We start from the raw sequence: 56,852 nt of genomic DNA, 5'->3' as shown, positions 1-56,852 counted from the left end.
GATCAGTTTTCAGACTACATGGACAGTATCATTGCAGACCACGGAACACAGTGGCGGGCCGCGGTACGGGAGAGGGCCACTGAAGTCATCGCGTCTCTGGGAGAAGAAAGCCAGTTTTTCTGGCAAGTAGGTAACGAAGTAAATGCTTCCAGCTACACCCGTAATGCCGTTTATTACTTTGATGGCGATACCAATGGGCTGAGTGATTCAGAATTTGCTATGCAGACGTACGTTGAGTACTTTCTCGCGCCAACAGTTCAGGCATTCCAGGAAGCAGAAAATGCCACCGGCGATAAGGTAAACGTCGCACTGGGATCTGTATCCGCTTTTTCCGCTCCCTCTTCACAGACGTTTCTTGATGACCTGCTTGCGTACGAAATTGAGGGAACGTATGCACCGGACCTCGCCGGGAAGCAGGTGCACGAAATCATCGACCTGATCACCATTCATTACCTCGCACACGCTTACGATGCCAACACGCCTGATCACTGGAAATCAACGCTCGAAGGGCTTTATGATCGTTGGGTACACTCAGACATCCTCGGAGTCTGGATCACAGAAGAAGTGGGGATCAACCTTGCCTCCGGGGGACTGGGGGCAGGCGCTGCTCTCGCAATCGCAGGTCGCTACCTGGAATGGATAGCCGACCGGCAGCTCTCTCCACAGCAGTCACGCTGGTTTTACTACGGCACTCAGGCAGGCAATGAAGGTCACAGAATCAGTGACGCAATGGCGAGCCTCTATAGCCTCACCGGAGGCCGGGACATCATATATCAAGGAACTCTGACACCGGACGACACGACGGAAGTACGCAGCTTTGCCATCACCACAGACAGTGGCGCAGAGGTGTTTGTACTGGCGTCCGTATTTTCCGAAAACAGCCAGACCCTGACACACCTCGAATTGCCACAGGATATACAGAACCAGCTCGCCCACCGGGAAATCGTCAGCGCCACTCTGTATGCCAGAGATTTAACGACGCCTATCGACGTCACTGTGAGCGATAACAGCGATGAACTGCTCCTCAACCTCGGTGACATTCAGATGGCGCGCCTCGAAACACTTCTGATTCATTTGCGCTGAGGGACATACGAGCTCATCCGCCAGATAAGGTATATACCGGTTATCGCAAAGTTGGCGATTACTCCAGCCCAGTCACTACAGGCACCAGGGTTACCAACAAGCGCGACCAGGTGATTCATACCAAAAAGGAATGACATGAAAGCAAGGCCGGGGAGTACGGGCGACAGAGTCACACCTACTCGTATTAATGCTACCAGAACGGAAATTATCCCTATGTTCCAAATGGCGAGCTCAGACTGCCATCCGGAATTGTAGTCCCAGGTAGAATAGCTTGCGAACGGTTCCGGAAATATGAGCTGAATGCACGCTGAGCCTATAAATCCACACATCCATAAATAAACAATAATATTTTCAGTTTTCACACTCGCTACTGATAAATTTAAGTATGGTTGTTTTCATAACTGAGAGGCCTTCTTCTTCTATTGGATAATGACCACATTCGGGCAGAATGACCCGAAACTTCCGTCCCGGAATCCCAGCAAAGAAATGATCACTTAATGCAACGGGCGTCCACACGTCTTCTGCAGGGTGAATCAGAAGAACAGGGGCATCGCCTGATAACGACGAAGGCGGCTGTAAGCGAAAAATAGAGTCAAGGAATGACAATGGGAGGCAGCGGCCACCACCGAGTTTATCCTTGCTCACCATCAGAGAAAGATCCGGATTATTGGCGATAGCTTTCATTTTACCGAACCACTTTATCGGCAGTTTTATCCGCTGCGCTACACAGCCTGGAATCAGGCGAGAGAGGGGCCATAGATATCGGGCAATCCATGGCGACCTTACGAACGCTTCACGGACGTCATGCATTTCAGGATTACATAAGGTTGTCGCAATAACTCCGCGGACATCAGGGTTATTTCGCGAAACGGCGTATGCCACCATGCCTCCGAGGCTGGCGCCCATCACAAAAACCGGCGCTTCACTTAGCTCTGCTTCACGTTTTATCAGGTCGATGACAAGCGCAACCCATCGACGGTAATCGATATCATCGACATCTGCCCGCGTCAGGCCAAACCCGGGCAGATCAGGGACCACGACTTCATGACCTTCTTCACACAAGGATTGCGCATACGGTGCAAGTAAGCGGCTGTAACCTCCCCCACCATGAAGCAGGATCGCTTTTACTGGACTCTGAACATCGTTAGTAGGCACATAGCGGTCCAGATGAATATCTGATCTCCCCCAGCGCCACCATTCTTCCTGAATCTTTTCAGCGTCCATGCGCCTCAAAGCTTCCGGAAAATACTTCAGATAGTTTTTCCAATATGAATGATTGCGGTAAGTTAGTTCTTTCACGTTCGCTCCCCTCAAAGTGGAGAACATATTAACGTCCGCCCCGGAAGCGGTTTACTCGCATTTTATGGAAGATCCAGATGACCGGAAGCACACACTCAAAGCCCCGCCGACGCCCATCCCAAGCGCGCTCACAGGACACAGTAAATTGCATCCTGGAAGCTACTGCTCACATTCTGAGAAGCGAAGGTTTCAGAAAAGCCACCACCAACCACATTGCAGAACGCGCTGGAGTCAGCATTGGCAGCCTGTATCAGTATTTTCCCAACAAGCAGGCTCTGCTTCGGGCACTGACGGAAAAGCATCTTAGTGAAATGCAGCAGCAGATTGCCGTTCGACTGAGTGATAGCCTTTCTATGCCCGTACCCGAAGCCATCGCCAGCAGGGTGGACGTCATGCTGGACGCACATGCACTGGACCCAGCCCTGCATGCGGTGCTGACGGAGCATGCATCGCAGATACTCCCCAGAGAAGAACAGAATCGACTTGAAAACCTGTATACCGACTTGGTGCTGGGCTATCTGAATCAGCGCTCAGCAGAGATCTGCTGTGATGACCTGAAACTGGCCAGCTTTATACTCGTACACTCACTCGAAACGCTGACTCACAGAGCCATTGCATCAACCGATCCACAACAAAATGAGTGGATATCGAAAGCCTCACTTCGCAGACACCTCATCAGATTGTTCACAAACTACCTCTCAGGCCAGTGAGCCCGGGCACTTAGTGAGGCCTGTCCGCTGTCGTTCCAAAGGGGGTATAATGCGCGCTCTCTGAATAACAGGTACTCCGGACGCGGCATGAACCCAGATCTGAGCAAACTCCAGCCCTACCCCTTTGAAAAACTGGCTAAACTGAAAGGCGCAGTCACCCCACCGGCAGATCTTGAGCATATTGCCTTATCGATTGGTGAGCCCAAACACCCCGCGCCTGAGTTTGTACTCAATACCCTGCGCACCGAGCTTCAGCGCGTCGAAAACTACCCAACGACAAAGGGTCTGCCTGAGCTGAACTCAACGATCGCCAGCTGGCTGGAGCGTCGCTTCTCGCTGGAGCACGTGGATCCGGTATCTCAGGTCATCCCCGTCAACGGCACCCGCGAAGCTATATTCGCGTTCACCCAGGCAGCCGTTAACCGTAGCGAGTACCGCCCATTGGTAGTTTCTCCGAATCCCTTCTATCAGATCTACGAAGGAGCTGCCTACCTGTCCGGCGCTGAACCCCACTTTCTTCCTTGTCTCGAAGAGAATGGCTTTAACCCCGACTTTGATGCCGTGCCCACCGATGTCTGGCAACGCTGTCAGTTGCTGTTTGTCTGCACACCAGGCAACCCAACGGGCTCGACTCTGAAGCTGGATGATTTCAAAAAACTGATTGAGCTGGCCGACGAGCATGACTTTATTCTTGCCAGCGATGAATGCTATTCAGAAATTTATGTGGATGGCGCAGATGCACCGATGGGCCTGCTGGAAGCCTGTGCAAAGCTGGGCCGCCATGATTATAAGCGCTGCGTCGTTTTCCACTCGTTGTCGAAACGCTCGAACCTGCCAGGTCTGCGCTCCGGGTTTATAGCGGGGGATGCAGATCTGCTGAAGCCCTTCCTCCTGTACCGTACCTATCATGGCTGTGCTATGCCGGTTCACACCCAACTGGCGAGCATCACTGCCTGGAACGATGAAGAACATGTCATCGCTAACCGCGTTGAGTACACCCAGAAATTCCGCTCCGTACTGGAAATCCTCAACCCTGTACTGGATGTAAAACAGACTGAAGCCAGCTTCTACCTGTGGCCGCGAACACCAATCAACGAAGAAACGTTTGCACAACAACTGTTTGCGCAGCAGAACGTGACTGTATTACCGGGCTCATACCTGTCCCGGACGGTTGACGGTATTAATCCGGGCGCTGATCGCATCCGGATGGCTCTGGTTGCAGAAACATCCGAGTGCATCGAGGCCGCCCGCCGTATCCGCTCATTCATCGAAACGCTGTAAGGAGCCAACATGTCCTTCGAAAGTCCTTTTGGTAAAAGCATTACCAGCGAAGATATCGTAGATACTCTGAGCTTCTTCGATGACTGGGAAGAACGCTATAAATACATCATTGACCTGGGAAAAGAACTTCCCGGAATGAGCGACGACAAGAAAACCGATGAGTTTCTTCTTCGTGGCTGCCAGAGCCAGGTATGGATTGATCACAACACGGAAGATGGAAAGCTTGTCTTTGAAGCCGACTCCGATGCACATATTGTTCGGGGGCTGCTGGGCATGGTGTTAGCGGCCTTTAACTATAAGACTCCTGCCGAGATTGTTGCCTTTGATGTCGACGAATATTTCTCTCAGGTTGATCTCGTCAAGCACCTTAGTCCGACGCGGGGCAATGGCTTACGAGCGATGGTACAGAAGATTAAAGATACTGCGGCAGCGGCGTGAACCGCTGGCCGCAATCAGGACTTAAATGTATCTACAGGCTGAGGCCGTGACAGAAGGTACCCCTGGCCACAGCAGACATTAAGGGTTTCGAGCTCAGCCAGTTCGGCTTCGGTTTCGATTCCCTCTGCCACCACCATATACCCCTGCACCTGAGCAAACCCACGAAGTGCTGCAACAAGCGATTGTTTGTCTCTGTCCTGATCAATGTCCCGGATAAGGCTCATATCAAGCTTAAGCATATCCGGGCTGAGCAAGAGAATGTGGCGCATACTCGCATACCCTGCACCGGCATCATCAATAGCCAGACGCATCCCCGCATCCCGAAGCGGTTTAAGGCGGGCGTTTAAGAGGTCGTAGTCCGCGATTTCTTCATGTTCTGTCAGCTCAAGAACGATACGCTTTGCTTCTTCAGGGGTGTAAATTCCAGAAATATCACATTGCATAAGGAAAGCCGGTGTCACGTTAATAGAGACATATGCATTCGATGGCAGGGTTACTAATGCTTCTTTGGACTTCTCGACCACTCTCAGGCCTATTGCTGAGGAGAGGCCAAGTCTATCCGCATCAATGAACAATTGAGCAGGAGAAAGATCCAGATCGGTCGATAGCCTTGCCAGCAGTTCAAAGCCCTGAATAGAACGATCCGTAAGCGCAGTGATTGGCTGGGCGTGTAACAGTAGCTCATCCCGCTCCAGGATATCGAGAATGACTTCCTGACGCTGGCGATTTTCTTCGCTACCTTTACGAGCATCTTCAATCAAAGCCGCAATAACATCAGCGAACACCCGCACCAACATCAGGCTTCGATTATTAAGTTTTGGTTTTACTTCACGGCTGAAAATACAGAACGTACCGAAGGTATGACCATCAGACAAAACGACAGGCACACTGACGTGAGACTTAACGGGAATCGTTGTAAATTCGGGTACCAGGTCTGTTTCACCACTCACCTCGGTATCCGGCACCAGCTGCTTAAGGCGCCCATCGGCAATCATCTCACAGAAGCTATCTTTTAATGGGCCACAGCTATCTTCGGAAACCAGATTGGCATCACTGGCACAATCGACGAAACGGAATACACGCTGATCCTGACTAAACTCAGATAAAAAACCCACATCCATATCAAGCCGATAACGTACCGAACGTATCAGACTCGAGATAGCTGTTTTCAGTGTCTCCGGGCTTTTAGGAGCAGGCTCATTGATCACCTCTGCGAGCTGTCTCGCGACATCCGGGCGCTTTTCCATTAAGTAATACCTTCAGATTCTTCACCATGGAACTATAGCACTCTGTCGGAATTAAACATGCCCCACAAGGTGACACCTCCCAGCATTTTCCAATCAGGTCAAATATGGAGCGTTTGTACGGATTATTTCTGCAAAGCGTGAATAAATCTTCAACGGGCATTCAGGCAAATATCGTATTTTCAGCTCGATTTATGGTGATTGAACCGACAATAGAAGACAAAATACGCCAAACCATGGCCAGCTTCCCAAATAAACTTAAAGGCAAGAATCTACTGCTCAAGATATGTAGAACTACTGGCAATATTGCCCAAGTGATATCCCGGAGTGGAGCAGGTAGTCCTCATCCTGCTGATTCGATATTCCATCCGCGACTAAAGTGCTGCCCTGCGACCTAGAGAACAGTAAGAGCGCCTGCAACATCGCCTGCTGAGCAGTATCTGAGGCGACACCACAAGTAAGACAACTATCCAGTTTTACGAACTCGGGCTGTAGCTGCAATATATGCTGCATCGATGCAAATCCGGCCCCCGCATTATCAATAGATAACCGGATACCCGATTGCCGCAACGGCTGTAGAACTCGCTTCAGTTCATGATAACTAGCAACCCGGTCGTGCTCCGATATTTCGAAAACGATCCGCCGACAAAGATCATCACTGAGCCAGACTGTAAAACTAAACTCTGCCAAAAATTCCGGAGTAACATTAATCACCACATAATGTTCATCAGGCAATGCCGATAAGGTGGCAAACAACTGCTCCATTAAATTTACGCCAATCAGCTTGGCGAGCCCGAGGCGAACAGCCTGATGTACCAGCAGTAACGGGCTGGCTAAGTTATCCGTTGTCCTCACCAGGCTCGGTATCAATTCCGTGCCCTCTTGTTTACCTGTATTAAGATTAACCAGCGGAACCCGAACATATTTCAATCCATGCTTGGTGATCAGTTCAGTGACTTCGTTTTTCAACTGAATACGATGTTCAGACTCGTGCAGAGGCAAAGCATCTGCTTCTTCAATCATGGCCGCGATTGCATCAGCAAACACTCGACACATCGCCAGACTCCGGTGGTTTAGTTCCGGTATGACATAACGACTGAAAACACAGAAGGTTCCGAAAACCGTACCATCCGAGAATACGATTGGGACGCTGATATGCGCCCCGACCGGAACCAGCTTCACGGCTGCGAGGTCACTGGCCCCAGCAGTCCGTTGTGCATCTGCTATCAATTGCGGTGCACGGCCATCCACGACTCTCTGGCACAGGCTTTCGCCCCGGTAATCCGATCCGCCCGCCCGGACAATATCAACACCCGGAGCCGAATCTACCAGATAGAAGGTCCGCATATCCCCATCGAAGCGCGATATAAATCCGACTTCCATTCTCAGCTTTGTTCGTACGGTACGGAGTAAGCTCAGCAGACTTTGCTCTAGCAGCTCATTGCCCTTCAGCACAGCAACCGGGTCAAAGGCGTGGGTGAGCTGCTCCAGAGCATCGGATAAGTCAGACATACAAAAGGCCCGAAAGGAAAACCCTTAGAGTATATGCTGGAATTTCGAAAAGTGTTCCGACCCGTGACTAAGGCCGTATACCAGGATGCCCTAGAGCCACCGCCTGACCCTGGCCTGATAATCTGAGTAATCCTGACCAAAGAGCATGAGCAGGATTCGCTCTTCCGGAATTATCTGGAAGCGGGTGATGTACCCCACAAAAATGGCAGGCCCAATGAAGGCCGCCGGGCTCTGAAGCCACACACCCAGCGCACTCAGCAGGAAGGCCATTCCCAGGTACATGGGATTGCGGGTAAATCGATACACTCCACCGGTGACCAGTACTGACGCCTTTTCAATTTTGATCGGGTTGACTGTGGTTTTACTGCGGATAAACGAGAGAAGCCCACCGGAATCCAGAAACAGGCCAATTACCACTAAAACACCTGTCACTATTTGTGCAGTTACTCCCCACCAGTGTATTACCGGCGTCTGCGTGCTTAACCCCCACATCAGTACTGCGCATAGAAGGCCAACCAAGGGAGGGGGTATTTTGTGCTCTAGCCTGTTCATCTTTATTCCTTTTTGGTTATATTTATTATGGTGCAGGAAATACAGGCAATAAAAAAGGCGCCGAAGCGCCTTTTTACTATCAACTGGATCAACAGATCAGCTGATTTTTGGATCAAGAGCACCGCTCTGGTACTTCTCAAACATATCGTCCAGAGAGATCGCTTTGATCTTAGACGCATTGCCTGCAGTACCGAACGCTTCATAACGGGCGATACAGATTTCGCTCATCGCTTTCACTGATTCTTTCAGGTACTTACGTGGGTCAAACTCCGCAGTGTTCTGAGCCATGAAACGACGGATCGCACCGGTAGATGCCAGACGCAGGTCTGTATCGATGTTCACTTTACGAACGCCGAACTTGATACCTTCAACGATCTGCTCGACTGGCACACCGTAAGTTTCCGGGATTTCACCACCGAACTCGTTGATCACCGCCAGCCATTCCTGAGGTACAGAAGACGAACCGTGCATCACCAGGTGAGTATCCGGGATACGCTTGTGGATCTCTTTGATACGGTCGATGGCCAGAATGTCGTCTGTTGGCGGACGAGTAAACTTATAAGCACCGTGTGAGGTACCGCAGGCAATCGCCAGCGCGTCTACCTGAGTCTTGCGTACGAAGTCAGCGGCTTCTTCAGGGTCTGTCAGCATCTGGTCGTGAGACAGAGTGCCTTCTGCACCAATACCGTCTTCTTCACCGGCCTGACCGGTTTCCAGAGACCCCAGACAACCCAGCTCGCCTTCTACCGAAACACCACAAGCGTGAGCCATTTCAACGGTGCGACGGGTTACATCAACGTTGTACTCGTAATCGGTCGGCGTTTTGCCATCTTCACCCAGAGAACCGTCCATCATCACTGAGCTGAAGCCCAGCTGGATAGAACGCTGACATACCGCCGGAGAGGTACCGTGATCCTGGTGCATACATACCGGGATGTGCGGGAATTCTTCAATGGCAGCCAGAATCAGGTGGCGCAGAAACGGAGCACCTGCGTACTTACGAGCCCCCGCAGAGGCCTGCACAATTACAGGAGAATCCGTTTTGTCTGCCGCTTCCATGATGGCGCGCATCTGTTCGAGGTTGTTTACGTTGAACGCTGGTACGCCGTAGCCGAACTCGGCTGCGTGGTCCAGCATCTGACGCATGCTGATCAATGCCATGAGAATACCTTCAATGGGTCTATAAAATGGGGACTAAAAAATATCCGGGTATTCTAGCGATTAAAGGAGGGGATAGAAACCTCGAGGGAAGAATGTCGGGCGGCAAGGTGGTCAATACGAAAAACCCCAGCATCGCTGGGGCTTAAATGGAGACAATCTTCCTAAGGTTAACCTTATGGGTAACGCTTAATAAAAAGGAACTTGCGGTTGAGGCTGGTGATTCCTCGGTACGCCCATCGTCTCAAAATGCCTGTTCTGTTGATCCACCGACTGCTGGACAGCTGAATCCTCATCGATGGTGTGCTGCGCGCATGCCGTGAGCAGGCAAACAGCAATCAACAGTAACGCTTTCACTTCGCGCGCTCTTCCAGAATCGCGACCGCTGGCAATACTTTGCCTTCTACGAATTCAAGGAATGCACCGCCACCGGTAGAGATGTATGACACCTGCTCAGCGATTTCGTACTTATCTACTGCCGCCAGGGTGTCACCGCCACCTGCGATCGAGAAGGAGTCAGACGCAGCAATCGCCAGAGACAGCGCTTTGGTGCCTTCGCCGAACTGATCAAACTCGAATACACCCACCGGGCCGTTCCAGATGATGGTTTTCGCTTCTTTCAGCTGTTCTGCCAGTGCTTTGGCGGAATCCGGGCCGATGTCGAAGATCATGTCGTCAGCTTCAACGTCGTCAGCAGACTTCAAAGTCGCCACGGCAGTTTCAGAGAATTCTTTACCGCACACGACGTCGGTTGGTACTGGAATAGAGACTTTCTCCATCAGCTTTTTCGCTGCTGGAATCAGGTCTTCTTCGTACAGTGATTTACCTACAGGCTTGCCCGCTGCGGCGAGGAAGGTGTTCGCGATACCGCCACCGACGATGATCTGGTCACAGATGTCAGACAGGCTTTCGAGTACTTCCAGCTTGGTCGACACTTTAGAACCACCCACAATGGCGACCAGCGGACGAGCTGGCTTGTCCAGTGCTTTGCCGAGTGCGTCGAGTTCTGCCGCCAGCAGAGGACCGGCACAGGCAACCGGAGCGAACTTAGCGACACCGTGAGTCGATGCCTGAGCGCGGTGTGCAGTACCGAAAGCGTCCATCACGAAGATATCGCACAGTTCGGCGTAGGCTTTAGCCAGTTCGTCTTCGTCTTTCTTTTCGCCCTTGTTAAAACGAACATTGTCGAGCAGAGCCAGCTCGCCGTCGGCCAGTTCGATGCCAGCGCGGAAGTCTTTAACAACGTCGACGTCGCGACCCAGAAGGCCAGCGAGGTGATCAGCCACAGGCTGCATTGAGAACTCTTCGGCGTATTCGCCTTCGGTCGGACGACCCAGGTGAGACATCACAATGACTTTGGCACCGGCTTCAAGCGCGTGCTGAATGGTTGGCAGTGACGCGCGGATACGCACATCAGAAGTCACCTTGCCGTCTTTTACCGGCACGTTCAGGTCTTCGCGGATCAGAACCCGTTTTCCTTTCAGGTCCAGGTCGGTCATTTTCAAAACAGTCATAGTCATGTCCCAGATAATGGAGTCGTTTGTTTATCAGGCGTTGCGGATAAGCCTTCTTGACCTGGCGGTGCCTGTTCCAGAACCAGCCAGATCGATCAAAATTCGCGCGGGAGTATACCAGCATGAACAGTGCGTTTCATCGGCCCACACATGACAATCACCGACCGTAGCTGACGCGCACCTTGTTTACCGGGGTCAGTGCCGATAGCCTGCTATCCCTTTTGTGTAATTACGATTCAAAGGCTCTCTGATGCTGCGCTGGCTCTGGCAATTTATCCGCCCTTACAAACTTCGTTTGATCATCGCCATCATTGCCTTAGTAAGTACGGCCGGGCTGACGCTGAGCCTGGGACAGGGCGTGCGCCTGATGGTAGATGAGGGCTTTGCCGCAAGTTCCGTAGAGGGTTTGAAAGACGCCGTCGTTTTCTTCTCGATTTTAGTAGTCGCCGTCTCAGTCGGAGCCTACTTTCGTTTTTATATGGTGTCCTGGCTGGGCGAGCGGGTGGTCGCGGATATCCGTAAAACGCTCTACCAACACTTAGTCACACTGCCTCCGTCGTTTTTTGAAGACAATCTGTCCGGCGAAATCCAGAGCCGCATCACCACCGACACCACCCTGCTACAAACCGTGATTGGCTCGTCGTTTTCCTTTGCTCTGCGCAATGCCCTCACTTTTGTGGGCGGCATTACCCTGATGTTTATCACCAACCTTAAACTCAGCCTGATCGTGCTAGTAGCCGTGCCTCTGGTGGTATTTCCCATGGTGTTTTTCGGGCGCAAAGTGAAAAAGCTCTCGCGTGAAAGCCAGGACAAAGTCGCCAGCGTTGGCGCCTGGGCCGGGGAAAGCCTGCAACACATCAAAGTCGTGCAGGCCTTTACTCGCGAAGACAGCGTGAATAAACAGTTTGGCGATGCGGCAGAATCCGCCTTCAATGTCGCCTTACTGCGCATTCGCCAACGCGCGTTTATGATCGCGCTGGTGATGATTCTGGTGATGGGATCGGTCGCTGGCATGTTGTACGTCGGCGGTCACGATGTGATAACTGGCAGCCTGAGTGGCGGCGATCTGGCCGCCTTTGTGTTTTACGCCATCATGGTCGGCGGCTCACTGGCCGCAGTGACTGAAGTCTACGGTGAAGTGCAGCGGGCGGCGGGCGCGGCTGAGCGTATTCGTGAACTAATGGCAGCGGAGTCCGATATACAATCACCCGCCGACAATATGACTCCTGCCGTAAAGCACAGCGAGACTCAGATTGCGTTTCAAGAGGTCAGTTACCACTATCCTTCCCGCCCCGACAAAGCAGCTTTAACCGAGCTCAATCTCGAGGTACGCGCTGGCGAGCGCATTGCCTTGGTCGGACCATCCGGGGCGGGCAAATCCACCCTGTTCGATATGCTGCTTCGTTTTCGAGATCCGCAACATGGGCAAATTCTGGTGGAAGGCACACCATTACCTGAATGGCAGTTACAGAACCTGCGCAGTCAGTTTGCTCTGGTGCCTCAACAGCCGGTGCTGTTCAGCACTAACGTATTGGAAAACCTGCGCTATGGCCGACCTGACGCCACCGAAGCAGACATTCTCGCGGCGGCTCAGGCCGCACATGCCGATGAATTTATTCAACAGCTGCCAGAACAATACGAATCGTATCTGGGAGAAGGTGGCGTGAAACTGTCAGGGGGGCAAAAGCAACGCTTAGCCATCGCCCGAGCGATTCTGCACGATCCGAAAATACTCCTGCTTGATGAAGCCACCAGCGCCTTAGACGCCCAGAGCGAATACCTCGTGCAACAGGCGTTAGATGAACTGATGCAGAATCGCACCAGCTTTGTGATCGCGCATCGCCTGTCGACCATCAAACACGTCGACCGCATTGTAGTGATGGATCAGGGACGCATCGTGGCTGTCGGCACGCACGATGAACTGCTTGAACGCTCGCCCTTATATAAGCGGCTCGCCGAGTTGCAGTTTTCGCCAACTGGACTCACCAATCCATAGCGCAGAAACGTTTCTTACCACTGGCCGACATAGCCCAGTCTGCAAAGCTACTTTCTAGTAGCTAATAGTAGCTAACCCCTCTAGCCGCCCTGTAACTAACCCTTCCACCAAGTGTCAATTCGCGCCTCAACTGTTCATATATTGAACAGTCAGAGTAAGCTATTGTAAAATCTCGTAACACAAAGAAATCATAAGTTTCTCCCTAACACCTACGAGATTGAGTTTATGCCTAACGCAAGGCTAGCACCGGCCATACTTATTTCCCTGTCACTGATACTACAGGGCTGCTTCTTTGAACAGGACCCGTTACCTGAAACACAGGAAGAAAAGCAATCTGACCTGATCGCAGAAGCAGCTGATGACGGCGGATCTGCCGCTGCTCCCAATGCTAATGGCGAAGCGTCTGTGACCGACTTAGAAACCGGACTGTCCGTTTCAGTCAGCAAAGACGCACTCTCTGGCCTCGCTGCTGGCGATAACTTCGTACTACAAGTTACACCACTAAACGAAAATGAGGTACCTGCCGGATCGAGCGCAATTCAAATTGCTGGACAGGTATTCAATATAAAAATTCGTAGCGTAAATACTGGCGAAGAATTACAACCGACGGGTGGAATGAAGGTTACGCTCCCTTACGGCAGCACAATTAACGGCACCGATATTCAAAAGCTGGCCATTGCAAACTATCACGACAACGAGTGGGTCATTTTTGCAGCAGATTCTATCGATGACGTGAAGAAAACAGTCACGGCCACCATCACTCAGTTAAGTCCGGTGGCTGTTGTAAAAAACAACGCTATAAACAGTGCTCCTGTGGCTCCTGATTACACAGGTACCATCCTCGAGGACGACACCTACAGCTTAAAAATCAATGCAACTGATGCCGATGGCGATGGGCTGGTCTATTCATGGCTGGACGATACTACTGGCGAAAAAGTAGCTGACAATGCGAGTCTGGATGCTGCTGGTAACTTTTCCTATCAGCCTCTGGAGAACTTCAACGGTCAGACTGTTCTTCAATATAAAGTCAGCGATGGTGAACTCTCTGATACTGGCAGTATCACTATTACCGTCGAGGGCGTGAACGATGCTCCTGTCGCAGCGGATTACACAGCCACTATCGCCGAAGACGGTACCTACAATGTAGTGCTGCAAGCGACCGATATCGATAGCAATGCTTTGACTTACTCATGGCTCGACGGAACAACTGGCGAAAAAGTAGCTGACAATGCAAGCCTGGATGCGGCTGGTAACTTCATCTATCAGCCTCTAGAGAATTTCAACGGTCAGACTGTTCTTCAATATAAGGTCAGCGATGGTCAGTTCACCGACACGGGCAGTATCACTATTACCGTCGAGGGTGTGAATGATGCTCCTGTAGCAGGGGATTACACGGGCACTATCATTGAAGGGACTCCTATCTACGGCGTAAAACTCTCTGCGACTGACATCGATGGTGATGCTCTTACATACTCATGGCTGGATGGTACGACGGGTGGCAAGCCAGCGTACAATGCTGGTCTTGATGCAGCAGGTAACTTTAACTACCAACCACCTGAAAATTACTTCGGCATCAATGTTTTCCACTATAAAGTCAGCGACGGCGAGCTGACCGATACCGGAACCATTACCGTCACGGTCACCGGTGTTAATGATGCACCAGTCGCGATGTCATCGTCGTTAAATGTTACCGGCAATGCGGGCTCACAGGGTACGCTCAGCGCCACTGACGTCGATGGTGATACCTATTTCACTTACGCGATCGTCTCCCAGCCGGAACACGGTACCGTCACTATTTCTGGCAGTACTTTCACCTACATTCCGGATGGCAACTACGAAGGTGAAGACAGTTTTGAGTTCACCGCCAATGACGGCGCTCTCGACTCAGCACCCGGCACAGTAACTCTGTCCTTGAGCCCTGCATATCGTTACGTACTGGAAGACGGCACTGGCGATGGCACCAGTTGGAACAACGCCACCTCTTCTGTTCAGTCAGCCATTAACGATCTGGTTGCGCTGGGTGGTGGTCGCGTTCTCATCGGCCCGGGGACGTTCTATGCAGATTCAGCCAATACGCCTGTCGCGACTATTCCTGAATATGCTGACGTAGAACTCTACGGTGGCTTTAACGGCTATAACCTTACTTTTGCACAGCGCCCTGAAATTCTGGCAGAAACCATTCTGTCAGGTGACTACGATCAAAGCGGGGACTTCAGCGAAGATGACTCGCCAAGTGTCGTAATTACCTACGGTGGCCTGATTGATGGCGTCACTGTTTCAGGCGGTAACGGTACTCGTGGTGGTGGTGTTTTCGTCAATGGTGGTCAATACGCTAATGGCGGTCACGTTACGCTGAATCAGGTAGTAGTAGAAAATAACCAAGCCAGCGAAATGGGTGGCGGTATTTATTTGTTCCGTGACGGCACACGAAATGGTGAAACAGGAGAGTATGTTTTCGACGCTTACCTGACCATTAGCAACTCAACGGTGTCTGATAATACTGCGCCAAATGGTGGTGGTATTTATAACGCTGATTCAGAGCTCACTATCACGGACTCAACGCTTCAGAATAACTCAGTCACTGAATTCGGTGGTGCAATTTATTCGGGTGGCCCACTCTCCATTGATCACAGCAATATCAGAGAAAATACCTTTACCACTAGCGGCCCTAGTGAAGAAGAATGTCAGGCAGCTCAGAGTTATGAAGAGGCGCTGGCATTGGGCTGTATCTCGCAAACCTATGCGGCAGGCGGTGGTCTATACCTGATCAATACGTCGGCAACTATTACCAATACTCAAATTGAAAAAAATACCTCTGAATGGGGCGCAGGTATCTACCTCGCCGGCCAGCCAAGTCTGACTATGGATCAAGTTTCGGTTTCACATAACGAGGCTGCTGGAGGCGCTGCTGGTATCTACAACGAATATGGTCTGGTAACTATCAGTCGCTCGCATATCAACTACAACACTGCCGAAAACTCCGGTGGTGCTTTTTACAATGCCGCTGAAAACCAGCAGGAATCTGAAGAAGAGGAAGAAGGCCCTGGTGAAGAAGGCTGCTTGGGCGCCTGTGGAGAAGAGGGGCCTTATGAAGGTCCTGATGAAGAATGCGGCCTCGATTGTATGGAAGGCGGCTCAGAAGAACCAGAGCTTACTGTCTATGAGCAGTGCGACTATGCAGAAAGCCAGGAAGAGTATGACGCGCTTGATTGCGATACTGTCTTCGAAAACTACGATACCTGTGACGAACTGGATCTGTATAACAGCGCCGATGTTGCGACGTTCAATGAGCTTCAGTGTGCAGAGCAATTCCCAAGCGAGTTCAGTGCAGATGATATTCCTGCTGTTTTCCAGAACTGCCCTAATGACTTTGCAACACTGAAGCTTTCTGACTCCGAAATTGTAGGCAACGAAGCCAGTTCCGGTGGTGCGCTCTATAACTACGGTTCTGTGTGCATTACAGGCACCAGCTTCCGTTACAACGCGGCCTATACTGGCGGCGCCATCAGAAACGATTACTCCGGTGATGGCAGTTCGCTGTTGGTTACGAATTCGTCGTTCGTCGGCAATACAGCATCTGGTTCTGCCACTAATAGTAACGGTGGTGCGCTCTATACCATCGGCTATGGCAGCACGAGCGTCCTGCAAAACGTTTCTTTCAGCCAGAACTCGGCAGAATCAAACGGTGGTGCAATCTGGGTATATTCAAACGCGACGGTACGTATCAACAACTTCACTTTCTACGACAACATTGCGACAGAAGGTCAGGATGTTTTTGTCGGTGGAGTTAATGCTTCAAACTCATACAACGGTGTGGATGTTGCCTTCAGCAATGGCTGTTCTGAACAGGACCTTTCTGCTTACGCAAGCAGTTACAACCTGTTCTCGTACGCCGGCGACTTTGCAACAGAAAACAGCGTAATTATGATTCCACCATTTAATACTGCAGCAAGTGGTGAACTGTTTATGGATCAGAACAGCGTCTGTGCCAATGCCGGTGATGCCGATACCGCGACTGCGGCATTCGATAGCCTCGAAGCCTGGAGTGGATTAACGTCCGATATGGATTATTCCACCACGCAGGAAACCAGTGGCATGGTTGCCGCGGGTGCATTGTATAGCCCTGAAGACCTATGGATTAAGATCTTCTCTGCAACGGGTGATAGTTTCAACTTCAGCACCAACCAGCTGGAAGCGAGTTGTGATCTGTACGCCGATGGCGAAATGGTTGCCGAGGATGTTCAGGACAATTCTGCTCATAACCAAAGCACTGGTACTGAGCTGACTCTGATCTGTGCATCGCCCGTAGGCTATACCAAGTCTGCAACAACAATTGCAGGCGGCCTGATGGTGCCTTAATGCTGGCAGTACGATGTTGAGGGAAGTTAAGTACTATCTCCCTGTCAGCTGAAACGAAAAGCCCCGGTATTTACCGGGGCTTTTTTTTTGCACTGAATAAAATGGTTATTTCGAATTATTTTCTGCGAACGTAACCCGCTTGCATATTGATGTCGGCAAGGCCGCTGGCTTCGTCGAAACCACGGACAACCCCGTAAACAAAGAACATCACCTCGTCGCCATCGATGGTCCCCACCGTGGGTTCGCCAATGGCGATGATATTCCCGACTTCCTGATCTGAGCTCGCTGCCAGTACCTTAACAGGTGTCGCCCAGAGGGCTGTATTGCCGAAGTCCGCTTGCGTGTGCGTACCGCTGTATTTCGACATCCAGACCGCGGGTAACTCAGTGTCGTCTGAGCGGGTAAAATACAGTTCGGTGCCGGTAAAAAACGGCTGTATTTCCTGCGAAGGGTCAGCCAGATTAACCGGTGCAGGTAACACCACCTTCTGCCAGTTGGACGAGGGGTAGGTGTCGGTCAGATTCACATACACCGAAAGCTCGCCGTGATCATTGCCTGGGCCTGGGGCTTCATAAATGTCGTCGTATTCGTCATCCGTCCAGATACTACTGACCGTTGATGATTCACGATATAAATGCGGATTACCCTGCGTTCCTGCTATGCCCTCGATGCCTACATCAGAAAAGCCTACTTTGGTCAGACCAAAGCTACTGTCCCGCTGGGGTGGCGTACCGGGCGTGCCGGAGTAGTTAAAATTACCGAGATTGATGGGGTCTCCCAAAGCGCTCTGAAGCGTATAGATATCGAGCAGGCTTTCGGCATCGGCGGTTCCGTTGTCATCAAAATCTACTGACTCGGTATCGTCAGGAGCATTAAACGATAATGCCAGAAGATAATTATCTGAACTGCCGAAATCAGGTAAGACACTCAATCCAAACGGGCTGCTGATGCCATCGCCTTCATCATCAAAAGCGATCATAAACGGCTCCCGGTAGCTACCGTCGGGCTGGCGTTTAAAACCGTAAAATACATTCGACACGCTGAACAGGTTCAATGTGTCATCGCCCATTCCCCAAGAAACAGAGTTATGTCGCCATGTTCCATCTTCATTAATTCGCGTGGTGTAAAAATCCGGGCGTTCTGGCGCACTGACCGGACCAATGGTGTTATCTATCCAGGGGTGTGTACAACGTTCAGGAGACAGGCGATCTCCGCCGCAACCGCCGTCTTCACGAGCGAAATTAAAGAGAATTAATCCACTGAAATATGCAGGCGAGTACTGCGTAAACAGGTACTCACCGTTGGGAGAAATGGCAATGCCATCTTCATAGCCTTCAGTATTAACCAGGCCTTCTACCATCATGGGCTGACCCCAGTCTTCGTGAACATCGGCCAGTACCAGTGGATGGAGTGTCTTACTGTGCGGTACTGCGGCCTCATGGGTGACGGTTACTTCAAATTCTCCGGTCCGGGAAGGCGTCACTACAGATTCATAAATACCGTATTCTGTTTCGACGAAAGCGGTCGAACTAAGGTCGCCCGAGTGTGTTAATGAAAGATAATGAGAAGCCTCTGTCGCCGGGCTATCTCTATGGAGCAGCGCTACCGATATTCGGACCTTATCCAGAGCAGATTCCTGCGGTAAACGGCTCATGGTAATTGTCATGGATGGGTGAAACTCAGGAAAGTCCGGATCACAACACGGCTCGCCCTCAGGTAAAGCAGCGTTATTTTGCTCACAACCAGATATCGCCATAGCGCTGACCATAACAGCGGCATAAACAACAAGCTTTGCCTTAGCCTTCTGTTTCATTCCCTCTCCTCAGGTCATCTGGTTTTTAGCGACCCAACTGCATCTCCTTTTACCCTGAAGTGCTCACCATCTCACTAGCCGTATCCAGCATACGGTTGGCAAAGCCCCACTCGTTATCAAACCAGACCAACAGTTTGAGCAGGCGACCGCCGCTGACCCGGGTCTGAGTCGCATCAACAATCGCCGAACGCGGGTCATGGTTAAAATCGATAGAGGCGTGGGCTTCCCGGGTAAGCCCCAGAATGCCGTCGAAGCGCTCATTCGATGCTCCGGCTAACAGTGCATTAACAGCGTCGGCGTCGGTAGCGTCAGTCAGTTGCAGGCTGATATCCAATGCCGAGACATTAATCGTCGGCACACGCACGTGCAGGCTCTCTATTTTGCCGGCCAGTTGCGGCATCAGACGCTCGATCCCCGCTGGCAGGCCGGTATCTACCGGAATAATGCTCTGCACCGCCGAACGGGTGCGGCGCATGTCCGAATGGTAGGCATCAATCACGGGCTGATCATTCATGGCCGAGTGAATCGTGGTCGTCACACCCGCTTCAATGCCGTAGGCCTGATCGATTAACGTCAGCACCGGAATCAGTGCATTGGTCGAACAGGAGCCGTTAGACACAATACGCTGCTCTGCCGAGAGCGAATCGTGGTTATGGCCGTAAATCACGGTATTGTCGACGGCGCTGTCGGCTGGGTTTGAAATAAGCACTTTTTTCGCACCGCGATTGAGGTGCAGTTCGGCGTCTTCGCGCGAGCGGATCTGACCACTGCACTCCAACACCAGGTCGACATCCAACGCGGCCCAGTCGAGTTCTGCCGGATCACCGATATGGCATACCCGGATACGATCGCCATTGACCATCAGGTGCTGCTCATCGGCGATACTGACGGTGCCGTTAAAACGACCGTGGGTACTGTCGTAGCGCAGCATGTAGCTCAGTGAATCGATGTCAGCGAGCTCATTGATCACGACCACTTCCATGTCCTGGCGATAGCCATTTTCATACAGTGCACGCAGCACACAGCGGCCGATACGTCCGAAACCGTTGATGGCGATACGGGTTGTCATGGGTTTGTGCGCCTCATTACTGTCTCATGATTGCCGGGCTTCTCAGAAGCTGGATACTATGCACTCTATTGTCGCGGAATTGGTCGCCGTAGGCAAAATGCACACACCGGAATACCAGACATGACTTATCCCACCTGCCCTTTGTGCCACGAAACAAAGCAGATTTCGGTTCTCGACAGCGCCATGCCGCGCCGCTACCTGAGCTGTGGGCGCTGCCATCTGGCGTTTATGCATCCGGATGATTACCTGAACGCGACAGATGAGAAGGCCTACTACGCCACCCATGAAAACAGCATTGAGGACGAAGGCTACGTCGGCTTTCTGAATATTCTGCTGGAGCCACTGCTGAACCGTATTGAGCCGAAGAAAGCACTCAGCGCTCTGGATTATGGCTGTGGGCCGGGACCAACGCTGTCGGTTTTGTTCGAACAAAATGGGATTCACTGCGACAACTATGACCCATTCTTTTATCCCGAGCCGGCGACGCCACCTTACGACGTGATTACCGCCACTGAGTGCTTTGAACACTTTCATCAGCCCCAGAAAGAGCTGGCGAAACTGGTGTCGTGGTTACAACCGGGAGGACTGCTTGCGTTAATGACCAGTCGTTGGAGTACGCCCGAAAAATTCATGCACTGGCATTACAACCGAGATCCGACTCACGTCATTTTTATGCATGAAAAAACGATAAATTTTATCGAAGAGAGATTCGGATTAACCTGTGTTTACCGAGACGAAAAGCGTGTAGTTATTTTTAATAAATCAGCTTATTAATCACCAACAGGTAGTCACGTATATTATTGAAATAGAGTGTTATCTGATGAATTTTCAAGCTACAAACGGCAAGCCTTAGCTCGCTCTGATAACACCCGATTTTCTGCACGATTCTGAGACAGCTCAGCGGCCTGATGAAATGCACGTCCGGCATCACGAAAACGCCCGAGCCGCTCCAGCACATCGCCGCGCGCTGCATAATACGGCGCATACTCTGTCAGGCTTTTCTTCCGGGCAATAGCATCCAGCTCAGCCAGTGCCACGTCAGATTCACCAGCGCACGCCAAGGCCACGGCACGATTGAGTCGTACCACAGCCGTTGGCTGAATCTGCAACAAGCCATCGTATAGAGCAACAATTTCATCCCAGCGTGTCTCGGCAAATGACGCCGCACGTGCATGACAGGCGGCAATGCCTGCCTGCAAACAATAGCTGCCAATGGCACTACCGAGACCAAAGGCCCGGGACAGATAATCGTGTCCGCGCCGGATTAATATGGCATCCCACAGCGCCCGATTCTGTTGTGCTAATAACACAGGATTGCCGTCTTTATCCTGGCGCGCATTCAGCCGCGACGCCTGATATTCAAGCAAGGCGGCCAGCCCCAGTACATCCGTATCGTCATTAATCAGCGCAGCTAAGGAACGAGTCAGACGCAACGCCTGATGGCACAGTAAAGGTTGTGTCCACTGTGCCCCCTGAGTGGCGACATAGCCTTCATTGAATAGCAGGTAAATTGATTCCAATACGGATTTCAAACGTGCCTGACGCTCCTTTTCTGGCGGCAGTTCAAAAGGAATCCGGGCCGCGCTTAACGTTTTTTTCGCACGGGTAATCCGCTGCGCCAATGTCGTCACCGGCACCAGATAAGCGCGGGCAATATCATCGACACTTAAGCCGGCCACCAGCTTCAGCACCAGAGCAACGCGGGAGTCCGGCGGCAAAAGAGGATGACAGCAGATAAACATCAGTCGCAGAATATCATCGCCCACTTCATCTTCACGCACGCGGCTGACATCGAACTCTGCCGTTATGGCTTCCAGGTCGCCGCCCGCATATTCACTTGCAAGACGTTCACGATAAAGGGATTCGTCGGCGAAATCACCAGAAGAAAGATGTTCACCACGACGCTTTTTCTGCCGCAACAGATCGAGCGCCTTATTGCGCGCCGTTACCATTAACCAACCACCGGGGTTTTCCGGAACGCCATGTGCACGCCAGTTCTCCAACGCCGTTAGTAGTGTGTCCTGAGCAATGTCTTCGGCCTGAGTCAGATCAGACAGCAGGCGCGCAAGACTCCCTGTAATGGCCGCGCTTTCCAGATGCCAGACGGCGTTCAGGCGTTGAGCGGTATTATCCACCGTAGATTCCACAGTGTGTCCGTATTATTTCTGGTAGCAAGGCGCTAATTCACGAACTTCAACGGTCGCGAATTTCGCCGCCGGACACTGACGCGCAATTTCAATGGCTTCTTCTTTCGAGACAACGTCCAGCAGGAAAAAACCACCGACCATTTCCCGCGACTCGGTAAACGGGCCGTCCATCAAACGGGTGTCACCATCGCGGATCTGAATGCGTACAGCGCTGTCGTCGGTACGCAGAGATTCTGACGCCAGCAGTACGCCCCGCTGGGCCAGTGCGGCACCAAAATTCAGCATTTCACCGTACACGGCTTTGCCTTCGTCTTCGCTGCGGGTATCCCGCTGGCCGCGTTCTTCACGGATAATCAGCATCCAGCTCATGCGTCGCCCCCGAACTGCGAAGGAATTTCAGGCTCCACTAATTGCATCAGTAATTGCAAGGACTCCTGCCAGCCGGCGTAACAGAACTCCAGCGGAATCGCTTCAGGAATGCCCGTCTGCACCACGGTCATCGCCGTGCCGTTAAGCACCGGTGTAAACGTCACCGTAGTGATCATCTGGCCGGGTAGATCTGGATGATCAAACTGATCATCAAACACCAGTTTTTCACCGGGAATCATTTCTCTGTAAGTGCCACCAAAGCTGTGTTCTTCGCCGCAGCCCAGATTAATAAACGACATTTTATAGGTGCCGCCAACGCGCGCATCCATATGATGGATTTTTGCGACAAACCCGTGCGGTGGATTCCACTTGACCAGCGCTTCAGGAATAACAAATGCGTTATAAATCCGTTCCGCCGGGGCTTTAATAACGCGATATAAATGGACTTCATTCGCCATGAGTAACGTCCTCGTTTGAGTCACTGACTACTTTTTCAAGCTTAGATAAGTTCTGTTCGTTCATTCCTGCGACAAACCCTTTCAGGCCATTCCACGTAGCGGCGTCATCGAAGGTCTGGAGCCAGGTGACTAAGGTGGAGTTCACTTCCGATTTCAGCGTTACGGTCAGAAAAAAGTGCGGCGCAGGGATATGCTCCATTACGATTTTCTGGTTATCGACAATTTCATGGAAGACCTGCTGATTGTCGTAATCGGTACCATCCGGGCCGTGCATAATAAAATGCCACTCACCGCCTTCACGGAAATCGAATGAGTGGAAGGTGTTGCTAAATCCATCCGGCCCCCACCAGGCCGCGAGTTTCTGCGGATCACGGAAAGCGTCGAATATCTGTTCTGGGGTCGCCAACATCAGTCGCTCGTTGTAGGCCGAGCGTTCGGCAATATCGTTCTGCATCGTTTTTTCTTCCTGTTTCAGCATTCTGTCAGGACTTCAAAGCCACCAAAGATCATGCGTTTACCGTCAAAAGGTAAGGCCGTCATTTCCGGCGACAGACGCGTGTCTTCAAATACTTTTTTCATGCCTTCGTCCCGTGCGGCTTTCGATGGCCAACGCACCCAGGAAAAACACACGACCTCGTCGTCGTTGCATTTTACCGCCATAGGAAAGGAGGTCACCTCGCCGTCCGGGACATCATCGCCCCAACACTCAACCACGGACTCTGCACCATGTTCGATAAATATCGGACCAAACTCCGCCGCATAAACCCGGTAAATCTCTTTGCGATCTGCCGGTACCGCAAATACAAACCCATCAACATACGCCATCATGAACTCCTGTTTCGGATTTCAGTTATCGGAGCCAGCGTCGCAGGCCTGCGCCATATCGACCGCTTGCGCGCCGCGAATCATGTCGTCTTCGGTGACGATGGCGACACACATGGACAATGACCATTTATGCCCGAACGGATCACGCAACATACCAAAACGCTCGCCCCAGAAGGTATTTTCCAGCGGCATCACCAGTTCGCAGCCTGCGGCGACGGCCTGAGCAAAGCTGGCGCCCACGTCGTCGCAATACATATGAATGCCTACCGGGCTCCCACCCAATGCCTGCGGCCCAAAGTTATGCCATTCTGGTACTTCGTCGGTCAGCATCAGGATTGCGCCATTGATACGCAGACTGGCGTGCATCACGCGGTTATCGGCGGTGGGAATACGATGCAGCAGCTCAGCATTAAATGCACTCTGATAAAACTCGATCGCCTTGTCTGCGTCTTTACAGGTGAGGTAGGGGATCAGGTTGGTAAAGCCTTCTGGGATCGGGGCTACATTATTGGTCGTCATATATCTCTCCTTGTTCTGCTTCGGTAAATGCCTGCGTGATTCAATGCGGCGGACAGGCCGTCGGCGAACGGTTTATCCCCAGCCTCAGACATACAACGTTGGAGAATCAGGAAATACGACAGGACACTTAAAAAATTTTACCGGGCGGCAAACTCGCGCGGACTCATTCCATATTGCTGATGAAAACGACGGGAAAAATGACTGGGGTTAGAAAAGCCTAACTCATAGCAGGTGCTGGTGATACTTTGCCCACTGCGAATCAGTTTGCAGGCGTGTTCGAGGCGACGCTGCTGCTGATACTGCGCGGGGCTACAGCCCAGACTGCTTTTAAATTGCTGGAACAATTTCGTACGCGACATACAGGCGATCCGCGCAAGATGATCAATATCTACCGGCTGAGCAAGGTTTTCTTCAATGTAGGCCACTGCATTCGTCAGACCCGACTGAGTCGGATTCTGCTGCACACAACGCAGTAAAAAGTCACGCCCCTGCTGACGTAACATGCGCGCCACCAGCTCGTTAACCCCAAAGTTCAGCACCAGGTCACAGTCATCTTCTTTGTGTACGTGACTGGCAACAATACGCTCCAGTAGCTGCTGCGTGGCATCCGTATGCGACAGATGCCACTGACGGGTTTCTACCTCCCACTCGCCCAACGCTCTCGGGCGCTCGCTGACCGTGTTCAGCTGGTCACATACCTTCAGCAGAGTTTCGCGCGGTATCTCGAGCGTCATGCAGGTCGTCGGTGTGGTCATTGATGCTTCAGGAAAGTCGATTTCGACGTATTCACCCGGTGCTACAACAAATGACTCATGAGGAAGAAAACCGGTCGAAAAACCGTCCATACCGTGCATGACTTTACGTCCCGTCATCATACCGCAGTAGAGCAGCTCACCGGCATCAAGACGAACGCGCTCAGCCTGCTCATAGGTGTCATACACAGAAAGTTCTGCCAGCTGACTGGCATAGACAGTGCGGTTTTCCACCAACTGACCTGGCGCTACCTTCTGACGGTGTGCGCTGGCCAGCGATGCGAAACTGTGAGGTTTTGTACTGGTCGTCATAAGCAGGGCCTGTGTCCGGGGTGTGCTGTTTCAGGCCAGTGACACATTCTGACAATGGCGGGACTCAGAGAACATTGATCCGGACTCTCGTGCAAGTCATCGAACCAATAGACCACATACTCTGGAGTCACACAACACAAAACACCGGAAGAGCGGACAGCCTTCGACTTTAGTCTAAAGCGTCCATTCAGCCGGCAAGAATAACAACGGAGATACCCTGATGATCTATGCAAATCCAGGACAGCCAGGCGCTGTCGTCACTTTCAAAGAGAAGTACGGTAACTACATCAACGGCGAATTCGCTGCCCCTGTAAACGGTAATTACATGGACAACGTCAGCCCGGTAAACGGAGAAGTATTCTGTCGTGTTGCCCGCTCCGACAGCGCAGACATCGAAAAAGCCCTCGACGCAGCTCACGCAGCTGCACCGGCCTGGGGGAAAACTTCAGTTCAGGAACGCTCAAATGTCCTGCTTAGAATCGCCGACCGCATCGAGCAGAACCTCGAGATGCTGGCCGTGGCCGAGACCTGGGATAACGGCAAAGCCGTGCGCGAAACCCTCGCTGCAGACATCCCACTGGCCGTTGATCATTTCCGGTATTTCGCAGGTTGCCTGCGTGCACAGGAAGGCAGCATGGCCGAGCTGGACGAGACCACAGTGTCGTACCACGTGCATGAGCCGCTGGGTGTTGTTGGCCAGATCATCCCGTGGAACTTCCCGCTGTTGATGGCCGCCTGGAAACTTGGCCCTGCACTGGCCGCGGGTAACTGCGTGGTGATGAAGCCTGCAGAGCAGACCCCTGCCTCTATTCTGGTTCTGATGGAACTGATCGGTGATCTGCTGCCAGCGGGTGTCGTGAATATCGTCAACGGCCTGGGCGAAGAAGCAGGACAGGCTCTGGCCACCAGCAAGCGGATCGCTAAGCTGGCGTTTACTGGCTCAACACCGGTTGGCCAGCACATTCTGCGCTGCGCGGCAGAAACCCTGATTCCAAGCACCGTCGAGTTGGGCGGCAAGTCGCCTAACGTCTATTTCGAAGATGTGATGCAGATGGAGGATGACTACCTGAGTAAGGCGGTCGAAGGCACCGTGCTCGCCTTCTTTAACCAGGGCGAAGTCTGCACCTGCCCATCGCGTGCTCTGGTTCAGGAAAGCATCTACGACGAATTTATGGCGAAAGTTATTGAGCGTGCTCAGACCATCAAGCGTGGCAACCCACTGGATACTGACGTTCAGGTCGGTGCTCAGGTATCGAAAGAACAGTACGACCGCATTATGAAGTACATCGAAATCGGTAAACAGGAAGGTGCAGAAGTCCTGACTGGTGGTGCTGCAGCAACACTGGAAGGTGACCTTAAAACTGGCTTCTACATTCAGCCGACCGTGTTCAAAGGTCACAACAAAATGCGTGTTTTCCAGGAAGAAATCTTTGGCCCAGTCATCAGTGTGACGACCTTCAAAGATGAAGCTGAAGCGCTGGAAATTGCCAACGATACTGAGTTTGGTCTCGGTGCTGGCGTCTGGACCCGCGACATGAACCGCGCCTATCGCATGGGGCGTGGTATTCAGGCTGGCCGGGTATGGACCAACTGCTACCACGCCTATCCGGCACACGCTGCCTTCGGTGGTTATAAGAAATCCGGCATCGGTCGTGAGACGCACAAGGTAGCTCTGGAGCACTATCAGCAGACCAAGAACCTGCTGGTCAGCTATGCCACCAGCCCCTTAGGCTTTTTCTAAAATCAGTTTTCTTCTAGGGTCGGTTTCTTTTAAGGAAAAAAGCTTTACCTCTCCTCTGGTATGAAATGCGCTGCATTTCTCCTCCTGGGCTGATGTCGGTTTGTTGGGAGACCCGGCATCATTAAGGCCCTTTTTAAGCACCCGTTCGCGGGTGCTCTTTTTTTATCTAGGGCCTGCTCTGGTATACATACGCCACAATCAATAATACCCTATCAATATACTCAGTTATTATTGGTTGCATCGCTATGCCTGTCGTCTTCCCGTTCGAAAACATCTACGCGCAACTTCCTGAGCAGTGTTTCGAACGCGTTATGCCCACGCCGGTAAAAACTCCGACGCTGATTCGTTTCAATGTGCCCTTAGCGACCGAATTAAATATTCAATTCAGCGATGCCGATGATGAAGAACTCGCTCAGATATTTTCCGGCAATCTGGTGCCACACAATGCCGACCCACTGGCGATGGCGTATTCCGGGCATCAGTTTGGCAACCTGAATCCGCAACTCGGGGATGGCCGCGCCATCCTGCTGGGTGATCTCTATGACAGCAATGCAAAACTGAAAGATATCCAACTCAAAGGATCTGGGCGGACTCCCTTTTCGCGCGGTGGAGACGGTCGCAGCCCGCTCGGGCCCGCGCTGCGCGAGTACATCCTGTGCGAGGCCATGCATGCTTTAGGTATTGCGACCACTCGGGCACTCGCTGTGATCAGCTCAGGAGAACATGTGATTCGCCAGCAGCGCGAACCCGGTGCAGTATTTACCCGTGTGGCATCCAGTCATATCCGAGTCGGGACGTTTCAGTATTTTGCGATACGTAGAGATCATGTCGCCCTGAAAGCGCTGGCAGATCATGTGATTGACCGACATTTCCCCGAGCTTAAAAGCAGCCCTGAAAGCGAGAATATTTATTTATCACTGTTTAAAAATATCGTTAAGAAACAGGCAGAATTAATTGCATCATGGATGAACCTTGGATTTATTCATGGCGTGATGAACACCGACAATATGACCGTCAGTGGCGAGACAATTGATTACGGCCCCTGCGCGTTTATTGATGCCTTTAATCGTAAAAAAGTTTTCAGCTCAATTGATCAACAGGGTCGCTACGCATACATTAACCAACCTGCCATTGGACAGTGGAATCTGACTCGTCTTGCGGAAGCCATGCTGCCTTTGTTTATGAATGACACAGACAGCGAAGCAGACGAGAAACAGGCGATTGATGACGCTACTCAGATTCTCAATGACTATGTCCAGATGCACCAAAGTGCCTGGGAATCCGGCATGGCGAAGAAGCTTGGCTTCAGCTCAGCCGAGACTAGCGACCGGGAAATCTTCGAATCTCTGCTCGACCTTCTTGATGAAAGCCGTCTCGACTTCACGTTGTTTTTCCGCCGACTGAGTGACTGTACAAACTCGAATAATGATACCAGCGCTCTGTTTACCCTATTTGATTCGCCTGATGCCCGTTCAACGGATGGCATCAAGCAGCGCCTGTCAGACTGGATAAGCAACTGGCAGGCACGACTGCGCGAACGCGAAGAACTGAAAGCGGCTGAAGAGCGGATGAAACAGAACAATCCTGCCATCATCCCCCGCAACCATCAGGTGCAGGCGGTGATCTCGGCGGCGGAAGAAGGGGACTACGCTCCGTTTGAAGCTTTACTCGACGCGCTGAAGTCACCCTACGAGCAACATGCCGAATACGCTGCGTATGAAGCGCCCCCATTGCCAGCAGAGCAGGTGTTCAGGACCTTCTGCGGCACCTGACCAGCAGGCGGTATGGCAAGACCTCAAGGTAAAACGGGAGTTTCCCGGGCCGCTTGCAACCCATTGTTCCAGAATCCCGGTTTTTACCCATGCTGTCCGCTGCTAATCTGAACAGAAGATGATGACCAAGAGAGGCTCAGATGGGACTGCTGGTAAAAGGTGAGTGGCACGACAAATGGTACGACACCGATAAGTCAGACGGTGCGTTCGAACGCGAAGACGCGCAACTACGAAGCTGGGTAACGGCAGACGGCAGTGCTGGCCCTTCCGGTAATGCCGGTTTCAGGGCCGAGTCCGGTCGCTATCACCTGTATGTCTCTCTCGCCTGCCCCTGGGCACACCGCACACTTATATTTCGTCAGCTGAAAGGACTCGCTGGTCATATTGGTGTATCGGTTGTATCTCCCGATATGCTGGATCACGGCTGGACCTTTGATACCGGGGCAGGCAGCTCTGGCGATCCGCTTTATCACAGCGACTTTATGCATCAGATTTATACCCGCAATAAATCGGATTACACGGGCCGAGTGACTGTCCCTGTGCTGTGGGATAAACAACAGGAATGTATCGTCAGCAACGAATCCGCCGAGATCATTCGTATGCTGAACAGCGCCTTTAACGATATTACCGGTAATCAGCAGGATTTTTGCCCTGAGCATCTGAAACCTCAGATCGATCAAGTGAATGAGCGGGTTTATCACACGATCAATAATGGCGTATACAAAGCCGGCTTCGCTACTAAAACTGAGAAGTATGAAGCTGCCTTCAGCGAATTATTTGACTCACTGGACTGGCTTGAGGAACGACTGACACAGCAGCGTTATCTGGTCAGAGATGGGGACAAAAGTGTTCTGACAGAGGCTGACTGGCGTCTGTTCACAACGCTGATCCGGTTCGACGCCGTGTACTTCGGTCACTTCAAATGCAATCTGCGCCGCATCGAAGATTATCCGGCGATCAGTGGCTACGTGCGCGACCTGTATCAGCATCCGGGCGTTGCCGAGACGGTCGATTTCTCTCACATCAAGCGTCATTACTACTACAGCCACGACATGATCAACCCAACGCGCATCGTGCCTGTCGGCCCTGCGCTCGACTTTAACCGGGCGCATGGTCGAGAGTCGCTCAAGTGATCGTCGTCAAAGACGACAATTGAAATAATTCCGACACCCGGATTGTGCTAGCTTAGTCGACCTTCAAACATTTTTTGCCTGCTGCCTATGCAGGCATCGCAGGGACACACTATGAGCACAATCCACTTTATTGGTGGCGAAAAAGGCGGTGTCGGTAAATCCGTATTCTCCCGCCTGCTGTCGCAGTACTTTCTTGACAACAACATGCACTACGCTGGGTTCGACGCGGATCAGTCCCACGACACCCTGACCCGCTTCTATCCCGAGTTCACCCAACCTGTGAATCTGGATAAGTTCGAGAGCGCGGACCGTATTGTTGAAACCGCCCTGGAGAACGACGTCAACGTTGTGGTCGACCTTCCGGCTCAGAGTGAACGTTTTCTCAAGCGCTGGATGGATGACAACGACGTCAGCGCTTTGTGTGAAGAGACCGGCGTGAAGTGCTATTTCTGGTACGTCGTCGACGATGGCATGGATTCAGCCCGACTGGCTGCGGCTTTCCTCGAGCGCTATCAGGATGAGCTGCCGTGTGTCCTGGTGCAGAACTTTGGCCGCGGTGGCGATTTCAGTAGCCTTGAGAAGACAATCACTGATGCAGGGATTACCCCAAAAGCATCTATTGCCATCAATGAACTGCACGATGGAACCATGCGTAAAATCGACAAACTGTCGCTGAATTTCTGGGCTGCCGGGAATCTTACCGAACGCGCAGAGGGTACGCTGTCATTGATGGAACGTCAGCGCACACGTGTCTGGTGTAAAAAGTCTTACGCTGAGATTGAGAAGGGACTTCAGGCACATACATCGAGTCTTGTCCCACAAATCATCTGACGCTGAGGCAGCGGAAGATTACTTAGTTCTGACTTCCGCTGTTTCCTTTTCTTCTGCAGCAGCATCCCGCTTACCCGAACCTGATTTGTCTTTCTGACGCTCGTCTTCCTCAACCTGATCCGTCACACGATTAATAATCTGAGGAACGAAACGCTCCGAGAATCCTGCAACAAATGACCAGAACAGAAGCTTGGCCATATCCTGACCAGTCGCTGGATACGTCTCGGTCAGAAAAGAGACAATATAGGCATTGTCAGGATGCCCATCCGGTTCAGGGATATAAAACCAAGGGAACATGTGTCCTGAAATAATCCCTGACAGAAAGAGGCTGTAGAGCACGAGGGCAAAAAGGCCGCCAAAGATAGGAATCAACAGAATCTGGAACCAGGAACGGGTAAGCAATCTCAGCTCCTGATCTGTGACTGTCTTTACTCGCTGCTGAATACTGACAAACCCGCCCAGAATACCGCAAACAAACACAGCCCAACTGACCATCAAGCGGCCTTCGTGTAAGAAGGTTGCGGAGAACAGCGCGGTAAAAATGCAGATCGAAACGGCTGTCATAATGATTAGCCGCTTCGTAAGAATATACACACCTGTAACACGATCCATATGCTGCCTCTCCTCCTGAGTGCATTTTACGACTGACTATACCGCTGAACCATTCGGGCGTCAGTAGAGAGTCGCTGTAATCCTGAGTCAGATCAGATTCTGACTCAGAATGTTAACTCCGTCGGTTTTGCCCATGGCATAAGCTTCGTCCAGTATCTGCATATCTGTAGTAAATTGTCCGGCGGAAAACGCTTCTGGTGGACACAACTCAATGACCTGGCAGTCGTCAGGTGGGTTGCGAATAAAATCGAGCGCTTCGTTGTATTCAATATGACGCCGCTGCAAACGACGCGCTACCGCTGGGTACTGCCGCAGGATATACGGGAACAGATGCCGGAAACGGTAAGCCTGCTTACGGTAAGAAGCCGGATTAGAACGTATCACCATAATTTTACGTGCACCGCGACGATAGGCTTCTTTTACCGGGAGGGAGTCAGCGACACCGCCATCCAGCCAGGTACGTCCACGAAACCTGATGGAGTCTCTGAACGCCAGTGGCATAGCTGCAGAACACTTAATTGCCTGAAACAGTTCGTGACGCTCAGGGGCGATGTAGTCAGCCTCTCCTGTTTCGGCATCAGTAACAACGGCAAGAAATCGGCCTTTGTGCTTATCGATTTCGTCGAGGCCAATATCAAGCTCGCGCTCGGTAATATCCCACAACCATTCAATATCGATCAGGTGGCCGCCACGTAGAAAGCGCCGAAGGCTTTTAAACTCGGGCCGACGACAGTAGTCGGTGATGACTTTATAATTTCGCCCGTATTGTTTACCGATATAAGCCGCTGTATTCGACGCGCCCGCCGATACACCGAAATACCAATCAAAGGGATAATAATCTGCACGGATAAACTCATCCAGAACGCCTGCACTGTATATCCCGCGCATGGCTCCCCCTTCCACGATAAGGGCCGATTCCACCTCGTTAACCTCAGGTATCTGCGCTGCCTCAGTCATTTGAATAACTGTGCCCGTAATCGTGTGATGAGGAGAATGTGCAGGTCATTGCATCCAGATCCTCTTCGCCAACCAGGCCCAGCTTCAGAAACTGATCTTTATCGAACATAGCGAATTCGGACGATGAAGAAGCCAGTAGCTCTCCGTTTTCGTCATGCAGCTCGCCGACGAGGAGAAATTTCCGACGATTTTTCTGCTCTTTAATCCAGCCCGTTGCCGTTACCGTCTGGTCGACGTAAACAGGCTTCTGGAACGTGACGTTCAGGTCTCTGGTCAGTGGATACTTATTGGTGAAATACATACTGGCCCAACCCATCACCTCATCCAGAATGGTTGAGGTAACTCCACCATGGGCAAGCTTCGCCCAGCCACGAAGGTGCTCCGGAATCGTCACAACCGTTCTGACCTTCTCGCCATCGGTTTCGAAATTCATATTCAGACCGTGAGGATTCTCTGTACCGCAGCCAAAACAGCGGTGATCAGCTTTGCTGATGGGTTGCCAGGGCATGATGCGCTCTCTTACCGGGAAAATATCAGGACAGCATTATGCAAAGTCGGGCAGGATTTGTCCCCGTCTGGCCGCAATTGGCCAGCCCGAGACGCGCACCAGTCTGTTCCAGAGATCTGATTACCGGCAGAAACGAATCCCGGATGGCTACTGCAAGATGGCTTTTGCCAGATGGTTACTGCAAATTAATACGAGGCACTCTCTGCGTCAGTCGACAGTAAAGCTCGTAGCTGATCGTCCCTGCCAATCTTGCTACCTCATCCACATCCACCAGCTCCCCCCAGAGCTCAACTGGAGAACCGATGGTCGCTTCTGGAACATCCGTAATATCAACGGTCAGCATGTCCATTGAAACACGACCAACCAGAGAACATGACTGTCCTGCGACGTTGACAGGTGTTCCTGTCGGGGCGTGACGGGGATAGCCATCACCATAACCAATCGCGACCACACCAATACGACTGTCACGAGGCGCCGTCCAGGTGCAGCCATAGCCGACAGTGTCACCCGCTTTTACGTTATGCACACTGATCAAAGCCGACTGCAGCGTCATCACAGGTTTCAGGCCTGCTTCGAGTGCGCTGATGTCTTCGCAGGGAGAGCTTCCGTACAGCATGATGCCAGGGCGCATGACCTTTTCTTCCGCTACACCACCGCGGATGACAGAGGCACTGTTACTTAGACTGAGAGGAACCGGCCAGGCATGACTGATCATCCGCTGCTTCTGCTCTTCGTAGAAAGAGGTATCCGCCTCATCCGACGTCGCAAAGTGGCTCATGACATGTCGGAGGATCAGACCGCGATCATTGCGGATGCGAGCAATCATTTCAGGGGCATCTTCCAGTTTTACGCCAAGTCGGTTCATCCCACTACTGACCTTGAGCCAGACCGCCACATCATCAGAGAGTTGAGCTTCTGCGCGATCTTTCAGTTGTTGAGGATGATGAACCGCAAGCTGAATATGGTGTTCTGAGGCCTGCTCCCACTCCTCAGCATCGTAGGCGCCTTCTAAGACAAGAACAGGCTGACGGATACCTGCATTGCGCAGTTTTACCGCTTCATCAACACAGGCAACGGCAAACCCATCGGCTTCACCACTGAGTGCATTGGCACAGGCCACCATGCCATGGCCATAGCCGTCGGACTTGATCACGGCGTACGCCTCATGAGAGGTGGCTTCGCGTGCTTTTCGATAATTGTGACGCAGATTCGACCATTTCAGCAGGGCACGTGTCGGACGGGTCATAGGCGTATGAAGATTCCTGAAAATCAGTACAATGTTGGGTTCGCGCCGGTGCGAACACCGGAGCGCTTATGTCATTATGTCAGCCTTACTTACACCCCGGAAGTCGTTCATGCCCGTTCATCCGCTAATCAGCGATCATGCCATCAGTCTCTCTGCGACACTCGCGGCAACGATCGGGCTCGAAGAAGCAATACTGCTGTCGGTTCTTAATGACGCCGCACGCCTGCAAACGCAGCCTCAGGCGCGTCTGAACAGCGATACGCTCCGGCGCCAGGTGCCGTTCTGGGACGACAGCACCATAGTACGGGTGCTGGATTCCCTGACAGCCAAAGGATTGTTGCAGTTGCACGGCCCAGCTTTCACTCAGGCAGCGGGCATCGTATTCAGCTTTGGTAATGCCCCTGCGCCTCAGGTCGCACCCGAGCGCACTACAGCCCCTACTCAGTCAGTGGCAGTTCAACCAGTCGCTGCGCAGCCGCAGAGTAAGCCCCAACCGACCCGTCCTGCGCCTATGCCTGAGCAATGGCAACCCTCTGAGGAAGCCGTTCAGCGACTTGAGCAACATGGCATTCCTCGCGCGTTTTCGTTTTCACAGCTTGATGCCTTCATACTGCAAGGGCAGGAACAGGGCTCAAACCGTAATGACTGGAACACACGCTTCTTCCGCTTTATAAAAAATCAGTGGGTCTATGCGCAGAACGACGCTGGCCGTTTCCGTCGACAGCAGGAACGGACAGGCTTTCAGCCAACTCAGGAAGAGGCCCAGCCCATTACCGGAGACTGGCAACCCAGCAGCGATGCATTGCAGATCCTGCAACGCGCGGGTATCGATCCGCAGTTTATTGAAGATGCAGTGCCCGAGTTTGTTCTCTATTGGCAGGAGCGCGGTGACGTATTCAAAACCTGGAACAGCAAATTTATTCAGCATGTCCGCCAACAGTGGGCACGTTACACCGCCGCCGTTGAGCACTCACCTATGCCTACCCGCATCGAGAGCAACTGGCAGCCCGCCGAAGACTGTTACGACATTCTGGGCATGGGCCATATTCCACGCGAATTCGCCAGCGCACTGGTCGCCGAGTTTGTTTTATACTGGCGGGATTCGAATCAGGTACACAACAGTTGGAACAGCCGCTTCTTACAATACGTGAAGCAGCAATGGGCGAAACGACACGCTCAATCCTCTGGCAATCCAACAGGAGCCAACAATGGACAGCAAGCAGGTACTCAACCGGGTTACTCAACAGCTGAAGCAAGCGTCAGCCGACTCAGTGACACCAGCTGGGCAAAATAACGCGCCAAGCGACGACCAGCTGTCTGCCATTAACCAGATTTTTGAGCTCTTCAGGTTTAACTACCATAACCAGTTTCTGAAGGCGTTTCCCGACCTCGATACCATGAATATGGCAAAACGCCTGTGGTTACGCCTGCTCGGGGACTACAGTGGTGAGGTCATCATGCGCGCCGCTGAAAAAGCGGTAAAAGAAAATGGCTGGCTACCTAACGTTCACGAAGTACTGGCACGCTGTGACGTTGCTGAAGTACTCGGTCTACCCGCCGCTCACGCAGCTTACGTCGAAGCCTGCCGGGCACCATCGCCGAAGAAAGAGTTTAACTGGAGCCACCCTGCGGTCTATTTCGCCGGGCGCGCAACTGATTGGTTTTTTATAGCCAACGAACCCGAAGAAAAAGTCTTCCCCGTTTTTAAACGAAATTACGACCTGTTATTAAACCGCATTCAAAATGGCGAAGATCTGGAGATCGATCTTCCTCGTGCTCTCCCCAAAGAAACCAAAACACCGCTGTCCCGTGATGATCAAAAAGACCGCTTGAAAAACCTTATTGCAGATCTCTGACATGTTTCTTGAAGAGCAAGGAATTCACTGTCCGTATTGTGGCGAGTATCAAACCGTCTTTATTGATCCGAGCGATGTGGAAGAAGAGAGCTATATTCAGGATTGCCAGGTCTGCTGTCGGCCGATCCACTTCCACTTGACCGAAGAATTCGATGGCAGCGTGTCGTTAAGCACCTCTCACGAGAACGATTCCTGATCTTTTCTCTTCACCAGCCGATCAAAAGATAATCGGTGCCAGCTCCACACAAATAAATTGGTTTCAACAGTAACCAAAGCACCAGAATACCTGTATGAAATTTACGCTTAACGACTAATGAAAAAGTACCATTTACTTTTCAGGCCACTATAAGTATTTGACAGGTATCTCAATAAAACAGTTACATACTGGCTCAAAATAAGAAATCAGCAGAAGGAATCTGATTCATGAAGCGATCCGCTTTATTCATTGCAACAACTGTTGCCAGTATCACAGCACAAGCATTGGAAATTACCAGCGTCGAATCCATTTACGACACCGCCCGTGTATCTGAGGATTTGCTTATAACCAGCAATACAGTTGATGACGTAGTTTTCGAAAGTCAGCTTACTGGCCAGCCCCACAGAACTTCATATGACATTTCAACAAAAAGCTTCTCTGAAGCGCTGGTTCTTCTAGAGCAAACAAACCTATATCCCGTTGGATACTTCAGCAGCTATCCTTCCCTACCGGTTGATCAGGCAGCTCTTAATCAACTGACATCCGAAGGAGTTGCCTTGAATGACAGCGCCTATCAGGCCCACATCGAAAGTCTGATAGGTAACATACGCTACTCTGGGTTAGAGGCCACCAGTGATAGCGACCTGACGCTGCAAGGAATAGATGACGCCAGTATTTTCATACATGAACTCAGCACGTCTACTCATTATCAGTGTGATCGTAGCACGTATAATGTACAAGTCTCTCCAGCTCAGCAGCCAACCTCATGTGCAATTTTCGCTGTAGATTCAGACATTAACAAGTTTCAGTCATTTGGTTCTGTCAGCTATATTAATGATGTTCTGCTCACTGCGTACCAAAATCAGGTAACTGCCTATAAATCAGGTTTAAGCTACACGATTCCAACGTCGTCTTCACTCAACGATCTACGGATTAATAATACAACTACGCCCATCATTACTCGAAAGACTTCCGGAGATAGCGAAGTTTACCGTTTGAATCCGGATGGTAGTATTTCAGTACTTAGTACTAGCGGTATCGCACTAGGCACATACTCTGATATACAGATCAATGACTCCTACCTCCTCGTTGTCGATCGTTACAGCGAAGGTACCCAGAGTGGCTTTTGTGAATATACGATTAATGGCGTTGAAATAACCTGTAATACAGAGTTACAACCGCTCCCTTTTACTACTAGTGATCTGGATCAGAATACACCGAACGAAATCACGGGGTATACGCAATTCATTACCTTGGGTTATGACTCTGAAGTTCTCACTGGATTCATCGGTTATCAAGGCATTACTGTAATGCCTGTGCTTATAGACCTGGAGACATCAGAGCTCACTTCATTAACGACTCCCTTAATAGACAACCTGAATGATGTTTTAGGAACTACATACGTAAATGAAGTAAGAACGACCATCTCAGGCCTAGTGTCGACACTCCCGGCAAGTCAGAAACACCCTGGCATGTCAGCCGCAATGGAAGCGGAAGTAATAGAGGATCTCGTCGCGAAATTTGCAGTTTCAGCGTATGCAGAATATATCGCTAGCGGTGACGCTGCTAATTCAGTTCAAAATACCAGTCCAGCAAATATTGCTGACCTGCTATTAATGACAGCCTCAGAGCCCCAGTTCATTGAAGCCAACTATATCAAGACTCCCATTGCTAAATATAACATCGCACGAGAGCCTGATTCTCTTGAGCTGACAATCAGTCTGCCAAATGTCGAGGCTCAATCAGGTGTTGAGGCTGTAATTATCGATTCAGAGTCCGTACGCAGTGAAAAGACCTCTGACGCAAACGGCCGGATTATGATCGAGTATTCTGGAAACGGGACTTTTGACATTGCACTCTCGTATCCGAATCACGTATTTGAGTGTACGACTGTTGACCTGAACTCCACCACCAGTGCTAGCGTCGAGCTTCTCGCTGGAGATTTTAACAACGACGGCTTGATCAATTCTACCGACCTCTGGCGTTACTACATCCGCTATTTCTATCCAAGTACTAACTTCGATGTAAATAACGATGGCAGTGTTAATGGTGATGACCTTGCCATGATTGAGGCCAACCAGGGCGCAGTTCAGTGTGACCTGTAACTCTCTGAGGTAGCGAATAAAAAAGGCCGCATCTGCGGCCTTTTTTATTCTGTCAGCGAGCGTGAAATTACGCCTTCAGCTCTCCTTTAAGTAAGGAGTAAACATCCAGATCAATATCTTCGCCTTCAAATTCCTGCTGAGAAGGTAGTGTGCCTTCGCGTGAAAAGCCTAACTCAACTAGCATGTTGCTGTGGTTTTCACTACCCGTTCTCAAACGCATTTCCAGGCGATGTAAATGCAGGTCCTGTGATAGATAGCCTACGATAACAGGAAGCACTTCCTGCAATTCTTCAAGACCACACTCTGCCGACAGTTCCCACTGCAACTGAGCGTTCAGCATCATCCAGTTGATGTATTGAATACCGATACGTGCAATAACGTCTCCGTCAGACTTACGTTCGATCAACCAGAAGGCAGCTTCGCGCGTCTCGAATCGCATTGCGATTCTGCGTAATTCATCAAGCGCCTGAGCTTCAACAGTCATAGGCAAACGCGGAATATGAGCTACCGCAGAGTCTTGGCTCAGCAGCTTGAACAGTGCCGTTCCGTCCTCATCAGAAACCGGCAGGCGAATGAGAAAGTGTTCTGTTTCGAAGTTCCAACTCATCAGGACTCCCCTCTTTTATTTGCATTGAGGTTCTGGCCCAGTTCGTCATCGTCACCCAGTTTTCTCGGTACGGGCTTATCGTCACTGGACACCCAATGATATTGCTCTACATCTGAGAACTCGGTATTCCCAGTACGCCAGCCATCACGCAAGCGCGCAGCCAAAGTAAAACCACATTCTGAGAGCGCCACTTTAATATCGTCAGACTGACCTTCAATCCACTGATAAGCAAAATTACGGACGTGGTATTTTTTGCTCAGAAATCCGATCGCTGCTTTCAATGCCCCCGCTCGCTCTTCTACCGTTAAGGAGGGTAAGCCATCAACGCGCATCACAATTCGTAAGTTTGACGGCTGCCAGTCAAATCCACTGACCATGCCTTTGATCTGCCCTTCTGTTTCGATAGCCCACATCATCCCACGCTGAGTAGCAGCCATCTGAACACTGTAATCAATCATACGATTCAGCTGCTCTTTGTCTTCAAGAGGGCGCTGGCCGGGAATTTCAGGATGTTTGTACAGTTCGAATAAACCGTCGATATCGTCGTAGTGCAGGGGTTTGATGCAACCGCCGGGGATCTCCAGCTCGGGAGTAAATTTCATGGGAACTACCTACTGATTAAAATCGGGATGATGACGAATCAGTACTCGTCATCGCCGTCATAGCCATGAGCAAGGTTTTCAAATCGGGTGTATTTACCAATAAATGCCAGACGGTCGATACCAATCGGACCGTTACGGTGTTTACCGGTAATAATTTCGGCAATGCCTTTATCAGGAGAGTCTTCGTTATAGACCTCATCACGATAAATAAACTGAATAATATCGGCGTCCTGCTCGATAGCACCGGATTCACGCAAGTCAGAGTTTACCGGACGCTTATTCGGACGTTGCTCCAGTGATCGGTTAAGCTGCGACAGGGCAATCATTGGGCAGTTAAATTCTTTGGCGATGATCTTCAGAGTTCGCGAGATTTCAGAAATCTCCTGCGTTCGCCCCTCGGAAGGGCCTGACACCCGCATCAACTGAAGGTAGTCGACCATGATCATGGCCAGATCATTATTGTTCTCACGGTACACTTTACGAGCACGGGCACGCATTTCCTGTGGCGTGAGGGCAGCGGTGTCATCAATGTACAACGGCAGGTCTTTCAGCATATTTACCGCAGCTGACAGCTTCGGCCAATCTTCATCAATTAACTTACCGGAGCGGATACGGGTCTGGTCGATTTTCCCGATCGAAGACAGCATACGCATCACGATAGACTCTGAAGGCATCTCAAGACTGAACACCAGACACGGTCGCTTGGTCGCGAGAAGCGCATTCTCAACCAGATTCATGGCGTAGGTGGTTTTACCCATGGATGGACGTGCCGCCACAATCACCAGGTCGGCTTTCTGGAAGCCCGAAGTCCTGTTATCAATCTCAGTGAAACCCGTTGTCAGACCTGTCAGCCCTTCAGGCTGATTGAACATCTGATCAAGCTGCTCAAGCGTATTTTTGAGGATAGGAGCGACCAGTTCAGGGCCACCATCCTTGCGGTTGCCTTCTGCAATCTGGGCGATGGACTTTTCTGCATCAGACACCAGCGTGAGAGCGTCTGCACCGCCCGGCTCATAGGCCTTCTCAATGATGTCGCTAGCGGCTTCGATCAGGCTACGCTGCTGTGAGCGTTCTGCAACAATGGTTGCGTAGGCTGCACAGTTGTCGATTGAAGGGGTCATATCAACGAGTCGGCTCAGGTACGACGCCCCGCCTGCTTTCTCAAGCTGTCCGCGCTCTTCAAGCTCTTCTGCGACAGTCACAACGTCAATCGGCTGTTCCTGAGCGACCAGGTGCTGGATAGCTCGGAAGATGATCCTATGATCGTGACGGTAGTAGTCGGTATCCAGCAGTGTTTCTGAGACAGTCTCCCAGGCCCGTTCATCCAGCATCAGAGAGCCCAGCACTGATTGCTCTGCTTCAACTGAATGGGGTGGCATACGGCTGCTGCCGACGCTTTCTGTATCCTGTCCGAATTCTTCGTTCATATCTTCAATGCAAAAAATAAAGGCACTATCAGTGGGAACCAATAGTGCCTTAATCTGCCGCAATGAGCCATCATTGCGGCCACTGCGCGGTAATTACTTATTCAGCAACTACGTGCAGTTTCAGTACTGCTTCAACTTCTGGGTGCAGACGGATGGTGATGTCGTATTCACCAACCTGACGCACTGGGCCTTCTGGCAGCAGTACTTCAGATTTAGCCAGCTCAACACCAGCAGCAGAAGCCAGGTCTGCGACGTCACGGTTACCCAGTGAGCCGAAGAGCTTGCCTTCGTCGCCTGCTTTAACAGCTGCAGACAGTTCGATTTCGTTGATCTGCTCAGCGCGGGCCTGAGCGGCAGACAGCTTATCAGCAGCCTGAGCTTCCAGTTCTGCACGACGTGCTTCGAACTGTTCAACGTTTGCTTTAGTCGCAGGAACCGCTTTGCCCTGTGGGAACAGGAAGTTACGAGCGTAACCCGGACGAACAGTTACCTGATCACCCAGTGAACCCAGGTTTGCGATTTTTTCCAGCAGAATGATTTGCATGATGATTCCTCATTACAGGGTGACTTACTTATGAATTAATAAGCCACCGTGTCTTTTTGTCTCCCGACATTCATTCACGGATGCCGGGCTACGAAAATTAGTAATGATACAGTGTTAACCGTATCTCTTATTTGTCGTGCTGATCAGTGTATGGCAGCAGAGCAATGTAGCGAGCACGCTTAATTGCTGTAGAAAGCTGACGCTGATACTTAGCGCGGGTACCGGTGATACGGCTTGGTACGATTTTGCCAGTTTCGGTAACGTAGCCTTTCAGAGTGTCCAGATCTTTGTAATCAATCTCGGTCACACCTTCAGCGGTGAAACGGCAGAACTTACGACGACGGAAAAAACGAGCCATGATCTGATCTCCTATTACTCAGCGTTGTCTTCAGCTGAAGATTCTTCTTGTTCAGCCTTTTCTTCAGACTGTTCGGTTTTCGCTTCAGAAGCTTCGTTGCGCTCAGCGCGACGACGGTCTTCACGGCTTTCTGCCGCTTTGATTGGAGACATTTCAGTCACAGCTTCGTCACGACGGATAACCATGTTACGCAGAACAGCGTCGTTGTAACGGAAGTTAGTAGTCAGTTCATCCAGCGCTTCCTGAGTACATTCAACGTTCATCAGGATGTAGTGCGCTTTGTGCACGTCGTTGATTGGGTATGCCAGGTGACGACGGCCCCAGTCTTCGTAACGGTCGATCTTACCGCCAGTAGATTCGATGGTGTTGGTGTAACGCTCAACCATCGCAGGTACTTGTTCGCTCTGGTCCGGGTGAACCAGGAAAACGATTTCATAATGACGCATTTTCAGCTCCTTATGGGTTTATAGCCTTCCGGCCCATCCGGTAAGGCAAGGAGTCCGGATTTCCGTGCCATCATAGGGCACAGAAAAACGAAGGGCGGCGATTATATGTGATCAGGCCAGTGGATTCAATCCCGGACTGCGACACTCTGCCACATCCCCAGCGTTAACTACGGGCCCTACTATAGATAAGGGCTATGAGGGTGGCCTGACCCACGCAGCTACTGGGGCAACTGTCTGTCCGTTGGCGGTAGCTTCGTACGTCATCCCCCGGCTCTTTCTTCAAGCCCGGAACCCTCCTACACTGATAGCCTGACATCATTAACGGAACCGGGCCCATGCCCGACAGCCTTAAACATGGCATTGAAAGAGTGGATCATTGCAAAACAGGGTAAAGAGCGGCGATACCTGACCCGTTTCTCAATTGGCGCCACACTGTTTTTTGCCGGCGCAGGCGCCATGCTTTTCGCCGACAACCGAATATCGCCGTCTCTGACTCAGGAAGTCGTGACACTGATCGGTCTGACGACCGCAGCAAGCGGTGCCCTTATTTCTCTAAGCGCCTATATAATGCTCACCCTACTTCGACTGTTTTCGGATACCCGCAATGACTGAACGCTTCCCGGACCTTGAGATTTACCTGATGAAAGGCGACCCAGCCAAAGTTACCGAGTGGCTACGTTCAGTGCTGGGAGAGATCAACGCAATAAAGGACACTGGCACTCATCAACACTGGCGTTCAGGCGGTATGGATATCTATATGAACGCCAACGCTGAAAAGAACTTCTCCAGCCTCTGGTTCAAACAGAACGACACGCCGTGGAATACCGACCTGGAAGCAGCACGAGCTGCCTGGCATGCCTTAGAGACCGAAGTCCGCTGTAGCGACAGTGGCTGGGAAGAATCAGAAAGCGACTCTGGAAAAGAAGGCTGGGTGAAACTGAACGCCCGGGGCGAGAAGCCTTTCAACTGGTAATTTTGCTTTTTCTATAGAATGTGGCTTTTTTATCGAAGCAGCTTTCACTATCTAAAAGCCAATTCTGATAGATATTTGCAATAAGCCAAATATTGCAACTGATAATAATTCGCATTAACTTATTCTTATCCGATGGAGGAAGAGCTAATGCGATCCATGCAAACAGTCCCAGACGACCCAAAGCCCTGTGATACTACCCCTGGTTTGTCCCGGCACGATCAATTTACAGTGCTTGAACTGAGCATCACCAATTACCGTTCACTGAATAGCGAATTGTTGGATCATTATCTGGACACAGGTCTTGACCTTGCCATCAATGCTGGAAGCTCAGGTTTAACACGCCTGCAGGAAAGCTGGCTGCGCAGAATCTACACAACGCTACGTTCAATCAGCCTCGACCCAGAGTGCGAAGAAGCCTCCCGCACCCTCTGCTTCGATGCTCTGTATCAGGTGTTCTTCGCCCTACGCCATATGTACAAGGCTCGCCCAGGTGGTGAACGCAGTTTACGCAATCTTGTCCGCGAGATGCAGTTCATCAGCCACCACCTGGTGTAGCCACTATGCTCAAGCGAATTCCTTTACATCCGACCGTCGAAAATCCTGCAACCAAGGGCAGTGCCCCGATGTCTTGCGCAGCTTTGATATGTACAGCAGGTTGTCCTTCAGACGTTACCGAAAAACTCGCAGAGTCTCTGCCTGATGTCTGCTTTGACTGTTATTCTTCAGAAGTCACCAGTGCGCAGAATATCTGCCCATACAAAGACATTTATCTGCTGATTTCGGCGGAAGACATTATCGGTATTGAGGAAGACTGGCTGAATACCACGACGGCGTTCAAAGGCATCAGTCTGAAAGAACGAAATGTCTTTATTCAGGGTTATCGTAACGAATTATTAAGTCCCGACTGGGAAGCATTGTTGAATACCTTTGCCAGCCGGGGAGCTGTGCCTGTACTGCTGGATTCAGCACAGGCACAAGTTAATTTCTGATCTGCCTACGACTGGCGTATGACATATTCAGAAGTTAACGTCCAAAAAGCCAGGAAAAAATTGAGCGGAATAACTCAATTATCCTGCTAAAAAAATTCGTCACCGGGCGCTCATCCCGGATGTCGACCACCAGCTGAACACTCTCTGCCCCATCACTGACTTCAATAGTTGCAGTCGCAGGTAGCTGATTCAGCAAATCACGATCCGCCACACCAGAGAGAACCCCCATCGCACTCAGTGTCATGCCTTGCGGGAGGGTTAACGCCTCGTACGACAGAAGGTCACCGTCAGCATCGCTCACATAAGCACTGAGGTCCAACTCGATGTTTTCATTGCGACGGGTGATTTCAATCACAGGAATATCGGCTATCTGTTCTGGTGCAACATTGGGCGCTTCGATCATCAGACCAACGACAATCGGATCATGATCAGATGAACGGTAAGCATCTGGCGCGGCGTAGTTATCAACGGATGAATACGGCTGACCATTGGCTTCGGTCAGATAATCCACCAGCGAATCTTCCACCGAGTTGATGTGCCAGGCATCGACACTCACCACCTGAGCCAGCAGATCGCTCGTCGCCAGCGCATGATCCAGAGAACCTAACAGGCCAGAAAAGGTATAGCTGTATGGCTGTTCTTCGGTGGCGGCTTCCGTGTACTTAAGATTGGTAAAACCAGCACTGTAGAAAGCCTGCATCGGATCTTCCTGGCTGTAGGCATTCAGATCACCCAGAATCATGACCTGTTCATCGTCAGCAAGAAACTCGACCAGCGCCTGAGCTGCGCGAGTACGGTTGATGTTGCAGTTACCCTGACCATCGGCACCTTCGTTAGGCTCGTAACATGCCGAGCCTTTGGACTTCAGGTGGTTAACGGCAAAGGTAATTTCCTGGCCATCAACATTAAAGGTCTGAATAAGCGCAGGACGGTTTTTGGTATCGTCAAACAGTGGAGTGTTATTTTCATCCAGCGGTGAGTTGCTGGAATCAAGGACACGAGCCGCACCGGCAGGCGATACGCGATCAGCGCGATAAATCAGACCGACGGCAATAGCATCTGTACCTAACCCTGAAGCCGCAACCCCCGGATTAATAACCGAGTACTCATCGCCCGGAGCCTGAGCTGCGTTCAGTGCTGCTGTGAGCTCTACGATAGCGCTTTCAGGACCCCAGCCGTCGTTTTCCAGCTCCATCAGACCAATAACATCGGCATCCATGGCATCCAGAGCGGCAACGATTTTTGCCGTCTGCATATCGAGTGCGTCCTGAGTCGGTGCGCCACGAGGGGTCGGGAAGCCGCCACCCATGCCATCACCATTAAAGAAGTTGAGCACATTCATGCCGACAACAACCAGATTCGCCTGCTCGGACACCTGCGGCGCCAGTGTGCGTGGGTGTGTCGGATCAATGGTGACGGCCGAAGGAATAACCGTGTAATTATCGCGGAACGCGTTCATCACACCCTGGAATGCAGGGACGGAATAACCGATACGTACCGGGTTATCCGCAGAGAAGCCCGATGCATCCGGGAAAGGAATATATTCCGGATACGACGCCGACACACCGTCATCAACCAGCAGAGTATCAAGTACACGATTGGGCTCTGCGGCAAGCGCTTCTGACGAGCCGGGTAACGCTATCTCAGTGCCCTGAAAATGCAGGCGGGACGACACAGCAAACTGTCCGTAATTACCGAAGCCATAACCGGTACCAAACAGGTCACTGATCAACAGCGACTGGTCGCTTTCAACCAGCATACCTTCGACCGCTTCAAATTCGGCTAGATCAGCAACCGGTAGAGACATTTCAACCGCAGTCGGAAGCGCATTACCACTTGAGCAGACTGCGATGTCAGAGATATTGCTCAACTGAGTGACATTATTGTACTCACCGACGGTTGCCTGCAGACGTACACGATCACCAACAGAGACGTTTTCACTGTAGTTGTATACGAACACACCTTCGGATGTCATCGGGTCAGCGTCAGCTTCGCTATCCGCCTGCTGTAACCAGAAGCCGCTGTACTGATACGAATAATCGCCGTTCGCCAGAGTGCCGCCCTGAAGGTCTGTTGTAACAATGGCTTCGACAATCACCTGCTGACCATTTAGCGGACTGGCATCATTGGTGATATCTGTAATCAGGCCCTGTATCGCGCTGATCGGCGTCGCGGCGTCACCGCACGCACCCAGCGTTGGCTCAGGCTCGCTGCCGCCACAGCTGTTCGCCTCCCCCGGGGTTGGTAGGTCGGCGACAAATCCTTCGGTCTCCCGCGCACCACCAGAACAACGCTGCAGTGAGTGCTGATCTTTATTGCCGCTCATCGCCTCGTTTAATTGAGGCTGACCAGCTTTCAGAAGTACCAACAGCCCTGCATCATCGCCATCATTAGTATCGTAGACGACGGCATCCACCAGCTCCTCTGTTGTCACCGCTGAGCTACCCGGAAAATCAGTCGCTGGACGACTGTACAGAGCCACAGCATCCGCGCCATTCTGGATAAGGTTGCTGTCCGGAGATACATCCAGATCGCAGTTGCTGACGTTCGAAGCATCACCACAAACAACAAAATAGCCATCGGAATTTGTCTGAAAGCCATTCAGTGAAATCGACTCGTAGCTGCTGTCGTTACTGCCGTTAAACAGTACCAGAGACAAGCCATTCAGAGACTGAGCACCGATGCCGCCATCATACAGCTCAATAAATTCGGCCGTATCTGTGCTGGGGTTATCAGCATCGGTTTCATTAATAAGAATATCGGCATGAGCGGCGCTCGCAGAGAACATCGCCAGCCAGAGAAGAGAGTGTTTCATTACATCACCGTCCGGTAGAAAAACCAGCGGGTATTCAGTCAGAAACAGATGTCATTGCCGGGTCACTTTGTTTACGGTTTTGCGGCGTATTTATTACCGTTTATTAAACGTATTTTTTATAAGGTTTCCCGGCAATCAGTAATAGCTTAGGAATTTTTCCGATCGAGCCAGCGTTGAACAATTTTCCCAGTCGCTGAGCCCCAGCCTTTCAGCTTTTCAATGGGGATAATTTTGTATTCATCCAATTCGTTTTCATCAAGGGTGATACCCCCTTCGGCATAGACATAAAAACCAATGATAATCTGATTGTATTCATGACCATTAAACCCCTTACCATCGAACAATTCGAAGCCAATAAACTCCGCTCGTTCACCACGCAGACCCAACTCTTCTTCGGTTTCCCGTAACGCACAGATCTCCGGTGTTTCGCCACGTTCCAGAAAGCCGGTGATGATGCTGTATTTACCAGCTGGCCATAGTTTATTGTGCGCCAGCACTACGCCTCCGGGCGTTTCGACCACAACAGCCACCACGGGAGTCGGATTATCCCAGAAGACAAAGCCACACTGTACCGAACAGGCACGCCGCTCTTCACCATCGATAATCTGAACATTGATATCGGCTTTGCATTGCGGGCAATATTTCATCCTTCACTCCGGCATTTCATCAGGGACATTTCCAGCGCATCAGAATCCGGGGGCGTCTCGGTAATAATTTCAAGCCGACTTTCTTCCAGCGCACGCGTTGGCATCTCTGACAGTACACCATCCCGCCAGTTGAGAACATAATGCCCCTGCTCGGTACGGATTAACGCTTTGGCACGCACCACTTTGTTTTCACCTGACTCCAGCTGGTCAAACCAGTGACGCAGAGCATCCAGAGAAAAAACCCATGTTCCCGTTATAAGCCAGCCACAGGAAAAATGCCCTTCGCCGTGACTTTCGAGGCGACGCAGTTCTTCACCCGGCTCTAACGCAACAGGTTTAACCGCCTCTTTGCTGTGGTGATGATGGTGGCCACGATCTTTCAGCTGCAAGCGATCTGGGTTGGTTGGTAACGCCAGTAAGCTTGCATCAATCTGCCCCTGCACTGTGCGCACACTGGCTGCTTTGGCTGGATTAGCCGACGCTACCAGTGCATCGAATGCGGCAAGATCATCAGGCGAGCAGAGGTCGGTTTTATTGGCAACCAGAACATCAGCCAATGTGATCTGGTCATTAAACGTATCGTTGTCGGTGTAGCGCGGGTCTTTAAGGTGGCGAGGGTCTATTAAGCAAAGATTAGCACCCGCCGTGAGCAGCTCGCGATAGTCGTCGCTGCGCAGTGTTGTCAGTACTTTGCGGGGATGACCCAGACCGGTGGGTTCAATCAAAAGAACGTCGGGTTTCTCTTTGGCCAGCAACATATTCAGCCCCATCTGAAACGGTAGCCCGGACACACAGCAGAGGCAGCCGCCCGGAACTTCACGTACCACCGCGCCGTTAGCCTCGAGGATAGCGCCATCAACCCCGACCTCACCAAACTCATTAACCAGCACCGCCCACTTCTCGTTTTCAGGTGACTGTTGCAAAAGGTCCAGAATGGCAGTCGTTTTACCCACGCCTAAAAACCCAGTGATGAGATGTACTCGCGTCATACCGTTTGCTCTGGCTATAAAAGGATACAGTGTAACACTCTATCACTCTTACGCCCCCGATAAGCTCACTGGTCAGCCCGGTTTTGGGAGCGCATACTCACAGTTAATTACTTTTGCTGGTGAATGAATCATGCACGAGACCAACATTCTGACTCTGGCGCTGCGTTTAGCGAAAGAGGCCGGCGACCTCATTGCCAGTCAAAGAAAGTCGCTGTCGCTATCGTACAAAAATGGCAGTGAACTGGTGACTCAGGCCGACGTCGCGGCTGACGAGCTGATTACAGCGGCTATTCGGCGGAACTACCCTGACCATCAGATTCTGTCCGAGGAATTAAACCCTGATGAGCTGGCTAAAGCCGGCCAACAGGAACATCTTTGGATCGTCGACCCGATTGATGGCACGGTGAACTTTGCTCATGGTCATCCACAGGTCGCTGTCTCAATTGCTTACTACCACAATGGCGAGGCGCGAGTCGGCGTCGTGCACAACCCGTTTATCGATGAAACCTTTCATGCACAATCAGGAAAAGGCGCGAGACTCAACGATCTACCCATTCACTGTTCAGAGAAGACCGACCTGGCCCGGTCAATCATAGCGACTGGTTTCCCATACGAAATCGATAATTTGCCGCTATTGATGAAGCGACTGGAGCAGGTTCTGGCACACTGCGCCGATATACGACGCCTGGGTTCTGCAGCACTCGATATCTGCTGGGTCGCTTGCGGGCGTCTTGATGGCTACTACGAATCAGTAAAACCCTGGGATTTTGCAGCTGCACAACTGATCGCCCGGGAGGCTGGCGCCTCGTTTGGCCACATCCAGACATTAAGTGAAGAGACGAACCCCGAGCTGTGTGGCGACAACATTCTTATCGCTGCACCACCACTGTTCAGTCCATTACAGGCGCTCCTTCGCAAAGCTGAGCCATAGCAACCCAATTCTGCAGTTACAGATCAGAATTCGCCTGCAGGGCGGCATCGAGCCGCTTCTGCTCCAGCGACGAAAAATTCTCAATGCGGTAGGCTTCAGCCAGCGCCTCGATATTTTCGCGATCGGCGTTACGTTCCAGGAATGCTCTGTAGTCCGCAAGCCTGATCTGCCACTGTTGTCGCTCTGCATCCAGAATCGCCAACCGGTCGGCGGCTGCCTCGCCAAACTGTTCTTTTCGCGCTTGCCAGAGTGCCTCAGGGTCATCGATAGATTCCCGCAGGCTCTGAGACGTTTCAATGGCTCGGGCTTTCTCTCGTGCAACACGAAGGTGAAGCGGAAGTTCTTTTTCCAGCTGCTGCATAGCTTCTGTATCGCCGCTCTGTGCAAGGTGCATTCTTTCCAGAGAGTAGCGATCCAAAGCCTCATCATCACCAAAAAAAGCGGCAATAGTAGCTTCAGCGAAGTACACCCGCCGCAGATCTTCCAGCCATTCCATACGCGCTGTAAGGCCGGCCAGATCGGCACCATTTATTTTCCTTCCGCTAACTTCATCGTATCGGGAAATATCATCGAGATACGCAAGATACTTATTCAAAAGGTCCAGCGCCTGCTGATCTGCAGGCGCTGGCAAAGTGCGCATCTCTGCTTCCATAAATTCAGTAATTTCTTCAATACTGAATTCACCCACAGAGCTGAGATAAAAATCCATCCAACGTTTCAGATCGCGATTGATCAGCAGGGCACCATTCAATACCTGCAACCGCCCATCGGGTGATGCCCCTCTGAAGGTTGCGGATTGATGAATGCGAGCATGCATCGGCGTGGCCGCTATAGGCCCTCGATAGTCATCCGGCTGCGATGAAAATGGATCTGAAGGGCTGATCACAAGATCACCTTGCGGCAGCCAGTAAAAGCCAGCGACGGTCGCTGACAACAGCAGAACGACAACGACTATGCTGGTTTTCATATTACAGTCCGTCGTTCTTCAGACGGTTGGCGTGTGTACGAAATACCGTCAATGGGTCAGTTTCATTCAGGTCATGAATTCCGAGCATCTGGTTGACTTCATCCAGATGAGTCATCGCAAAGTCATTGCGAATGACCATACCCAGGTTGCTCGTGCACGGGTCCACAAAACCATCGTTAGCGACCCCGTCCGGGAAGAACTGAGAAAATGCTATGGTAATCGGTTCCAGCGGATCCAAAAGGTTGGTTGCTGGTTTCGCCCCTGCCCAGGAGTAATAACGCACACCGTTATACTCGTAATCACCTTCACCGCACTCGCTGTCAGGAATCCCACCCGGATGCGCCGCGTTGAAGATAACCGATGCCTCCGTTGTCATAGAGCGGACAGACTCAACCGGCGCTAGTGGCAGATCACTGCCTGAAGCAAAAGAGATAAATTCAGAAATACCAGAAATAAATACATCGAAGGCAGTACCGAACACTTCAGAGTTATCGGACCACTCAATTAATGTATCGGCAACCACAGTGCCTTTATTGACGCCTGAAATAGAAGAGACTGACGCGATAATATCGGGACGAACCGAGCCCGCATAACGCGTCGTAGGGCCACCATGACTATGGCCAATCAGATTTACTTTTTCTGCGCCCGTAATCGCCAGAATGTCTTCAACCTGATCAATTAACTGCTCTCCACGAACTTCCGGGTAGTTCGTATTTGAAACGGTTGCGACAAAGACTTCTGCACCATCCTGTTGCAGTGTTTCTGGAATTTTGTACCAGTAATCAACACCCACGAGTTGTTCAAATCCGAGAAATCCATGAACAAGCACGATAGGATATTTTGTTTCGGTATAACCGGTATCTAAGGTTTCTGACATCGCCAGTACCTGAGAAGACACAGTAACCGCTGCTACTGCGGTAAGCAGATATTTTTTCATTTTCTGTTCCTCACCCTTTTATTTTTATTTGGTGCTTTGGCCAGAGCGGTAATAAGTATACGAATGTCTATCTTTTGAAGAATGCTTTATGCGGACAAAGAAGGATTAATAGAGACAGGGTTACAAAAGGACTACGCGGATCCGTGCATTATCCGGACAGCCTCATACCTAAGAATGAAATTGGCCAGAAAAAACCGGAAAGACCACCTCAAAAAAGGTGTAAACGAAAAAGAGGGGAATAAAAATCAAAGCAGGCTATCCGCAGATAGCCTGCATGGCGCCATCAGGAAAAGAAGCGGTTATTGCTTTCATGCATCGCTTCAGCATCCGCCAGGATACGATCGACCAGCTCCTGCACCGTTGGGATGTCTTCAATCAACCCCTGGGTCTGACCAATAAACTGAACACCCTTATCAAGGTCCCCATCAATGGTCGCAGCCTGTAAACGAGGAACGCTTGCGCCAAAGTAGGCAAGCAGTTTGATTTTATCCAGCATAACTAACATGCCCAGCATGATCTTCCAGACCGGCTGTTTTACTATCTTTGCCGCTTTCGTCGCTTCGAGACCGGCCATGATGAGATTCATCGGGCGTTTGGTTTCTTTGATTGAGCGTGGCGTTTTCATAACGCGAGCCCAGAGACCATCAAAGTTCTTTGAGTAGATAGTTTCCTGCTCAGACTTTTTAACCACCGTTTCTTTCACGTGATTATGCAGAGGGCTATCAGCGCTGGTTGCAAAGCGCGAGCCCATTGCCACAGCCTCAGCACCAAGAGAAAGTGCAGCCATCAGGCCACGTGCATCGGCAAAGCCGCCGGTAGCGATGACTGGAATATCGACTTTACTGGCAATCGACGGTACCAACACCAGTGAAGTCACATCACCGCCGTGGGCTGCTGCCTCATGGCCAGTGACCAACAAGGCATCCGCACCGATGCTCTGGGCTGACAGAGCATGTTTCTCGGAGACAACAGTTGCGATGACTTTGCCACCATACTCATGAGCCTTTTTCACCAACCAGTCGCCTTTACCCAGTGAAAAGTTAATTACTGGCACCTTCTCTTCCAGAGCGATCATGGCGTTTTCTTTAGCGCCAGGCATCAGCAGAGTAACACCCACACCGAAAGGCTTATCCGTCAGCTCACGGATCTCACGAATAGAAGCTCGGGTTTCTTCTGGAGTCAGTGGGCCACTGGCCAGAATACCCAGACCGCCCGCATTCGATACGGCAGCAACTAGCTGAGGTGTAGAAATCCAGCTCATACCCGGAAGGATCAGGGGAGCTTCGATACCTAAGAGTTCAGTGATACGTGTTTTCATGCTGGTTTCCCGAGATTAGACGGGCAACACTGTATCGACTGGATGGCATTTGTCCATTGCCGAAATGACGCAATTCTTAAGGGAGGAATTTTTAGCGGCGACGCTCAGCGTCCTGAACGAAGTTACGGAACATCTCCTGACGCTGCTCCGTCGACATATCACGCAACTGCTCAAGGTGACGTTGCCGTTCATTGATATCAGAGCTACCAGCACCTGGTGGCATTTGTTGCAGCGCCTGATAGAAGTTATCCAGTGCCTGACGTTGTTCTGGTTGGCTGTTACTCCACTCAACCGACATATCCGGACGCGCGCCTGACTGCGGCGGATTGGCCAGGGCCAACACCGGAAGACACATCAAAACAAGAGTGGAAATTAAACGCACAAGACAACCTGCTTATTTTTCTAGACTTGTATTGTAACGGCAGCCCAACAATTTATTACAGCAGAGAGAAGTAAACCCAACGTAAAGAGGCCAATTCAACCCGCCGGGGGTAGATCAATTGTGACCATCAGGCCACCATCGCGATGATTACGCAGCGTAATCTGGCCTCTATGATGGGACACGACACGATGAGCGATCGCCAGGCCCAGACCAAAACCCCGATGCCCCTGCCCAAGGCGCTCGCGCGCAGATTCCGCACGAACAAACGGGCGCAGCAGATCGTTCAGCTTATCCTCAGGTACCCCCGGTCCATGGTCACGTATCACTACCCGGATCAGGCCGTTTTTCATCCGCGCCGAGAGATCAACGCTCGTACCTTCCTGAGTGTGCAACAGGGCGTTCCGGGTAATGTTTTCAAAGGCAGACTTCATTAGTTTGCGATCACCAAAGATCACGGGCAGCCCCTCTCCCAGGGTAAGGTTCACCTCACTGTCGGGATGTTCAAACCGGGCATCATCAACGACTTGCTGCAGTACATTATCGCAATGCACATCGGACCAATGACTGTGATCCTGCTGAGCATCCAGCTTCGCCATATTGAGCAGGTCTTCAATCATCTCGTTGAGTCGCTGAGTTTCGAGCTCTATTCGATCCAGATGTTCTTCCTGATCTGGCACAGCGTCCAGGCGGGCGAGCTCCAGAGCGACCGTACTCCGTGCCAGTGGTGAACGTAGCTCGTGGGACACATCACTGACGAGCTGCTTCTGATCATGAATCAAGCGTTCGATGTACCCGGCCATATGGTTAAACTCGCGGCTCAGCTCACCAAGTTCATCGCGTCGCCTTAATGAGCGGGGGTCCATCCGGGCGTGCCAGTCGCCACTCGCAAACGCTTGAACAGTTTTCTGCATAAAACGCACAGGGCGTGTCAGATACCCCGACAGAATGAGACTCCAGACCGCGAAAATAAGAAACGACGCGAGCAGTCCCCACCCAAGATATGCAGGAAGGTTAAACACCACCAAGGGATGCATAAACTCAACGACAAGGAGGTACACACGACCACCGGCACTTTCAATCGGCGCTTTCACCAGGATTTCAGAACGACTGAGGGGGCTGACCTGAGCCTCGTAGCTCTCCGCCGACAAGGCATAGCTGACCACCGTCGCTGGCGGATCCGGGAGCAGACTCAGCCCCTGATCATCGAAGACGTAGGCATTAACACTGGGGTGTCTTTCAAACCTTAATAGCCACTCGAGCAGCAAAGGCTCGCCGCCCTGCTGAAGAATCAATTCAGCGGCAGAAATATAGCCCCCGGTCGGGGCGATCAGGTTCACTGAGTCATTAGACCACTGACGATAATAAGCGGCCAGAGTGATGGTGACTGCGGTCGTTACCAAAGCAGTCACCATGAAGGCGAGATATATTTTGAGAAATACGCCGCGCATCAGGCTTCAGCTGATCCCTGCTCCATCTGATACATGTAACCCACACCACGAACGGTCTTGATACGTTGCTCTCCACCCGGCGAAGGCCCGAGTTTTTTGCGCAGATTACTGAGGTGCATGTCGAGGCTGCGATCAAACAAGGTCAGTGAACGTTGCATCGACTGCTCAGCGAGACGATTTTTGTCGACTACTTTGCCCGCTTCCCGGATAAGAACACCGAGAATGTTGAATTCTGTCACGGTAAGGTCAAGCTCCTCGCCATTGCGATGCACGATATGCTTATCGAAGTCGATTACCAGATCTTCGACTTCAAGCGTAGCCGAGGTCACATCGGCCGAACGCCCGCGACGCAGAATGGAACGAAGTCGGGCAGACAACTCCCGGGGGTTACAAGGTTTAGGAATGTAATCGTCCGCGCCTATCTCGAGCCCTTGTATGCGATCCATTTCATCGCCTTTCGCAGTCAGCATCAGAACAGGAACATCACTGCGGGTACGGATTTGCCCAAGAATGTCGATACCGCTACCGCCGGGGAGCATCACATCCAGCACAACGGCCTGGTAACGCGCGCTCAGGGCCTCTGCCAGGCCTTCTTCTGCGGTATGGACGGCGGTTACTTTAAACAGTTCACGTTCAAGGTAACGGGTCAGCAGTGCCGTCAGTTCAGTATCGTCATCCACCAATAAGATATTCATCAATTACTCCATCAGGCAGCCACTGAACCCGGCATGCCAATCCTGTCTTATTATTCAAACCTGTCGTTACAATAATACGCTGGTCAGCCGATGTCATTGCCCGCGTCGTCTTCCCGCCGATGGGAGTCGACAAACCGTATCGCATCTGCGACACCGTCCCGCACCCGTTGACGTGTCATAATCAGCTCATCCGGAGACATGTAAAACGCCATATCCACCTCATACCGGATGTATTTAGGTGGAAGCCTGTTGAGAGCTACGCAAGCAATATCAGCCATAACGCCGGTCGACACATCACGCCCCGCGGCATGCAGTTGAGTGACGATTTCTTCGGCCACCATCTGCTCGTAGTAGTTACGGATACTGTCAGAAAAACTCATGAAACCTCCCGTCCGGCGTGACTATCTGATTTCAGAATAGCAGCTCCCCGGTTAAGTGCTTTACTTTAGGTCAGGTAATCAATGAGATCTGAAAATATGCGAATCGTCAGCGACATCATGACCCGCAACGTCAAAACACTCGGCACCGGATCAACTCTGCGCGATGCCGAAGAGTTGATGCGTGAACACCATGTACGACATATTCCGGTCGTCAGTGATACAGGCGCCATAAAGGGCGTACTGAGTCAGAAAGAATTCCTGCGGGAAGCGTTCCGGATTACGGATAAGTTCGGTGCCCACCATTTGCAGGACTATCTTGCGAAAACTCCTGTTCTCGACTGTCTCGACAGAGAAGTCGAGACCCTGCCAGCGGATACGCCGCTGAAAACCACGGGTGAACGATTAAGGGCTGAAAAAGAAGGATGCCTGCTGATCGCCGATGACGCAGGCAACCTGCTCGGCATTGTTACCTCACAGGATTTCGTCAGACTGGCGCTGGATCTTCTGGACTGACCAGCCCAGAAGTACAGCCGTAATTTTATTGATCGCTGGGTTTCTTCCAGCCAGCGATATTGCGCTGTTTACCGCGGGCAACCGCCAGCTCGTCAGCACCAACATCCTTAGTAATGGTCGAGCCTGCCGCTACTGTCGCGCCGTCGCCCACCGTCACTGGCGCAACCAGTGACGAATTGGAACCTATAAAGGCACCGTCCCCGATCTCAGTCCTGAATTTATTCACACCGTCATAGTTGCAGGTAATGGTACCGGCACCGATGTTTGCTCCCTCACCAATGACCGCGTCACCTATGTAGGTAAGATGATTCACTTTAGAGCCTTTACCGATCAATGATTTCTTCACTTCGCAGAAGTTGCCCACACGAGCACCATCCGCCAGTTCAGCACCAGGACGCAGCCGGGCGTAAGGGCCAAGATTGCAGGCCTGAGCCACAACGGCTTCCTCTATATGGCAAAAACTTTCAACCTGAACACCTTTGCCTAGTTTACTGTTACGGATCACGTTGTAAGCACC

Annotated in this window: 57 protein-coding genes (2 of these 57 running past the window's edge); 21 read left to right on the top strand and 36 right to left on the bottom strand. The window is 51.5% G+C overall.

Features of this window, described 5'->3' with window-relative positions:
* Window positions 1-1,083 carry the 3' portion of a hypothetical protein gene (locus BW941_RS15100; RefSeq protein ID WP_076517445.1) on the top strand. Its footprint begins 396 nt before the window's first position, so the window shows 1,083 of its 1,479 coding nt (coding positions 397-1,479); the start codon falls outside the window, past its left edge; its stop codon occupies window positions 1,081-1,083.
* Between the two features lie 351 nt (window positions 1,084-1,434).
* Here the strand turns inward: BW941_RS15100 and BW941_RS15090 are convergent, their stop codons facing one another.
* Complete coding sequence (locus tag BW941_RS15090; RefSeq protein WP_076517442.1) at window positions 1,435-2,382, bottom strand: alpha/beta fold hydrolase; 948 nt, start codon at window positions 2,380-2,382, stop codon at window positions 1,435-1,437.
* Between the two features lie 77 nt (window positions 2,383-2,459).
* Between BW941_RS15090 and BW941_RS15085 the strand changes: the two genes are divergently transcribed.
* The 3 genes from BW941_RS15085 (at window position 2,460) to BW941_RS15075 (ending at window position 4,811) form a co-directional block, all read left to right on the top strand.
* On the top strand, window positions 2,460-3,092 hold the full coding sequence (locus tag BW941_RS15085) for a TetR/AcrR family transcriptional regulator (protein ID WP_076517440.1): 633 nt from the start codon (window positions 2,460-2,462) through the stop codon (window positions 3,090-3,092).
* Window positions 3,093-3,179: 87 nt separating this feature from the next.
* Window positions 3,180-4,373, top strand: coding sequence for a succinyldiaminopimelate transaminase (gene dapC, locus BW941_RS15080; protein WP_076517438.1), 1,194 nt, complete (start codon window positions 3,180-3,182; stop codon window positions 4,371-4,373).
* A gap of 9 nt (window positions 4,374-4,382) precedes the next feature.
* The gene (locus BW941_RS15075) at window positions 4,383-4,811 is read left to right on the top strand and encodes a SufE family protein (RefSeq protein ID WP_076517436.1); all 429 of its coding nucleotides are present in this window, start codon (window positions 4,383-4,385) and stop codon (window positions 4,809-4,811) included.
* Between the two features lie 14 nt (window positions 4,812-4,825).
* Here the strand turns inward: BW941_RS15075 and BW941_RS15070 are convergent, their stop codons facing one another.
* The 5 genes from BW941_RS15070 to BW941_RS15050 form a co-directional block, all read right to left on the bottom strand.
* Window positions 4,826-6,058: a sensor domain-containing phosphodiesterase gene (locus BW941_RS15070; protein ID WP_084189037.1), complete on the bottom strand. Its 1,233-nt coding sequence runs from the start codon at window positions 6,056-6,058 to the stop codon at window positions 4,826-4,828.
* 291 nt (window positions 6,059-6,349) lie between these two features.
* Complete coding sequence (locus BW941_RS15065) at window positions 6,350-7,567, bottom strand: EAL domain-containing protein (protein WP_076517434.1); 1,218 nt, start codon at window positions 7,565-7,567, stop codon at window positions 6,350-6,352.
* Window positions 7,568-7,657: 90 nt separating this feature from the next.
* The gene (locus BW941_RS15060) at window positions 7,658-8,059 is read right to left on the bottom strand and encodes a methyltransferase family protein (RefSeq protein WP_281251184.1); all 402 of its coding nucleotides are present in this window, start codon (window positions 8,057-8,059) and stop codon (window positions 7,658-7,660) included.
* 156 nt (window positions 8,060-8,215) lie between these two features.
* Window positions 8,216-9,280, bottom strand: a complete 1,065-nt coding sequence (gene fba, locus BW941_RS15055) for a class II fructose-bisphosphate aldolase (protein ID WP_068438134.1) — start codon at window positions 9,278-9,280, stop codon at window positions 8,216-8,218.
* Window positions 9,281-9,630: 350 nt separating this feature from the next.
* Window positions 9,631-10,791 carry a phosphoglycerate kinase gene (locus BW941_RS15050; RefSeq protein ID WP_076517430.1) on the bottom strand — a complete coding sequence of 387 codons (1,161 nt, stop codon included), beginning with the start codon at window positions 10,789-10,791 and terminating at the stop codon, window positions 9,631-9,633.
* Between the two features lie 250 nt (window positions 10,792-11,041).
* Between BW941_RS15050 and BW941_RS15045 the strand changes: the two genes are divergently transcribed.
* Together BW941_RS15045 and BW941_RS15040 are read left to right on the top strand one after the other, a co-directional pair.
* Window positions 11,042-12,787, top strand: a complete 1,746-nt coding sequence (locus tag BW941_RS15045; protein ID WP_076517428.1) for an ABC transporter transmembrane domain-containing protein — start codon at window positions 11,042-11,044, stop codon at window positions 12,785-12,787.
* Window positions 12,788-13,012: 225 nt separating this feature from the next.
* A complete protein-coding gene (locus BW941_RS15040; RefSeq protein WP_076517426.1) occupies window positions 13,013-17,146 on the top strand; it encodes a tandem-95 repeat protein in 4,134 nt (1,377 codons plus the stop codon).
* 115 nt (window positions 17,147-17,261) lie between these two features.
* Here the strand turns inward: BW941_RS15040 and BW941_RS15035 are convergent, their stop codons facing one another.
* The gene (locus BW941_RS15035) at window positions 17,262-18,959 is read right to left on the bottom strand and encodes a hypothetical protein (protein WP_076517424.1); all 1,698 of its coding nucleotides are present in this window, start codon (window positions 18,957-18,959) and stop codon (window positions 17,262-17,264) included.
* A gap of 49 nt (window positions 18,960-19,008) precedes the next feature.
* Complete coding sequence (locus tag BW941_RS15030; RefSeq protein WP_076517422.1) at window positions 19,009-20,028, bottom strand: type I glyceraldehyde-3-phosphate dehydrogenase; 1,020 nt, start codon at window positions 20,026-20,028, stop codon at window positions 19,009-19,011.
* A gap of 120 nt (window positions 20,029-20,148) precedes the next feature.
* Between BW941_RS15030 and BW941_RS15025 the strand changes: the two genes are divergently transcribed.
* On the top strand, window positions 20,149-20,802 hold the full coding sequence (locus BW941_RS15025) for a class I SAM-dependent methyltransferase (protein ID WP_076517420.1): 654 nt from the start codon (window positions 20,149-20,151) through the stop codon (window positions 20,800-20,802).
* Between the two features lie 59 nt (window positions 20,803-20,861).
* Here BW941_RS15025 and BW941_RS15020 read toward each other — a convergent pair whose 3' ends face one another.
* From BW941_RS15020 to BW941_RS14990, 7 genes are all read right to left on the bottom strand, one after another.
* Complete coding sequence (locus BW941_RS15020; protein ID WP_217693610.1) at window positions 20,862-22,163, bottom strand: RNA polymerase sigma factor; 1,302 nt, start codon at window positions 22,161-22,163, stop codon at window positions 20,862-20,864.
* Window positions 22,164-22,187: 24 nt separating this feature from the next.
* The gene (locus BW941_RS15015) at window positions 22,188-22,544 is read right to left on the bottom strand and encodes a YciI family protein (protein ID WP_076517416.1); all 357 of its coding nucleotides are present in this window, start codon (window positions 22,542-22,544) and stop codon (window positions 22,188-22,190) included.
* Complete coding sequence (locus tag BW941_RS15010) at window positions 22,541-23,002, bottom strand: SRPBCC family protein (protein ID WP_076517414.1); 462 nt, start codon at window positions 23,000-23,002, stop codon at window positions 22,541-22,543. Before BW941_RS15010 ends, BW941_RS15015 begins: the two co-directional genes overlap by 4 nt.
* Window positions 22,992-23,456: an SRPBCC domain-containing protein gene (locus BW941_RS15005; protein WP_076517476.1), complete on the bottom strand. Its 465-nt coding sequence runs from the start codon at window positions 23,454-23,456 to the stop codon at window positions 22,992-22,994. The genes BW941_RS15010 and BW941_RS15005 overlap by 11 nt, the downstream gene beginning before the upstream one ends.
* A 17-nt stretch (window positions 23,457-23,473) precedes the next feature.
* Window positions 23,474-23,827 carry a DUF1428 domain-containing protein gene (locus BW941_RS15000; protein ID WP_076517412.1) on the bottom strand — a complete coding sequence of 118 codons (354 nt, stop codon included), beginning with the start codon at window positions 23,825-23,827 and terminating at the stop codon, window positions 23,474-23,476.
* A gap of 21 nt (window positions 23,828-23,848) precedes the next feature.
* A complete protein-coding gene (locus BW941_RS14995; protein ID WP_076517410.1) occupies window positions 23,849-24,346 on the bottom strand; it encodes a VOC family protein in 498 nt (165 codons plus the stop codon).
* 137 nt (window positions 24,347-24,483) lie between these two features.
* Window positions 24,484-25,410, bottom strand: coding sequence for an AraC family transcriptional regulator (locus BW941_RS14990; RefSeq protein ID WP_076517408.1), 927 nt, complete (start codon window positions 25,408-25,410; stop codon window positions 24,484-24,486).
* A 220-nt stretch (window positions 25,411-25,630) separates the two neighbouring features.
* Between BW941_RS14990 and exaC the strand changes: the two genes are divergently transcribed.
* The 4 genes from exaC to BW941_RS14970 all read left to right on the top strand — a co-directional run bounded on the left by exaC (window position 25,631) and on the right by BW941_RS14970 (window position 30,887).
* Window positions 25,631-27,151 (top strand): acetaldehyde dehydrogenase ExaC, encoded by a 1,521-nt coding sequence (gene exaC, locus BW941_RS14985; RefSeq protein ID WP_076517406.1) that lies wholly within the window; start codon window positions 25,631-25,633, stop codon window positions 27,149-27,151.
* A 245-nt stretch (window positions 27,152-27,396) separates the two neighbouring features.
* Entirely contained in the window at window positions 27,397-28,923 is a 1,527-nt protein-coding gene (locus tag BW941_RS14980; RefSeq protein WP_076517404.1) for a protein adenylyltransferase SelO, read from the top strand.
* A gap of 140 nt (window positions 28,924-29,063) precedes the next feature.
* Entirely contained in the window at window positions 29,064-30,056 is a 993-nt protein-coding gene (locus BW941_RS14975; protein WP_076517402.1) for a glutathione S-transferase family protein, read from the top strand.
* A 111-nt stretch (window positions 30,057-30,167) separates the two neighbouring features.
* Window positions 30,168-30,887, top strand: a complete 720-nt coding sequence (locus tag BW941_RS14970; protein ID WP_076517399.1) for a P-loop NTPase family protein — start codon at window positions 30,168-30,170, stop codon at window positions 30,885-30,887.
* Window positions 30,888-30,905: 18 nt separating this feature from the next.
* Here the strand turns inward: BW941_RS14970 and BW941_RS14965 are convergent, their stop codons facing one another.
* The 4 genes from BW941_RS14965 to alr form a co-directional block, all read right to left on the bottom strand.
* A complete protein-coding gene (locus BW941_RS14965) occupies window positions 30,906-31,499 on the bottom strand; it encodes a hypothetical protein (protein ID WP_076517397.1) in 594 nt (197 codons plus the stop codon).
* A gap of 87 nt (window positions 31,500-31,586) precedes the next feature.
* A complete protein-coding gene (locus BW941_RS14960) occupies window positions 31,587-32,456 on the bottom strand; it encodes a patatin-like phospholipase family protein (RefSeq protein WP_076517395.1) in 870 nt (289 codons plus the stop codon).
* Window positions 32,449-32,964, bottom strand: coding sequence for a PaaI family thioesterase (locus BW941_RS14955; protein ID WP_076517393.1), 516 nt, complete (start codon window positions 32,962-32,964; stop codon window positions 32,449-32,451). Before BW941_RS14955 ends, BW941_RS14960 begins: the two co-directional genes overlap by 8 nt.
* Window positions 32,965-33,139: 175 nt before the next feature.
* Window positions 33,140-34,210, bottom strand: coding sequence for an alanine racemase (alr, locus tag BW941_RS14950; protein ID WP_076517391.1), 1,071 nt, complete (start codon window positions 34,208-34,210; stop codon window positions 33,140-33,142).
* A 109-nt stretch (window positions 34,211-34,319) separates the two neighbouring features.
* Here alr and BW941_RS14945 point away from each other — a divergent pair, with 109 nt between their 5' ends.
* The 4 genes from BW941_RS14945 to BW941_RS14930 all read left to right on the top strand — a co-directional run bounded on the left by BW941_RS14945 (window position 34,320) and on the right by BW941_RS14930 (window position 38,367).
* Window positions 34,320-35,504: a DnaT-like ssDNA-binding domain-containing protein gene (locus tag BW941_RS14945; RefSeq protein WP_084189033.1), complete on the top strand. Its 1,185-nt coding sequence runs from the start codon at window positions 34,320-34,322 to the stop codon at window positions 35,502-35,504.
* Window positions 35,419-36,066 (top strand): replication protein P, encoded by a 648-nt coding sequence (locus BW941_RS14940; protein ID WP_084189031.1) that lies wholly within the window; start codon window positions 35,419-35,421, stop codon window positions 36,064-36,066. The genes BW941_RS14945 and BW941_RS14940 overlap by 86 nt, the downstream gene beginning before the upstream one ends.
* 1 nt (window position 36,067) lies before the next feature.
* Window positions 36,068-36,262 (top strand): CPXCG motif-containing cysteine-rich protein, encoded by a 195-nt coding sequence (locus BW941_RS14935; protein ID WP_076517389.1) that lies wholly within the window; start codon window positions 36,068-36,070, stop codon window positions 36,260-36,262.
* Window positions 36,263-36,489: 227 nt separating this feature from the next.
* Entirely contained in the window at window positions 36,490-38,367 is a 1,878-nt protein-coding gene (locus BW941_RS14930) for a dockerin type I domain-containing protein (RefSeq protein WP_076517387.1), read from the top strand.
* Between the two features lie 67 nt (window positions 38,368-38,434).
* Here the strand turns inward: BW941_RS14930 and BW941_RS14925 are convergent, their stop codons facing one another.
* The 6 genes from BW941_RS14925 to rpsF form a co-directional block, all read right to left on the bottom strand.
* The gene (locus BW941_RS14925; protein WP_076517385.1) at window positions 38,435-38,974 is read right to left on the bottom strand and encodes a GNAT family N-acetyltransferase; all 540 of its coding nucleotides are present in this window, start codon (window positions 38,972-38,974) and stop codon (window positions 38,435-38,437) included.
* A complete protein-coding gene (locus BW941_RS14920) occupies window positions 38,974-39,576 on the bottom strand; it encodes a hypothetical protein (RefSeq protein WP_076517382.1) in 603 nt (200 codons plus the stop codon). The genes BW941_RS14925 and BW941_RS14920 overlap by 1 nt, the downstream gene beginning before the upstream one ends.
* Window positions 39,577-39,614: 38 nt before the next feature.
* A complete protein-coding gene (dnaB, locus tag BW941_RS14915) occupies window positions 39,615-41,003 on the bottom strand; it encodes a replicative DNA helicase (protein ID WP_068438189.1) in 1,389 nt (462 codons plus the stop codon).
* A gap of 97 nt (window positions 41,004-41,100) precedes the next feature.
* Window positions 41,101-41,547: a 50S ribosomal protein L9 gene (gene rplI, locus BW941_RS14910; protein ID WP_068436695.1), complete on the bottom strand. Its 447-nt coding sequence runs from the start codon at window positions 41,545-41,547 to the stop codon at window positions 41,101-41,103.
* A gap of 127 nt (window positions 41,548-41,674) precedes the next feature.
* Complete coding sequence (rpsR, locus tag BW941_RS14905) at window positions 41,675-41,905, bottom strand: 30S ribosomal protein S18 (RefSeq protein WP_068438192.1); 231 nt, start codon at window positions 41,903-41,905, stop codon at window positions 41,675-41,677.
* Window positions 41,906-41,919: 14 nt separating this feature from the next.
* Entirely contained in the window at window positions 41,920-42,351 is a 432-nt protein-coding gene (gene rpsF / locus BW941_RS14900) for a 30S ribosomal protein S6 (RefSeq protein ID WP_068435653.1), read from the bottom strand.
* Window positions 42,352-42,705: 354 nt separating this feature from the next.
* Between rpsF and BW941_RS14895 the strand changes: the two genes are divergently transcribed.
* The 4 genes from BW941_RS14895 (at window position 42,706) to BW941_RS14880 (ending at window position 44,313) form a co-directional block, all read left to right on the top strand.
* Complete coding sequence (locus BW941_RS14895; protein ID WP_076517380.1) at window positions 42,706-42,963, top strand: hypothetical protein; 258 nt, start codon at window positions 42,706-42,708, stop codon at window positions 42,961-42,963.
* Window positions 42,956-43,324 (top strand): hypothetical protein, encoded by a 369-nt coding sequence (locus BW941_RS14890; RefSeq protein WP_076517378.1) that lies wholly within the window; start codon window positions 42,956-42,958, stop codon window positions 43,322-43,324. Before BW941_RS14895 ends, BW941_RS14890 begins: the two co-directional genes overlap by 8 nt.
* A gap of 156 nt (window positions 43,325-43,480) precedes the next feature.
* Window positions 43,481-43,879: a hypothetical protein gene (locus tag BW941_RS14885; RefSeq protein ID WP_139325867.1), complete on the top strand. Its 399-nt coding sequence runs from the start codon at window positions 43,481-43,483 to the stop codon at window positions 43,877-43,879.
* A gap of 5 nt (window positions 43,880-43,884) precedes the next feature.
* Entirely contained in the window at window positions 43,885-44,313 is a 429-nt protein-coding gene (locus tag BW941_RS14880; protein ID WP_076517374.1) for a hypothetical protein, read from the top strand.
* A 34-nt stretch (window positions 44,314-44,347) separates the two neighbouring features.
* On the opposite strand, the gene BW941_RS14875 is transcribed toward BW941_RS14880, so the two are convergent.
* The 3 genes from BW941_RS14875 to BW941_RS14865 all read right to left on the bottom strand — a co-directional run bounded on the left by BW941_RS14875 (window position 44,348) and on the right by BW941_RS14865 (window position 48,764).
* Window positions 44,348-47,128, bottom strand: a complete 2,781-nt coding sequence (locus tag BW941_RS14875; RefSeq protein ID WP_076517372.1) for an ExeM/NucH family extracellular endonuclease — start codon at window positions 47,126-47,128, stop codon at window positions 44,348-44,350.
* 146 nt (window positions 47,129-47,274) lie between these two features.
* The gene (locus BW941_RS14870) at window positions 47,275-47,775 is read right to left on the bottom strand and encodes an NUDIX domain-containing protein (protein ID WP_076517369.1); all 501 of its coding nucleotides are present in this window, start codon (window positions 47,773-47,775) and stop codon (window positions 47,275-47,277) included.
* A complete protein-coding gene (locus tag BW941_RS14865; RefSeq protein WP_076517366.1) occupies window positions 47,772-48,764 on the bottom strand; it encodes a CobW family GTP-binding protein in 993 nt (330 codons plus the stop codon). Before BW941_RS14865 ends, BW941_RS14870 begins: the two co-directional genes overlap by 4 nt.
* Before the next feature lie 130 nt (window positions 48,765-48,894).
* Between BW941_RS14865 and BW941_RS14860 the strand changes: the two genes are divergently transcribed.
* A complete protein-coding gene (locus BW941_RS14860; RefSeq protein ID WP_076517364.1) occupies window positions 48,895-49,695 on the top strand; it encodes an inositol monophosphatase family protein in 801 nt (266 codons plus the stop codon).
* 16 nt (window positions 49,696-49,711) lie between these two features.
* On the opposite strand, the gene BW941_RS14855 is transcribed toward BW941_RS14860, so the two are convergent.
* The 7 genes from BW941_RS14855 to BW941_RS14825 all read right to left on the bottom strand — a co-directional run bounded on the left by BW941_RS14855 (window position 49,712) and on the right by BW941_RS14825 (window position 55,822).
* Window positions 49,712-50,662 carry a lipase secretion chaperone gene (locus tag BW941_RS14855; protein WP_076517362.1) on the bottom strand — a complete coding sequence of 317 codons (951 nt, stop codon included), beginning with the start codon at window positions 50,660-50,662 and terminating at the stop codon, window positions 49,712-49,714.
* 1 nt (window position 50,663) lies between these two features.
* Window positions 50,664-51,599 carry an esterase/lipase family protein gene (locus tag BW941_RS14850; RefSeq protein WP_076517360.1) on the bottom strand — a complete coding sequence of 312 codons (936 nt, stop codon included), beginning with the start codon at window positions 51,597-51,599 and terminating at the stop codon, window positions 50,664-50,666.
* 283 nt (window positions 51,600-51,882) lie between these two features.
* Window positions 51,883-52,917, bottom strand: a complete 1,035-nt coding sequence (locus BW941_RS14845) for an NAD(P)H-dependent flavin oxidoreductase (RefSeq protein WP_076517358.1) — start codon at window positions 52,915-52,917, stop codon at window positions 51,883-51,885.
* 91 nt (window positions 52,918-53,008) lie between these two features.
* Window positions 53,009-53,299, bottom strand: coding sequence for a hypothetical protein (locus tag BW941_RS14840; protein ID WP_139325866.1), 291 nt, complete (start codon window positions 53,297-53,299; stop codon window positions 53,009-53,011).
* A gap of 95 nt (window positions 53,300-53,394) precedes the next feature.
* Complete coding sequence (locus BW941_RS14835; protein ID WP_076517354.1) at window positions 53,395-54,747, bottom strand: sensor histidine kinase; 1,353 nt, start codon at window positions 54,745-54,747, stop codon at window positions 53,395-53,397.
* Window positions 54,747-55,442 (bottom strand): response regulator transcription factor, encoded by a 696-nt coding sequence (locus tag BW941_RS14830; RefSeq protein WP_076517352.1) that lies wholly within the window; start codon window positions 55,440-55,442, stop codon window positions 54,747-54,749. Before BW941_RS14830 ends, BW941_RS14835 begins: the two co-directional genes overlap by 1 nt.
* A gap of 83 nt (window positions 55,443-55,525) precedes the next feature.
* Window positions 55,526-55,822: a late competence development ComFB family protein gene (locus BW941_RS14825; protein WP_068436629.1), complete on the bottom strand. Its 297-nt coding sequence runs from the start codon at window positions 55,820-55,822 to the stop codon at window positions 55,526-55,528.
* A gap of 81 nt (window positions 55,823-55,903) precedes the next feature.
* Between BW941_RS14825 and BW941_RS14820 the strand changes: the two genes are divergently transcribed.
* Window positions 55,904-56,335 (top strand): CBS domain-containing protein, encoded by a 432-nt coding sequence (locus BW941_RS14820; protein ID WP_076517350.1) that lies wholly within the window; start codon window positions 55,904-55,906, stop codon window positions 56,333-56,335.
* 25 nt (window positions 56,336-56,360) lie between these two features.
* Here BW941_RS14820 and glmU read toward each other — a convergent pair whose 3' ends face one another.
* On the bottom strand, window positions 56,361-56,852 hold the final stretch of the coding sequence (gene glmU / locus BW941_RS14815; protein ID WP_076517470.1) for a bifunctional UDP-N-acetylglucosamine diphosphorylase/glucosamine-1-phosphate N-acetyltransferase GlmU. It continues 867 nt past the right edge of the window; 492 of the gene's 1,359 nt are visible here — the last part of the coding sequence; the start codon falls outside the window, past its right edge — the gene reads right to left on this strand; its stop codon occupies window positions 56,361-56,363.

Origin of the sequence: Thalassolituus maritimus, from assembly GCF_900156675.1 — a bacterium.
GTDB classification, from domain to species: Bacteria; Pseudomonadota; Gammaproteobacteria; order Pseudomonadales; family Oceanobacteraceae; genus Thalassolituus; species Thalassolituus maritimus.
Note: the sequence above shows the minus strand (reverse complement) of the source record. Positions and strands in the feature narration are given on the sequence as shown.

Bases quoted from the DNA above. Each gene is read 5' to 3' on its own strand.
- BW941_RS15045 (WP_076517428.1), top strand. From the start codon at position 11,042: ATGCTGCGCTGGCTCTGGCAATTTATCCGCCCTTACAAACTTCGTTTG.
- BW941_RS14940 (WP_084189031.1), top strand. From the start codon at position 35,419: ATGGACAGCAAGCAGGTACTCAACCGGGTTACTCAACAGCTGAAGCAA.
- BW941_RS14945 (WP_084189033.1), top strand. From the start codon at position 34,320: ATGCCCGTTCATCCGCTAATCAGCGATCATGCCATCAGTCTCTCTGCG.
- BW941_RS14975 (WP_076517402.1), top strand. From the start codon at position 29,064: ATGGGACTGCTGGTAAAAGGTGAGTGGCACGACAAATGGTACGACACC.
- BW941_RS14980 (WP_076517404.1), top strand. From the start codon at position 27,397: ATGCCTGTCGTCTTCCCGTTCGAAAACATCTACGCGCAACTTCCTGAG.
- BW941_RS15025 (WP_076517420.1), top strand. From the start codon at position 20,149: ATGACTTATCCCACCTGCCCTTTGTGCCACGAAACAAAGCAGATTTCG.
- BW941_RS14865 (WP_076517366.1), bottom strand. From the start codon at position 48,764: ATGACGCGAGTACATCTCATCACTGGGTTTTTAGGCGTGGGTAAAACG.
- rpsF (WP_068435653.1), bottom strand. From the start codon at position 42,351: ATGCGTCATTATGAAATCGTTTTCCTGGTTCACCCGGACCAGAGCGAA.
- BW941_RS14995 (WP_076517410.1), bottom strand. From the start codon at position 24,346: ATGACGACCAATAATGTAGCCCCGATCCCAGAAGGCTTTACCAACCTG.
- BW941_RS15000 (WP_076517412.1), bottom strand. From the start codon at position 23,827: ATGGCGTATGTTGATGGGTTTGTATTTGCGGTACCGGCAGATCGCAAA.
- BW941_RS14920 (WP_076517382.1), bottom strand. From the start codon at position 39,576: ATGAAATTTACTCCCGAGCTGGAGATCCCCGGCGGTTGCATCAAACCC.
- BW941_RS15015 (WP_076517416.1), bottom strand. From the start codon at position 22,544: ATGAGCTGGATGCTGATTATCCGTGAAGAACGCGGCCAGCGGGATACC.
- BW941_RS14880 (WP_076517374.1), top strand. From the start codon at position 43,885: ATGCTCAAGCGAATTCCTTTACATCCGACCGTCGAAAATCCTGCAACC.
- BW941_RS14890 (WP_076517378.1), top strand. From the start codon at position 42,956: ATGACTGAACGCTTCCCGGACCTTGAGATTTACCTGATGAAAGGCGAC.
- dnaB (WP_068438189.1), bottom strand. From the start codon at position 41,003: ATGAACGAAGAATTCGGACAGGATACAGAAAGCGTCGGCAGCAGCCGT.
- BW941_RS15005 (WP_076517476.1), bottom strand. From the start codon at position 23,456: ATGCAGAACGATATTGCCGAACGCTCGGCCTACAACGAGCGACTGATG.
- BW941_RS14925 (WP_076517385.1), bottom strand. From the start codon at position 38,974: ATGAGTTGGAACTTCGAAACAGAACACTTTCTCATTCGCCTGCCGGTT.
- dapC (WP_076517438.1), top strand. From the start codon at position 3,180: ATGAACCCAGATCTGAGCAAACTCCAGCCCTACCCCTTTGAAAAACTG.
- BW941_RS14870 (WP_076517369.1), bottom strand. From the start codon at position 47,775: ATGAAATATTGCCCGCAATGCAAAGCCGATATCAATGTTCAGATTATC.
- BW941_RS15075 (WP_076517436.1), top strand. From the start codon at position 4,383: ATGTCCTTCGAAAGTCCTTTTGGTAAAAGCATTACCAGCGAAGATATC.
- BW941_RS14885 (WP_139325867.1), top strand. From the start codon at position 43,481: ATGCAAACAGTCCCAGACGACCCAAAGCCCTGTGATACTACCCCTGGT.
- BW941_RS14820 (WP_076517350.1), top strand. From the start codon at position 55,904: ATGAGATCTGAAAATATGCGAATCGTCAGCGACATCATGACCCGCAAC.
- BW941_RS15050 (WP_076517430.1), bottom strand. From the start codon at position 10,791: ATGACTGTTTTGAAAATGACCGACCTGGACCTGAAAGGAAAACGGGTT.
- BW941_RS14935 (WP_076517389.1), top strand. From the start codon at position 36,068: ATGTTTCTTGAAGAGCAAGGAATTCACTGTCCGTATTGTGGCGAGTAT.
- BW941_RS14850 (WP_076517360.1), bottom strand. From the start codon at position 51,599: ATGAAAAAATATCTGCTTACCGCAGTAGCAGCGGTTACTGTGTCTTCT.
- BW941_RS14970 (WP_076517399.1), top strand. From the start codon at position 30,168: ATGAGCACAATCCACTTTATTGGTGGCGAAAAAGGCGGTGTCGGTAAA.
- BW941_RS15010 (WP_076517414.1), bottom strand. From the start codon at position 23,002: ATGGCGAATGAAGTCCATTTATATCGCGTTATTAAAGCCCCGGCGGAA.
- BW941_RS14835 (WP_076517354.1), bottom strand. From the start codon at position 54,747: ATGCGCGGCGTATTTCTCAAAATATATCTCGCCTTCATGGTGACTGCT.
- BW941_RS14895 (WP_076517380.1), top strand. From the start codon at position 42,706: ATGGCATTGAAAGAGTGGATCATTGCAAAACAGGGTAAAGAGCGGCGA.
- BW941_RS15065 (WP_076517434.1), bottom strand. From the start codon at position 7,567: ATGTCTGACTTATCCGATGCTCTGGAGCAGCTCACCCACGCCTTTGAC.
- fba (WP_068438134.1), bottom strand. From the start codon at position 9,280: ATGGCATTGATCAGCATGCGTCAGATGCTGGACCACGCAGCCGAGTTC.
- BW941_RS14965 (WP_076517397.1), bottom strand. From the start codon at position 31,499: ATGGATCGTGTTACAGGTGTGTATATTCTTACGAAGCGGCTAATCATT.
- BW941_RS15040 (WP_076517426.1), top strand. From the start codon at position 13,013: ATGCCTAACGCAAGGCTAGCACCGGCCATACTTATTTCCCTGTCACTG.
- BW941_RS14825 (WP_068436629.1), bottom strand. From the start codon at position 55,822: ATGAGTTTTTCTGACAGTATCCGTAACTACTACGAGCAGATGGTGGCC.
- BW941_RS15060 (WP_281251184.1), bottom strand. From the start codon at position 8,059: ATGTGGGGGTTAAGCACGCAGACGCCGGTAATACACTGGTGGGGAGTA.
- BW941_RS14930 (WP_076517387.1), top strand. From the start codon at position 36,490: ATGAAGCGATCCGCTTTATTCATTGCAACAACTGTTGCCAGTATCACA.
- exaC (WP_076517406.1), top strand. From the start codon at position 25,631: ATGATCTATGCAAATCCAGGACAGCCAGGCGCTGTCGTCACTTTCAAA.
- BW941_RS14960 (WP_076517395.1), bottom strand. From the start codon at position 32,456: ATGACTGAGGCAGCGCAGATACCTGAGGTTAACGAGGTGGAATCGGCC.
- BW941_RS15030 (WP_076517422.1), bottom strand. From the start codon at position 20,028: ATGACAACCCGTATCGCCATCAACGGTTTCGGACGTATCGGCCGCTGT.
- BW941_RS14830 (WP_076517352.1), bottom strand. From the start codon at position 55,442: ATGAATATCTTATTGGTGGATGACGATACTGAACTGACGGCACTGCTG.
- BW941_RS15070 (WP_084189037.1), bottom strand. From the start codon at position 6,058: ATGGAAAAGCGCCCGGATGTCGCGAGACAGCTCGCAGAGGTGATCAAT.
- rpsR (WP_068438192.1), bottom strand. From the start codon at position 41,905: ATGGCTCGTTTTTTCCGTCGTCGTAAGTTCTGCCGTTTCACCGCTGAA.
- BW941_RS14855 (WP_076517362.1), bottom strand. From the start codon at position 50,662: ATGAAAACCAGCATAGTCGTTGTCGTTCTGCTGTTGTCAGCGACCGTC.
- BW941_RS14860 (WP_076517364.1), top strand. From the start codon at position 48,895: ATGCACGAGACCAACATTCTGACTCTGGCGCTGCGTTTAGCGAAAGAG.
- rplI (WP_068436695.1), bottom strand. From the start codon at position 41,547: ATGCAAATCATTCTGCTGGAAAAAATCGCAAACCTGGGTTCACTGGGT.
- BW941_RS14955 (WP_076517393.1), bottom strand. From the start codon at position 32,964: ATGCCCTGGCAACCCATCAGCAAAGCTGATCACCGCTGTTTTGGCTGC.
- BW941_RS14990 (WP_076517408.1), bottom strand. From the start codon at position 25,410: ATGACGACCAGTACAAAACCTCACAGTTTCGCATCGCTGGCCAGCGCA.
- BW941_RS15085 (WP_076517440.1), top strand. From the start codon at position 2,460: ATGACCGGAAGCACACACTCAAAGCCCCGCCGACGCCCATCCCAAGCG.
- BW941_RS14875 (WP_076517372.1), bottom strand. From the start codon at position 47,128: ATGAAACACTCTCTTCTCTGGCTGGCGATGTTCTCTGCGAGCGCCGCT.
- alr (WP_076517391.1), bottom strand. From the start codon at position 34,210: ATGACCCGTCCGACACGTGCCCTGCTGAAATGGTCGAATCTGCGTCAC.
- BW941_RS15035 (WP_076517424.1), bottom strand. From the start codon at position 18,959: ATGAAACAGAAGGCTAAGGCAAAGCTTGTTGTTTATGCCGCTGTTATG.
- BW941_RS14845 (WP_076517358.1), bottom strand. From the start codon at position 52,917: ATGAAAACACGTATCACTGAACTCTTAGGTATCGAAGCTCCCCTGATC.